The organism is Comamonas sp. GW821-FHT11H03 (assembly GCF_058807955.1).
The window spans coordinates 142,102-196,058 of the sequence record NZ_JBXARF010000008.1 but is presented as its reverse complement, the minus strand read 5'-3'; the positions used below and the strand labels follow the sequence as shown (position 1 = coordinate 196,058).

Genomic DNA, 53,957 nt, shown 5'->3' with positions numbered 1-53,957 from the left:
CTGGTAGCTCTGGAAGCCGCTGGAGTTGGCCAGATAGGGGCGCATGGCCGAATATTCGGGCGGCGTCATGGTGGACAGCACGGTCCAGGCGCTGACCAGCTGCTCCATGATACGCGAGACGCGCGCCAGCATCTTGAAGGCATCGGGCTTGGTCGCGCCCGAGGCATTGGCAATGGCTGCCGTAGCCGCGCGCACCTCGTGCAGCATCAGCTTCATCCACAGCTCGCTGGTCTGGTGCTGCACGATGAACAGCATCTCGTCATGCGCGGGCGACAGCGGATGTTGGGCCGTGAGAATCTGGTCCAGATGTAGATAGTCGCCATAGCTCATGTCACGGCTGAAGTCGAGCTGGGCTTTCTCGTCGTGGACGATGGCGGCGCCGCCATGCATAGGGCAGCCGGAGGATTCATTCGTCATGGTGAAGTCATTGTTGATGGACAGGTGCGCGCAGCGTAACCGAATCCGGGCACACAAAGCCTGCAAGAACGTGGATGCAAGCTGCCATAGCTTTGCGTAAAGTCGGGCCAGTCACAGACCGATGACAGAAAACGCACTCCGCCGAGATTCACGCCATGCCCAGTCCTCTGCCTTCCACCGCCGCTGCAAATTCGCAAACAGATGAGCGCATGATCCAGTGCTGCCGCTGGCTGGAGAGCGAAGAGCCCATGCCCGCTCTGGAGGAGCTGGCGCAGCGCCTCGGGCTCAGTCCCTGGCAGTTGCACCGCAACTTCAAGCGCGCCACGGGGCTCACGCCCAAGGCCTATGCCAAGGCCTATCGCGGCAGGCATGTGCGTGCCGCGCTGGCGCAGGAGGCCAGCGAGTCGGTCACCGATGCGGCCTATCTGAGCGGCTATGAAGCCAGCAGCAGCTTCTACAAGGACGCGCCGGCCATGCTGGGCATGGCGCCGCAGTCCTATCGCAGGCGCGGCCAGGACCAGCGCATCCGCTTTGCCCTGGCCGAATGCTCGCTGGGCAGCCTGCTGGTGGCCAGCACCGACAAGGGTGTGTGCTGCGTGCTGCTGGGCGATGATCCCCATGCGCTGGTGGACGATCTGCAGCAGCGTTTTGCGGCGGCGCAGCTGATCGGGGCCGACGCCCAGTATGAACAGACCGTGGCCCAGGTGGTGGCCCTGGTGGAGCAGCCCAGGCTGGGGCTGGCCCTGCCGCTGGATATTCAGGGCACGGCGTTTCAGCAGCGCGTGTGGCAGGCGCTGCAGAGCATTCCGGCCGGCAAGACTGTCAGCTACAGTGAGCTCGCCCGGCAGCTGGGTCAGCCGAGCGCCACACGGGCCGTGGCCAGCGCGGTGGCTGCCAACCCGATTGCAGTGGCCGTGCCCTGTCACCGTGTGCTGCGCAATGACGGCAGCATCTCGGGCTATCGCTGGGGCGTGGAGCGCAAGCGTGCGCTGCTGCTGCGCGAGGCCCAGCAGGCCCAGCTCAAGCTCTCTTAAAGAGAGCTGCTATCGCATGCTACTCAAGGATTTCGAATAGAAATCTATCTGAAATCATTCTCTGATGAGCGATAGAAGCTATCAATATTACAAATGAAGCACGGGCTCGCGACAACGCTGCCCCCTGTGATAGAAAACCGCATGCTGCTTGAAGTCTCCATTGCCCTGCCCGCGCGCTACCGCTTCGACGAATTCGTGCATTTCCATGATCGCGACGAGCAGCAGTTGGCCGAGCGGGTCGATGCGGGTGCGCGCAGCCTGCACAAGGCCATCATGTGGCAGCGCAGCCCCGCCTTGCTGCAGCTGCAATGGCAGAGCGGACAGGTGCAGGCCAGCTTGCATGCGCCGCAGGCAGAGCCGGCTGCGGCAGACCGGGCTGCGCTGCAAGCGATGGTCAAACGCATGCTGGGGCTGGTCTACGCGCCCGGCCAGCTGGAGCTGACGCATGGCGATCACCCCGAGCTGGGCGCGCTGCTTTCGCGCCAGGCCGGCCTGCATGTGCCCGGCTCGCCCACGCCCTTCGAGGCGCTGACCTGGGCTATCACCGGCCAGCAGATCACGGTGGCCGTGGCCGTTTCGCTGCGGCGCAAGCTGATCGCGCTGGCGGGCGAGCCGCTGGCGCAAGGCGGGGACATGCCGGCCCTGCACGCCTATCCCGATGCACAGCGCGTGGCGGCCTTGGGGCTGGACGTGCTGCGCGGCGCGGGCTTTTCCCAGGCCAAGGCCCAGACCCTGCTGGCCGTGGCCCAGGCCGTTGCCGACGATAGCCTGCCGCTGGACGACTGGGCCGCCCGCAGCGCCGCCGGCCGCTGGGATGAGGAGGATGTGGCCGCTGCCTCGGCGCAATTGCTGGCGCTCAAGGGCATAGGGCCGTGGACGGTGAACTACACCTTGCTGCGCGGCTATGGCTGGCCCGACGGCAGCCTGCACGGGGATGTGGCGGTGCGCCGGGCCATCGGTCTGCTCACGGGCGGCGACAAGCCCGATGCGCGTGCCGCCAGCGACTGGCTGGAGCAGTTCAGGCCCTGGCGCGCGCTGGTGGCCGCGCACCTGTGGGCCTCGCTGGCCGACAGCGCCTATTGAAAGGCAACTATTGAGAGGCGCCTATTGAGAGGTGCCTATTGAGAGGCGACAGGCCGCAGCGCTTCAGAGCGGCGACAGCACCAGCAGCAGCAGGCGTGCGGGCTGGCCCGAGGCATTGGCCAGGCGGTGCTCGCTGTCCACCACCAGCGTAGCCGTGTCGCCCGCATGCAGCAGCACCTGCTCCTGGGCGGTGAAGACTTGGATGCTGCCTTCGAGCACGTGAAAGACCTCGCGCGTGCCTGCGCGGTGGGCCGCGAAATGGCTGGAGGCGGCATGCGGCGGAAAGTGGTAGTGCACCAGGCTCACGCCCGCGCTGGGGCTGGCCAGGGCCAGGCGCTCGACGCCGCTGGCCTCGTCGACAAAGCGCAGGTTCTCGCCGGCGCGCGTGATCTGCGCGCTGGGTGCGCTTTGCACCAGCTCGCCCAGCTCGCAGCCCAGGCCCTGCGCAATCGCCATGGCATTGCGCAGGCTGGTGGCCAGCAGGCCGCGCTCCACGCGCGACAGCGCGCCCGGTGAGACGCCGCTGGCCTGGGCCAGCTGATCCAGTGTGATGCCCAACTGGGCGCGGCGTGCGCGGACGGCAGCGCCGAAAAGCGCATCCTGCTCCGATGCCTGCGATGCGGTGGTGGAGTTCAAGTCCGGCTCCTTGTCATGGCGTCTGTTCTTGTGCTGAAAATTTTCCTATGAGAAAATAATTTTGCGTATAGGAAATTATTTTTCAAGGATGAATGCAATGTACATGCTTCTGAGCGCCTTGCCCGTGGCCACCGTCATTGCCGCCTTGCTGGCGGGCTGGCGCTCGCTGCATGCTGCGGCGCTCGGCGTGGCGGTGGCGCTGCCGGTGATTGCCCTGGCGTTTGCCCAGCCCGCATCGCAGTGGCTGGCCGCAGGCTCGCACTGGACGCCGGTGCTGCTGGAAGTGCTGCTGATCGTGGCCGGCGGGCTGCTGCTGTCCGAGGTGTTGCGCGCGTCGGGAGCGCAGAAGGCCCTGGCCGACTGGCTGCTGGCCAGGGCCGGCAGCGGCACGGGCGCCGTGCTGCTGGTGGTGCATGGCATCACGCCGTTTGCCGAGTCGGTCACCGGCTTCGGCGTGGGCGTGACCATAGGCATACCGCTGCTCGCGCACTTCGGTTTGCCGCCGCGCAAGGTGGTGCTCATCGGCCTGCTGGGCCTGTGCGCCGTGCCCTGGGGCTCCATGGGGCCGGGGACGCTGGTGGCGGCCACCATGGCCGGCCTGCCCTTCAAGGAGCTGGGTCAGGCCTCGGCGCTGGTCAGCGTGATCCCGTTTGTCATCACCGGCATGGCGGCGGCGGCTTTGGCGAGTGCGCCGGGGCGTCGTGGGCCGGCGCTGCTGCAGGGGCTGCTGTCGGGTCTGTCGCTGACGGCGGCCGTGGCCCTGATGAATACCCTGGCCGGCACGGCGCCCGCAGGGGCGCTCGGAGCCTTGCTGGTGGTGGGCTGGCATCTGCTGCGCCTGCGCGTGTCGCGGGCGGACGCGGACAAGCCGTCCCTGAGCGCGCCGGAGCGGCGTGCGCTGGCGGCCTATGCGCTGCTGCTGGGCGGCGTGCTGGCGGCCGCTGCGCTGCTGCGCATCCTGGATCTGCCCGCTGCCTGGCATGGGCTGGCTTCGCCGGGGCTGTGGCTTTTGGTGGCGGCGGTTTTTTTCACACGAGGCCGGCCGGCGCGCCCATCGCTGGCAAAGGTCTGGCGCGCCTGGCTGCAGGTGGCTCCGGTCACGGCGCTGTTCATTGTGCTGGGCGTGCTGATGGCGGTTTCGGGCATGGCCGCGCAACTGGCGCAGGCGCTGGCCCGCAGCGGCCCGCTGTATCTGCTGGGCGCGCCCTTTGTGGGAGCGCTGGGCGGCTTCGTGACCGGCTCCAATACCGGGGCCAATGCCATGTTCGCGGCCACGCAGGCCGAGATCGCCCAGGCGCTGGGCGCGCCTCTGCTGCCATTCATGGCTGTGCACAACGTCAGTGCCTCGCTGCTGCTCATGGCTTCGCCCGGCAAGGTGGAGATGGCGGTGCAACTGCTGGCGCAAGGCACTGCCCAGCGGCGCTGGGTGCAGCAAAGCGTGCTGATGCTGGACCTGGCCGCCGTGGCGCTGATGGGCGTACTCAATTGGAGCTGGGCGCGGGCCTGACCGGATGCCGGCCGGCCCGTGCCCGGGCCGAAGCCCTCAGGTTACCGCGTGCACGGTATTGAACTCGGGCTGTTGCCACTCACCCGATTCCAGCACCTGGCGCAGGTGCTCGACGGCGTTCCAGACATCGACAAAGCCCACATACAGCGGTGTGAAGCCGAAGCGCAGAATGTCCTTGTGCTTGCCCGTGCCGCCGTCGCCCTTGCGGAAATCGCCGATCACGCCGCGTGCAATCAGCGCCTGGACAATGGCGTAAGCGCCGCTGCCCTGGCCGTTCAGGCCCATGCCTTCTTCCCGGGTCAGGCAGACCTGGGAGCCGCGTGCCGCATGCTCGCGCGGTGTCGCCAGACCCAGGCCGTAGCCCTGGCAGCGCTCTTGCACGAGCTGGATGAACAGATCGGTCAGCGCCAGCGACTTCTTGCGCAGCGCGGCCATGCCGCCAAAAGCCTCGGCCTCGGTGTAGATATCGATACCGCACTGCAGCACGCTCATGCTGATCATGGGCTGGGTGCCGCAGAGATAGCGCTGTATGCCCTGGGCGGGGTGGTAGTCGGGCACGAACTTGAAAGGCTCGGCGTGGCCGAACCAGCCCGACAGCGGCTGCCAGAAGCGGTTGATCAGGCGCGGATGCGCCCAGACAAAGGCCGGCGCGCCGGGGCCGCCGTTGAGGTATTTGTAGCCGCAACCCACGGCAAAGTCGGCATCGGCGCCCTTGAGGTCCACGGGCACGGCGCCTGCGCTGTGGCACAGATCCCAGACGCAGAGAATGCCTTGGGCATGGGCGGCGGCCGTGACGGCTGCCATATCGTGCATGGCACCCGTGCGGTAGTTGACATGGGTGAGCATGGAGATCGCCACGTCGGTCTGCAGCGCGCCGGCGATTTCCTCGGGCTCGAGCAGCACCAGCTCCAGGCCGTATTCCTGACACACGGACTGGGCGATGTAGAGATCGGTGGGGAAGTTGCTGCGCTCGCTGATCAGCTTTTTGCGGCCGGGCGCATCTTCGCGGGCGATGCGGGCGGCGGCGCTCAGTACCTTGTAGAGGTTGATGGAGGTGGTGTCGGTGAACACCAGCTCGCCCTGGCCCGCGCCCAGCCAGGGGGCGAACTGGTTGCCCAGGCGCTCGGGCAGCGTGATCCAGCCGGCCTTGTTCCAGGAGGTGATGAGGTCCTGGCCCCATTCCTGCGTCACCACTTCGGCCACGCGCGCGGCGGCGGCTTTGGGCTGGGCACCCAGGGAGTTGCCGTCCAGGTAGATCACGCCCTGGGGCAGGGCAAAGCGCTCGCGCAGCGCGCGCAGCGGGTCCTGGGCGTCCAGCGCCTGGCAGTCTTGCAAAGTGGTCATTTGTCTTCCTTTTCTCATTTTTGATAGCTGCTGACGCTGATTGTGTCTACGCCAGAGCCGGTTCTGATTCAAATATGGCTGGATTCGGGTTCGCCCATTGTGTCCGAGACCGGGGCAGCCCAGCCGCCTCGCAGCGAGGACATCGGTTTATTTGCGCCAAGCGCTTCAGAGCAGGCTGCGCAACACGGCTCGCACCGGCGAGGCATCGGCCTCGGTGAGCTTGAGCGGCAGAGCGATCAGCTCATAGTCGCCTTCGCCGACCTCGTCGAGCACCAGGTTCTCCAGCACGCGCAGGCCGCGCTGGCGGATCACCATATGGCTGTCCAGGCTCTTGCTGCTGGCGGGGTCTATGCTGGCAGTGTCTATGCCGATCAGCCTGACGCCCAGATCGGCGAGCCTTTGCACGGTCTCGGGGGCATAGGCGGCAAGGTCGGCATCCCAGCCGGTGGGCGCTTTCTCGTAGGTACGCACCAGCACGCGCCCGGGCAGGCCGGCATCGATGGCGTGCGCTATGTGGCGCCACTCGATCAGCGGCCCGCAGCCTATGGCGTGGATCACGCGGCAGGGGCCCAGAAAGGCATCCAGATCGACGGCGCCAATGGCCGCGCCCTGCGCATCGTAGTGCAGCGGCGCATCGGCATGCGCGCCCACATGGGGCGAGAGATGAATGGCGCTGACATTGACCGGGCAGCCCGGGCCAATGCTGGCCACCCATTCCTGGCTATAGGGCGTGTCGCCCGGAAACACCGGTGCGGCAGGATGGATGGCAGGAGAAATATCCCAGATCTGGCGTGTCATGGTGTGGCTCGCGATGTCTATGTTTGAGCAGTGGGTTGGCAACTGGCGCAGTTCCAGCCAGTGACGCCGAGCAAGGGCCGCCCCGCAGCGAAGGTGTCGTCCCCCCTCCCGGATTGCGAAGCAAGGCGAGAGAGGGGGAAGCGGCGGGGCCGCTCAGGGGGCGATTTTCTTGCGGTACCAAAGAGCATAGACCAGCACCAGCACGATCAGAAACGGCACGCCCACCAGCACGGTGGTGTGGAACTCCTTGGTAAACAGCGTGGTGACGATCACGCCCGCCATCAGCAGCGCCCCGACCAGCGTCAGCACGGGAAAGCCCCACATGCGGAACTCCAGCTTCTGGCCAGGATGCTCGCGCTGCCAGCGCGGGCGGAAGAACAGATGGGTCACGAACACCATGAACCAGGCAAACATCGCGCCAAACATGGCGATCGACATCATCAGCTCCAGCGACTGCGTGGGCTTGAGCACGTTGAGCACCATGGCCACGGCCATGCCCAGGCAGGAAACGGCAATCGCGCCCAGCGGCACGCCGCTTTTGCTGAGCTTGCTCAGGCCCTTGGGGGCATAGCCGCCGCGCGAGAGGCTGAACATCATGCGCGAGGTGACATAGAGCTGGCTGTTCATGGCCGACAGCGAGGCCAGCAGCACCACGAAGTTCAGGGCTGCAGCCGCGCCCGGGATCTGCAAAATCTCCATCACCTTGACAAACGGGCTCTTGTCCGTGCCCGCATGGCTCCAGGGCACGATGGCCAGCATCAGTGCCAGCGACAGCAGATAGAACAGCACCAGGCGCAGCACCGTGGTGCGGAAGGCGCGGGTCACGGCCTGCTTGGGGTTCTGGGCCTCGCCGGCAGCGATGGCAATGGATTCCAGGCTCAGATAGCTGAAGATGGCCACGATCACGCCCACCCAGGTCCCCCACCAGCCGTTGGGGAAGAAGCCGCCATCGACGACATAGTTGTCGAACCCCACGCCCTCGGGTCGGGTGCCGAAGACCACATAGGCCGCAACCAGGATAAAGGCCACGATGGCAATCACCTTGACCATGGAGAACCAGTACTCGACCTGGCCGAAGGCCTTGACGCTGGTGGCATTGACGGCGGCCAGCAGGACCGAGAACAGCGCCACCCAGATCCATGGGTCCACCGCGGGGAACCAGTAGGCCATGTACTTGCCAACGGCCGTGACCTCCATGCCCACGGCCAGCACCACGGCTCCCCAGTAGGCATAGCGCACCACAAAGCCGGCCAGCGGGCTGATGTAGTGCTCTGCATAGGCGCCGAAGGAGCCCGAGGTGGGGTGGGCCACGGTCATCTCGGCCAGGCATCCCATGAGCAGCAGGCCGATGAAGGCGCCGATGGCGTAGCTGATGAGCACGCTGGGGCCGGCAAAGCCGATGGCGAAGGCGCTGCCCATGAAGAGGCCGGTACCGATGGCGCCACCGATGGCGATCATGGTCATCTGGGCGGAGTTCAGGTGCTGCTGCAAGCCTGTCTCGCGTTGCTGAATACTGTCAAAGTTGGCCATTGCTGACTTGCGCATGCGAAAAAGTCGAAGCGGCAAGTATCCCGCGAATGACCGGCTGCAGCGGCGTGGCGGCGAATGTCCTTGACGCAGGCCCAGCCGGCTCAGCGCGGCATTGCGGCGTAGTTGCCGGGCGTCAGCGCATGATGGGCCTTGAAGGCGCGCTGCATATGGGCCTGGTCGGCAAAACCCATCTGTTGCGCGACCGAGGCCAGGGGCTCGCCCTGGGCCAGCAGGTGGCGCACGCCATTGAGTCGCAGATTGAGTCGGTAGGCCCCGGGCGTGACGCCGGTGACGGCCCTGAAGCGGCGGATGAAACGGCTGGGGCTCATGCCGCAGCGCAGGGCCAGGGCCTGGACGCTGGTCTCGTCTTCGGGGCTGCGGTGCATGTGCTGCAGCGCAGGCAGGACGGCATCGGGCAGCTGGGGCTTTGCGGCATGAGTGTGGGCGGCACTGCCCAGCAGCTGCAGGAAATCCGCCAGCGATTGCGCATGGAGCTGCAGCTGCGTGTCCGTGGCGCTGCTGGCAAGCGGCTGGCAGAGACTGTCGGCCCAGCGCGAGATGCCCGGCTCGTTCAGGGCACGCCGGGCAAAGCGCAGGGCGCCGACGCCGAGCCGCTCATGAACCCAGTCGGCCTGCACGAACAGCATGCGGTAGGACCATGGCTGCAATGTCTCGGGGTTGCAGGCATGCCAGTGGCCGGGCTCGATCAGCACCACGCTGCCCGCGCCCAATGTTTCGGGGCCATCGTCGTGCAGAAACAGGGTCTCGCCCTCATCCACGATGCCGATGGAGTACTGGGCATGCGCATGCAGCCGGTAGCTGTAGCAGGACTGTCGGCTGATGCGCAGCTCGGCCCAGGGCAGGGCCGGGTGGCGGTGGAAATGGTGGCTGGGGGCTGGCATGACGGCCTCATCATGCCAGCATGCTGACCACGCTTGCCACCAGCACCATGGCCAGGGCCTGGTTCAGCCGCTGGCGGCGCAGTGGCGTATTCAGCCACCGGGTCAGTGCATGGCCCAGAGCGGCCCAGCAGCCGACGCCGAGCAGGCAGGCCAGCAAGGAGACGGTGCAAAACAGCAGCAATGCGCTTGGCAGCGAGACCTGCTGCGCGGCCAGCGGGGCCACGAACATGCCGATGCCCGAAAGCGCCACCAGCCAGGCCTTGGGGTTGAGGCTTTGAATGGCAATGCCTTGCACGAACGCTCCGCCTGGGCCGGCCGGCAGTGATGCGGGGGCGCTCTGCCTGGCCGCGCGGCCATGGTCCCCGGGGGCCTTGGCCAGCTGCCAGGCCAGCCACAGCAGATAGAGAGCACAGACGCGCGGTGCCCAGCGCAGCAGCTCTGGCTGCTTGAGCAGCCATTGCCCGCTCTGGCCCATCAGCCAGACGATGAGGGCATAGCTGAGGCTGGCTCCCAGCACATAGCAGAAGGCGGCTCCGGCGCGGCCGTTGCCATGGCGCAGGGCCAGCACGTTCACCGGTCCTGGCGTGATGGCACCGGCCAGTGCAAATCCGGCCATGGCCAGAACAGAAGAAAGCATGGGCAAACCTGAAACAAGAGGCCGCCAGTCTGAGCTTTGGGCGTTCTCAGGTATTGAACAAAATTGCGCCTTTGCTTGGTTAACAAGTGCAAAACAGTGTCTTTTTCGGACAAGGAGCGAAGCTGACTTGCGTTACGCTTGAATGCTTTCGCGAACCTGACCCCCGTCCCATCTTCCATGTCATCCGCAGCAGCTTCTAGCCCATCCCGAGTCTGGCCAGCCGTACGCATGGTGGGGCGTGTCGACATGGGGCGCCAGCGCAGCAATAACGAAGACTCGGTGGGCCTGGAGCCGCAGGCCAGACCCTGGCCGGTTGCCGTGCTGGCCGACGGCATGGGCGGCTATAACGCGGGCGAGGTGGCCAGCGTCATGGCCGTGGAGCTGATCACGACCAGCGTGCAGCACGGCCTGGCCACCGATGAATCTATGCTGGCTGCGCAGTGCGAGCTGACGGACGCCCTGCACATGGCCAATACGGCCATCTATGCGGCCGCGCAGACCACGCCCGGCTGCAGCGGCATGGGCACTACGGTGGTGGCCGCACTGGTGCTGGCGAGCGAGGTGCTGATTGCCCATCTGGGCGACTCCAGGGCCTATGCCTGGCGCGCCGGCCGGCTGCAGCGCCTGACGCGCGATCACTCCCTGGTGCAGCAGGATATCGATGCCGGCCTGATCACCGAGGCAGATGCCAGGACTTCGCGCTATGGTCATCTGGTGACAAGAGCGCTCGGTGTGATGCCCCAGGTGGAGCCCGAGCTCAGTCACTGGCTGCTGCAGCAGGGAGATCGCATTTTGCTGTGCTCCGACGGCCTGACCGACATGCTCAGCGACGCCAGTCTTGAAACCCTGTTCGAGGAAAACCTGCCGCTGGCGCAATTGCAGGAGGCCCTGATCGAGGCGGCCAATGCTGCGGGCGGCAAGGACAATATCGGCGTGGTACTGATCGAGCAGGACGCCTGATCTGCCGATATGGCGGACGATGGCCGCCCGGTTTTCTAGATCAGACCGCTTTCCAGCAAAGGCAGCTGGTGGCGCTGGCGCACGCGGTTGCAGGCATCCGAGCCCGCAGCAAACTCGCGGCAAGGCGAGGGGCGCCATTCATAGATGCCGCAACACGCCTTCTCTCCCACCTTGCCCACCAGGGCTGCGCAGCGCGGCCTGGCCCAGTCCGTGCCGCGCATGCGGCAGGTGTAGTCGGTGACCTCCTCGACCAGTCCTGCGGGGACGCTGCCCCCATGCTCCTGGGACTCGTGTACGGAAAAATCGACACGAAAGGACGCGCAGCAGGCGCCGCAGCTAAGGCAGGGATGGGTCATGGGAGAGGCGGAATTTTTCCGTGGGGCGGTAATTTTCGCAGCTGTGCAAACCCTTTGGTTGTGCCGGGCCGCAGATTTGTCAACCGCGCTGCTCAATACCCGCCCAAAAGTCCATGCTGCTGGTGCCAATTCGCCACCCTTGTGCACCAATCGCCTACAGTAAATGGAAAATGAGAATCAAAATCAATTAATAATGCGCTATGAGTTCTTTGCAGTCCCCCTCGGCGATCTCTGAGCCGGTGTCAGTTACTTCGTCCATGAATGCTTTTTCTGTTCAAGCGTCTGAATCCTGCGTGCCATCTCCCAGCGCTGCAGCGACTGCAGCCGCGGCCGGGCCGGTCATGGGCCTGGACCAGCTGGCGGTGAACCAGCCGGCCCAGGTGGTGGATCTGGCCTCCTGCGAAGGCGAGGATGAAAGCCTGCTGCTCAGACTCATGGAAATCGGCTTTCTGCCCGGCGAATCCGTGCGCGTCGTCGCCACCGGCTTTCCCGGCCCGGACCCGCTGGCCGTGCGCATAGGTCAGGCGACATTTGCCCTGCGCCGCCACGAGGCGGCCCAGGTGCTGGTGAAACTGGAGGCCGCAGCATGAACGCGCGCGAATCCCAGATCACCATGATGAGCCCTCAGGCTGCGGAGCAGGCACCCCTGCGCGCCGCGCTGCTGGGCAACCCGAACTGCGGCAAGACGGCGCTGTTCAATCTGCTGACCGGCGCCCGCCAGAAGGTGGCCAACTACGCGGGCGTGACCGTGGAGCGCAAGGAAGGCTGGCTGAGCACGCCCGGCAAGCGCCGCGTGCGCGTGCTGGACCTGCCCGGCACCTACAGCCTGGATGCGCACAGCGAGGACGAGCGCATCACGCGCGACATCGTCAAGGGCATGCATCCGCGCGAAGCGCCGCCCGAACTGCTGGTCTGCGTGACCGATGCCACCCATCTGCGCCTGAACCTGCGTCTGGTGCTGGAGGCGCGCGCCCTGGGGCTGCCCATGGTGGTGGTGCTCAATATGAGCGATATGGCGCGCCGCCAGGGACTGGTCATCGACAAGGCCCGGCTCAGCGAGCTGCTGGGCGTGCCCGTGGTGGAGAGCGTGGGCGTGCATCTGTCCGGCGCCAAGGATCTGCTGGCATGGCTGGACAGCGATCAGGCCAGGCAGCTCAAGGCTCCGACGCTCGAAGGCCAGTTCAAGCCCGTGACGGGCAGCAACTCGCGCGCCCAGCTGCTGGCCCTGCACCAGCAGGTGGCCGAGATCATGCGCCTGACCGTGCAGGAGCCCGCAGCTCCCACCCAGCGTGACGATCGCATCGACTCCGTGGTGCTGCACCCGCTGTGGGGCACGCTGGTGCTGGTGGTGACGCTGTTTCTGATGTTCCAGGCCGTGTTCAGCTGGGCCCAGCCCCTGATGGACGGCATCGAAGGGCTGGTCGGCGACTTCGGCAAGTGGGTGCATGGGGTGATGCCCGATGGCGTGCTGCGCAGCCTGCTGGTCGACGGCGTGATCGCCGGCACCGGCTCGGTGGTGGTCTTTCTGCCGCAGATCCTGATTCTGTTCTTCTTCATCCTGGTGCTGGAGGACTCGGGCTATCTGCCGCGCGCCGCCTTTTTGCTGGACCGTATCATGGGCAGCGTGGGGCTGTCCGGACGCTCCTTCATTCCGCTGCTGTCCAGCTTTGCCTGTGCCGTGCCCGGCATCATGGCCACGCGTTCGATCTCCAGCTGGCGCGACCGTCTGCTGACCATCATGATCGCGCCGCTGATGACCTGCTCGGCACGACTGCCCGTGTACACGCTGCTGATCGGTGCCTTCATCCCCGAACAGACCGTGGCCGGCTTCTTCAATCTGCAGGGCCTGGTGCTGTTTGCCCTCTATGTGGGCGGCATCGTCAGCGCCATGGCCGTGGCCTGGGTGGGCAAGCTGGCCACCAGGGTCAAGACCCGCACGCCGTTGCTGATGGAGCTGCCTTCCTACCGCATCCCCAGCCTGCGCAGCCTGGTGCTGGGCCTGTACGAGCGGGCCATGATCTTCCTGCGCCGCGTCGGCGGCATCATCCTGACCGTCAGCATTGTGCTGTGGTTCCTCTCCAGCTACCCCGGCGCTCCCGAGGGCGTGACCGAAGGCGCGATTCGCTACAGCTTCGCGGGCCAGATCGGCCGTGCGCTGGAAGTGGTGCTGGCGCCCATCGGCTTCAACTGGCAGATCGCCATTGCGCTGGTGCCCGGCATGGCCGCTCGCGAGGTGGCGGTGGGGGCGCTCGGTACGGTGTATGCGCTGTCGGCCGTGGGCGACGATGCCATGGCCCAGCAGCTGAGCCCGCTGATCGCCAGCAGCTGGTCGATGGCGACCGCGCTGTCGCTGCTGGTCTGGTTCGTGTTTGCGCCCCAGTGCATCTCCACGCTGGCCATGGTCAAGCGCGAGACCAATGGCTGGCGCTATCCGCTGCTGATGGCCGGCTATCTGTTTGCTCTGGCCTATCTGGCCAGCTTCGTGACCTATCGCGTCGCCGTGGCCCTGGGCTGGGGCTGAGAAAGCTGAGAAAGGATTGTCTATGTGGCAGGAACTGATAGTGGGCGCCATCGTGCTGGTGGCCGCCGTATCGCTGGCCTGGCGTTTCATGCCGGCCGGTCTGCGCAGCAAGCTGACGCGGGTTCATCCCTCGCTGGCGCCGGCGGGCAAGAGCGGCAGCTGCGGCGGTTGCAGCGCCTGTGGCGGCGACAGCTGCTCGGATACCCGCAAGGCCTGAAACACTGGCGAGACCTGAACGCATCGGCTAAAAACATAGCTGTCTGTGCTTGTCATTTATGCATTTCAGATGCTTTTGTATCTGAAGTGCTTGATTGACAAGCGCAGGCAGCTTTTTATTTGATAGCACTAGCACTAGCGCTGGTACTGGTGCTTGGCGGCTTGCCGAAAGCTCAGGCAGCCTCCAGCCAGGGCTGGACTTCTTCCTCGCTCAGCGCCGACAGGCCGAACTTCGCGCGCGTGTCGTGGCAGCCGTAGGAGGCAAACGGGAAGTCGCGGCAGGGGCGCGAGCGCTGCTCGTAGATGCCGCAGCCTATGCAGCCCGCTCCGACCTCGGGCAGCTCGCGCAGCGCCACGCAGCGCACCGGGTGGCGCTCCGTGCCGTTCATGCGCGCGCGGTTGCCCTTGCCGGGCACTTCATGGGCCAGCTCATCGGGGACGGTGCCGCCCATGGATTGCAGCTCGTAAATGGAAAACTCCACGCGATAGTTCTGGCAGCAGGCGCCACAGTTCAGGCAGGGATGGACGGATTCGGACATCGTGTTTCTTCAAGGGTTCAGGCATCGGGGTCGCGCCGTCCTCCTTGGGCAAGGACGGCTGTTCGAGGTCGAGGGGAGAAGCCAGCGCGCAGGGCTGCCTGCGGCGGCGGTGCCGGGCCACTAGGTATGGCCTTGAAGAAACTTCAGATAGAAGGTGTGAATGCGCACATAAAGCGCCCGCACGCGCGCGGCAAAGGATTTGCGCGGGCCGAAGAAGGAGGGCACGCGCGTGTGGCGTGCCATATGCGGCTGGCGCAGCGCCAGCAGCCCGCCGCGCTGGCCGTAGCGGGCATCGCCCTGGGCGGGGCGCAGCGGAAACAGAAACACCGCCAGCTGGCGCAGGGCCCTCTGGCGGTGTGGGGATGTGATGTGGCTCAGGTGCATGGAGGTGAAGGTATGCAGATGAGCCCGGACGCGGCGAATCAGCCTGGCTGGCGGTCCAGCAGCAGGTACTCCATGAGTGCCTTTTGCACATGCATGCGATTTTGGCTTCGGCATTGGCTTTGGCACGCGGCATGCTGCCGCTTCACACCCACCAAGCGGGTATGAGCCTGCGCCCGAATCGCATGCTTGCTCTGGCGAGCCGCCGCGTGCACCGATGTCTGCGCCATCAGTCCACGCGACCGAGCAAAAGGTACTCCATGAGTGCCTTTTGCACATGCATGCGATTCTCAGCCTCGTCCCAGACCACGGATTGGGGGCCGTCGATGACTTCGGCCTCCACTTCCTCGCCACGGTGAGCGGGCAGGCAGTGCATGAACAAGGCGTCGGCCTTGGCAGATGCCATCATCTCGGCATCCACGCACCAGTCGGCAAAAGCCTTCTTGCGCGCTTCGTTCTCGGCCTCGTAGCCCATGCTGGTCCACACATCGGTGGTGACCAGATCGGCGCCCTTGCAGGCTTCGAGGGGGTCCTTGAACACCTTGTAGCAGCCGGGGTTGACGGGCTTGCCGTTGAAGGCCAGCTGTTCGTCCACCTCGTAGCCGCCGGGCGTGCTGACATGGACCGTGAAGCCCAGCAGATCGGCGGCCTGCAGCCAGGTGTTGGCCATGTTGTTGCCGTCGCCCACCCAGGCGACGACCTTGCCCTTGATCGAGCCGCGGTGCTCGATGAAGGTGAAGATGTCGGCCAGGATCTGGCAGGGGTGGAACTCGTTGGTCAGGCCGTTGATGACGGGCACGCGCGAGAACTCGGCAAAGCGCTCGATCTTGTCCTGACCGAAGGTGCGGATCATGACCAGGTCGGTCATGCGGCTGATGACGCGAGCGCTGTCCTCGATGGGCTCGGAGCGGCCCAGCTGGCTGTCGCCGGTGGTCAGATGCACCACGGAGCCGCCGAGCTGGTACATGCCGGCCTCGAAGCTCACACGCGTGCGCGTGCTGGCCTTCTCGAAGATCATGGCCATGGTGCGGTCGGTCAGCGTGTGGTGCTTTTCGTAGCCCTTGAATTTCTTCTTGATCAGGGCTGCACGTTCCAGCAGGTAGTCGTATTCGTCAGCGGTGAAGTCGCTAAATTGCAGGTAATGCTTCATGCAGTATTCCTTGAGGATCAGGCTGCCAGAATGGCTTGAACCAGGGGCTTGAGCCTGGCGACGATTTCATCGGCTTCGGGCTTGCTCAGGATCAGCGGCGGCACGAGGCGAATCACCGTGTCGGCGGTCACGCTCAGCAGCAGGCCGGCTTCTGCGGCTTGGCCAATCAGCTCACCGCAGGGCTTGGTCAGCTCCACGCCAATCATCAGACCCTGTCCGCGCACTTCGACAAAGCCTTCGAGGTTGCCCAGTTCAGCCTGCAGTTTAGCCTTCAGATATTCACCCACTTCAGTGGTATGAGCCAGTAGCTCGTCCTCTTCCATGATGCGGATGGTTTCCACGCCGGCACGCATGGACAGCGGGTTGCCACCAAAGGTGGAGCCATGGTTGCCGGCCTTGAGCACTTCGGCAGCGGCCTTGTGCGCCACCACGGCACCCACGGGCACGCCAGAGCCCAGGCCCTTGGCCAGGGTCATCACATCGGGGGTGATACCGGCCCACTGGTGGGCAAACCATTTGCCGGTGCGGCCCATGCCGGCCTGCACCTCGTCCATCATCAGCAGCCAGCCATTGGCATCGCACAGCTCGCGCACCTTCTTGAGGTAGTCGGCGCGCATGGGGTGCAGGCCGCCTTCGCCCTGGATGGGCTCCATCATGATGGCAACGATGTTGGGATTGCCTTCGGTCGCGTCGATCAGGGCTTCGTAGTCATTGGGGGGCACGCGCGTGAAGCCTGCGAGCAGATCGCCAAAGCCGTTACGTACCTTGGGGTTGGCCGTGGCGCTCATGGTGGCGATGGAGCGGCCGTGGAAAGCATGGTCATAGACCACGATCTCGGGTTTGGCAATGCCCTTGTCCACGCCGTACTTGCGGGCGATCTTGATGGCCGCCTCGTTGGCTTCCAGGCCGGTGTTGCAGAAGAACACATTGGTCATGCCCGAGCGCTCGGTCAGCAGCTTGGCCAGGGTTTCCTGGCCGGGCACATGGTAGTAGTTGGAGGTGTGGATCAGCTTGGTCAGCTGATCTTGCAGCGCGGGCACCAGCTTGGGGTGGTTGTGGCCCAGGGTGTTGACGGCGATGCCGCCCAGCGCGTCCAGATATTCCTTGCCGTTCACGTCCCAAACGCGGCAGCCCTGGCCGCGCTCCAGCGCGATGGGTACGCGGCCGTAAGTGGGCATAACGTGGGGCGAAGCTGCCTCGATGAAAGCGGTCATTGCAAGAATCTCCTGAGAAGGAAGGTCAACGGCGCACGGCGGCACCTGAAAAATGCGAGCTTTGATTCTAGAGTGCCCGGATAACCCCAACATTGCGGATTGCGCATCGCTGCCATGCAATCAACCTACGCCATTGTGGGGTTGACAGCATGGCTCTTATACAAGAGTTAGAATGCTCGTTTAGGCATGTTGGCGGGGATCCCGCCTGGTTGCCGGATCTTTTTGGCGAATATTTGATGGTTACCCCTTCCAGCAAAGAACTGTTCATCATGGGTATGACCCATGCCGGAAAAACCTTTCGACCCAGCGACTGGGCCGAGCGCTTGGCCGGGGTCATGAGTCAGTTTCGCCCTGGCGGTGCCTGCGCCGGAAGCCATCTGAGCTACTCTCCCTGGTGCGTGCCCACGGTGATGAACGGCACCAAATGCGTGGTCATCAACCGGGATCTGCGCGACTACGAACCCATGGCCTGGGACTTCTGCCTGAATTTCGCCAAGGACAACGATCTGCAAGTGGCCGAGGCCTGCCTGCTGCCTGACAAGCTGCCAGCCGGCAAGAAGTGATTTTTCAGGTGCCCAAAGGTGCCGCGCAAACGACAAAGGCTTCCACGGGAAGCTTTTTTTGTCTCTGCGCGCTGCAGGTCTAGCTCTGCGCTGTCGTGCTGTCCAGCAGCCGTGACCGGCGCCAGGAGCCCCAGTGGTAGTGGGCGACGGACAGCAGCATGGATGCCAGCGCGCTGAGCGGAAAGCTCCACCACAGCGCATCCTGCCCCCACAGCGGCTGCAGCCCCCAGGCCAGGGGCAGGCGCAGGCCCCACAGCGTCACGGTCAGGATGGCCAGAGGGGCCAGCACCGCGCCCGTGGAGCGCACCACGCCGGCCAGCACGCTGCTCACGCCCAGCAGCATGAACGAGCCCAGCACGATTCGGTTGAGGTGGCGCGCGGGCTCCAGGGCCGTGCTGCCCTCGGGCAGGAACAGGGCCAGCACGCTGCGGTCGCAGGCCAGGATCAGGGCCACGCAGGCGCCGGTCAGCAACAGGTGGCAGGCCACGCCGGCACGCGCCGTGCGCGCCACACGTAGCCAGTGGCCGGCCCCCACATTCTGGGCGGCGATGGTGGTGCAGGCCGAGGCCACGGCAATGGCCGGCATCTGCACATAGGCCCACAGTTGCAGGGCTGCGCCGTAGGCGGCCGAAACCTGGCCGCCATGGGTGTTGATCAGGGCCAGCATCAGCACCAGGGAGAGAGAGACCACCAGCATCTGCAGACCCATGGGCAGGCCCTTGGTGACGAGGCAGCGCACCAGCGCCGGCTCGGGCCGTAGATGGCGGCGCTGGCGCCAGCCTATCCATAGCGGCAGGCGCTGCCAGCGTATCCAGGCCAGCAGGCCTGCAAGGCCCAGGCTGTTGGCCACCAGGGTGGCCAGCGCCGAGCCTGCCATGCCAAGGCCTGGCAGGGGGCCGGCGCCGAAGATGAACAAGGGGTTGAGCAGGGCATCGCCCAGTGCCACGGCCAACAGGGCCACGAAAGGCGTGCGGCTGTCGCCCGTGCCGCGCAGCACGGCGGCCACGAAGATCAGCAGCAGCATGGGTGGCAGCGCGAGAAAGAGCACCCTCAGATAGTCAACGGCCAGTGCGGCGGTGGCGGGCGCTGCGCCCATGGCGCCCAGCAAGGGGGCGGCCAGCGGCCAGCCCACAGCGACCATCAGCAGGGACATGCCCAGGAACAGGCTGGCGCTGCTGCCCGTGATGCGCCGCGCCAGAGTCCAGCGGCCCGCGCCCACGGCCTGGGCCACCAGCAGATTGGCGGCCTGGCTGATGCCGAAGACCAGGGCAATCAGCGCAAACAGCAGATTGTTGGCGTGCACGGCCGCAGACAGGGCGCTTTCGCCCAGATGCCGTCCGATCCAGAAGGCATTGACCGAGGTATTGAGCGACTGCAGCACATAGCCGCCCCACAGAGGCAGGGAAAAACGCAGCAGGGTGCGGCCTATCGGTGCATGGGTCAGGGGCAGGTGCATGGAGGAAAACAAGGCCCGAAGACCCCGGGCAGCGAGCGCTGCAAGAAAAAGCCCCGCGCGGCACAGGCCGGCGGGGCGGGCACCGGCGCGCCGGTGCGGGGAGAGCTGGGCTTAGAGGGCCTGCATTTCCTTGTTCAGCTGGGTGGGGTTCTGGGGAGCTGCGGCAGGCGCGGGAGCCGCTTCGGCCTTCTTGCCCAGATTGGCAGGGACATCCACATAGGGCAGCTTCAGGGCCGAGCTGGTCATGCGGCGGATCTCGTTGGTATAGGCAGCATCCTCGTTGATCTTGCGGCCGTAGGAGGGCACGATCTGCTGGATGTGGGCCTTCCACTCGGTGCTGGCCATCTGCTCGGGGAAGGACTTCTTGAGCAGGTTCAGCATGATGTGGGGAGCGGTCGAGGCACCGGGCGAGGCACCCAGCAGGGCGGCGATGCTGCCGTCTTCCGAGCCCACGATTTCGGTGCCGAACTGCAGCACGGCACCTTTTTCAGGGTCGCGCTTGATGATCTGCACACGCTGGCCGGCGGTGACCAGCTTCCAGTCCTCGCGCTTGGCTTCGGGGAAGTACTGGGCCAGCACGGCCTGACGGTCGGCGTCGGTCAGCTCGGCCTGCTGCATCAGGTACTGGACCAGGTCCAGGTTGTGGATGCCCACGCGCAGCATGCCCATCAGGTTGTCATGGGTGACCGAGGAGAACAGGTCCCACCAGGAGCCGTTCTTGAGGAACTTGGTGGTGGCCAGAGCAAAGGGGCCGAACAGCACCACGGGCTTGCCGTCGAGCTGGCGGGCGTCCAGATGGGGCACGGACATGGGGGGCGAGCCGGTGGAGGCAATGCCGTAGGCCTTGACGTCGTGGCGCTTGGCCAGCTCGGGGTTCTCGATGGCCAGGAACTGGCCGCCCACGGGGAAGCCGGCGTAGTTCTTGGATTCGGGGATGCCCGAAGCCTGCAGCAGCTTGAGTGCGGCACCGCCGGCACCGACGAAGACGAACTTGGCCTTGACGGTCTTTTCCTGGCCGCCCTTGGCCAGATCGGCCACGGTCACGTTCCAGGTCTTGTCTGCGTTCTGGCGCAGGGCCGTGACTTCGCTTTGCAGGTGCAGCTGGAAGTTGGGGCCCTTCTGCAGCGAGGCCATCAGCTGCTCGGTCCAGACGCCATGGTTCACGTCGGTGCCCAGGGGCATGTAGGTGGCGGCGATCTTCTGGGCCGGGTCACGGCCTTCGATCATCAGCGGGGCCCACTTCTTGATCTGTGCCTGGTCTTCGGAGTACTCCATGCCGTAGAACAGGGGGTTCTGGACCAGGGCCTGCTGGCGCTTCTTGAGGAAGGCGATGTTGTCGTCACCCCAGACGAAGCTCATATGGGGCGTGGCGTTCACGAAAGTCTCGGGCGACTGCAGGTGGCCGCGGCCGACCTGGTGGGCCCAGAACTGGCGCGTCACCTCGAACTGCTCGGCAATACCCACGGCACGCTTGGTTTCCACGCTGCCATCGGGCAGCTGGGGCGTGTAGTTGAGCTCGGCAAAGCCCGAGTGGCCGGTGCCGGCGTTGTTCCAGCCGTTGGAGCTTTCCAGGGCCACGCCGTCCAGGCGTTCGAAGACCTCGATCTTCCAGTCGGGCTGCAGCTCCTGCAGATAGGTGGCCAGCGTCGTGCTCATCACACCGGCGCCCACCATCACTACATCGACGGGCTGCTCGTTCTCGGCCTTGGGCACGGAGCGAGGAAATATTGGCCAAAATAAAAATAACAGCGCGGCCAGGACCAGGGCCGCGACGGCTCCCAGTCCTGCTTTGATCGACTTTTTCATGACTTTTTCTAGACTTGACTATCAAAAAAGCCTGCGGGCAGGCAGCAGGCTTTTTGCGAAGATACGGGGTAAGTCCTATAAAAGACATGAGACTCCCCGACCTGGGGATTGTCCTAGGGAAGTCAAAATCTGACGCTAATCAATTCGTATTAGGGCGCTTTGTGATAAAGGGGGTGCGGCTTGCGCATGCGCTGATGAGGCAGGCAACTGTCGAGCGCGGACAACAAAAAAACCGCCCTAGGGCGGTTTTGATGTTTTTGCTGACAGCGCACCCGTTACAAACGGCAGATGACCGAAGTCATCCGTGCTTGAGGGAGGCTGGTATTAAGCAGCCAGAGCCAGGGTCTTGACCTTGGCGGACAGGCGGCTCTTGTCACGAGCTGCCTTGTTCTTGTGGAAGATGCCCTTGTCAGCGATCGCGTCGATCACGGACTGAGCCTTGGCAAACAGTTCAGCTGCCTTGGTCTTGTCGCCGGCCACAACAGCCTTCTCGACATTCTTGACAGCAGTACGGTACTTGGAACGCAGCGAAGTGTTCGCAGCGTTCAGCTTGACGTTCTGGCGGGCGCGCTTGCGGCCAGAAGCCAGGCGGGGGTTCTTTTTGGCTTTAGTTGCCATGATTTATTTCCTTGTGTGTCTGAGGATGATGTCAGCAAAACCCTGGATTGTATCACCCCCTGTGCGGCTTTGCCGCTTCCCCCTTTAAGGGGGACGACATCCTCGCGGCGGGGCGGCGGGGCGGCGGGGCCGCCAAGGCCCTTGCTCGATGTCTCTGTGTTGGGCCGTGTCTGGTTTGAGATCGCTGGATTGCTACAGAGTGAAAAGCGCCGCAAATCAGCCTGCAGCGCTTGGCATGAACGCATACACTTCGCTGCGTGTCACTGTTCAAAGCCGCCTCCACCGTATCTCTTCTGACGCTGGCCTCCCGTGTTTCGGGGCTGGTACGCGATCTGCTCATGGCTTCCATGTTCGGCGCCAATGCGCTGACCGATGCCTTCAATGTCGCCTTCAGAATTCCCAATCTCTTTCGCCGTCTGTTTGCCGAAGGGGCTTTCAGTCAGGCCTTTGTGCCGGTGCTGGCCGCCAGCAAGACCCGGGATGGCGAGGAGGCCACGCGACATTTGATAGGCCATGTTGCGACCATGCTGTTCTGGGCTTTGCTGGTGGTCTGCCTGCTGGGCGTGATCGGCGCTCCGCTGCTGGTCTGGCTGCTGGCCAGCGGCATGCGCCAGTCGCCCGACGGCTATCACGCCGCCGTGGTGATGACGCGCTGGATGTTCCCCTATATCGGCTTCATGTCGCTGGTGGCTCTGTCGGCAGGCATTCTCAATACCTGGAAGAAGTTCGCCGTGTCGGCAGCCACGCCCGTGCTGCTCAATCTCAGCATGATCGTGGCCGCTTTGCTGGGAGCGCCCTGGTTCGAGAAGCAGGGCATAGAACCTATCTATGCCATGGCCGGCGGCGTGATGCTGGGCGGCGTGCTGCAGCTGGCGGTGCAGATTCCTGCGCTGCGCTCCATGGGGCTGATGCCGCGCATCGGCTTCTCGCCCGCAGCCATTCGCGCAGCCTGGGACGAGGCAGGCGTGCGCCGTATCCTGGCGCTGATGGGGCCGGCGCTGCTGGGGGTTGGCGTGGCCCAGGTCTCATTGATGATCAACACCCAGATCGCTTCCTATATGGCGCCCGGCAGCGTGACCTGGCTGTTCTATGCCGACCGTCTGATGGAGTTTCCCACGGCCTTGCTGGGCGTGGCCCTGGGGGTGGTGCTGACGCCGCAGCTGGCGTCCGCCAAGGCGGCCGGGGATGGCGAGCGCTACTCCAATATGCTGGACTGGGGGCTGCGACTGGTGGTGCTGCTGGCCGTGCCCTGCGCCGTGGGACTGCTGACTTTTGCCACGCCGCTGGTGGCCACGCTGTTCCATCGCGGTGCCTTGCACGACAGCGATGTGGGACAGATTGCCCAGGCGCTGATGGGCTATGGCGCCGGCCTGCTGGGTCTGGTGGCCATCAAGGTGCTGGCGCCCGGCTACTACGCCAGCCAGGACATCCGCACACCCGTGAAGATCGCGATCGTGGTGCTGGTCATTACGCAGCTGCTCAATCTGGTGCTGGTGCCCTGGCTCAAGCACACGGGGCTGGCCCTGTCCATCGGCCTGGCTGCGCTGGTCAATGCGACCTGGCTGCTCATCGGCCTGCTGCGTCGCGGCACCTACAAGCCCGGACCGGGGTGGCTGAAGTTCATCCTGCAGGTGATCGCGGCCAGCGCCTTGCTGGCGGTGCTGCTGCTCTGGGGCAGTCAGCACTTCGACTGGGTGGGCCTGCGCAGCAATGGCCTGCTGCGTGCAGCGCTGCTGGCCGCCATGATGGCCGGGGCCGCTGCGCTCTACTTTGGCGCGCTGAAGCTGTCGGGCCTGAATCTGCGTCAGTTGCTGCGCCGTTAAAGCTTGGGCTGCTCATGGAAAAGTGAGCGGGCAGCGCAGGTTTTACAGGCGTATCAAGGGGATTTCGCTTGCATGACCTGCCAAGGCGGCTTACAAATCAGCCTATGAGCTGGACGATAGACGAGTACCCCACGGCCCTGCAGTATTTTGCGTCCCTGGTGCAGAGTGATGAAAACTTTGCCTTGATGGAAGCCGCCATCAGCATTGCTCAGGATGCCGAGCCTGATCTTGACCTGCAAGCCGTGCTGGCCGAGCTGGACAGGCTGCAAGTGCGCCTGGTGCAGCGTCTGGCAGGCGAGGAGGACGGTTTGCGCAAGCTCGGTGCGCTCAACAAGTTCTTCTATGGCGAACTGGGCTTTGCCGGCAACCTCAACAACTATTACGACCCCGCCAACAGCTATATCCACCATGTGCTGCAGACAAGACGCGGCATTCCCATCAGCGTGGCGCTGATCTGGCTGGAGCTGGCTGCCGGCATCGGTTTGACGGTGGAGGGCATCGGCTTTCCAGGACATTTTCTGGTCAAGGTCATGCTGCCGCAGGGGCAGGTGGTGCAGGACCCGTTGACAGGCGACTCCTACTCCGCCAGCGCCTTGGCAGAGCGCCTGCAGCCGTTTCTCGATCAGGCCGGCATCACGCCCGACGATGCACCGCCGCTGGGGCTGTATCTGCAGGCCGCTCATCCGCGCGATGTCGTGGCGCGCATGCTGCGCAATCTGCAGGAGATTCATCAGGTCCAGAAAGACTGGCCCATGCTGGTGGCCGTGCTCAATCGCCTGATCTTGCTGCAGCCCGGTCGCGAAGAGCTGTTCCGGGACCGAGGTATGGCGTATGCCCAATGGGGAGTGATTGAAAGAGCGCTATTGGATCTGGAGCGTTATGCGCCCGCTGCGCAAGGGCAGGAGGTCGATTACATCGTCAAGACCATCGCCAGGCTGCGCCGCACGGGCTGAACGCCTTGGTGGCAAGCAGCCTGCCTACACCAGCTGAGCGGCTTCCAGCTCTTTCTTGAGATAGGCGTAGAACAGCGGCGCTGCCACCAGACCTGCGGGGCCGAAGACGGACTCGGCCACAAACATCACGGCCAGCAGCTCCCACACGCCCATATGCGTGCGTGTGCCCACGACCTTGGCGTTGATCACGTATTCGGCCTTGTGGATCAGGATCAGAAAGCCCAGGCAGGCGGCGGCGGCCACGGGCGACACCGACAGGCCGACCAGCGTCAGCACGGCGTTGCACAGCAGGTTGCCGACGATGGGGATCAGTCCGGCGATGAAAGTCAGCGTGATCAGCGCGGGGGTGTAGGGCAGCTGCAGTTTCCAGATCGGCAATATGGCCAGCAGGAAGATGGACGTCAGCAAGGTGTTGAAGGCGGCGATCCAGAACTGGGCCGCCACGATCTGCTTGAAGGCCAGGGCAAAGTGCCCGATGCGCTGCTGCAGGGCCTGCACCAGAGGCGGGTGGCGGGTGGCGATGGGGCGCACGGCGGCCAGAGCGCCGATGATCAGGCCCACATAGGCATAGAGCAGGCCGGTAAGCCAGGCGCGGCCCGCAGTGGCCAGCACGCCGGCCTTGGCGGCCAGATAGCCGGCCAGCTTGCTTTGAATTTCCTGGGCGCCGTCAGGCAGCTGATCGGCAATGTCCGAAGGCAGTTTCTCTCGCAGCTCCAGCACCGTGGCCGCAAGATAGTCCAGCAGTTCCTTGTACTGGGCAGGGGCTTCGGTGATATAGGTCCGGGTCTGGGAGAGGGCGCCGCTGAGCAGGGCCAGTGGCGCCAGAATCACGATGGTGGTGGCCACCACCTGGGCCCAGTGTGGCAGCCGGTTGCTGGCAAAGGCGCGAGGATTGGCGCGTGACAGCAGGCGCGACAGCGAGCGGGTAAGCATGAAGCCTACGCACACACACAGCAGGCCGGGGAGTATTCCCTGATGCATGACGAGCAGCAATGCTGCTCCCATCAATATGTAACTGGCCAATATGACCTTGGGCGAAGGGCCCGGTTGCGTAGTGATGGGGGCGGGCAAATGCTGCGTCATTCAGGCTCGGAGTAGAGGGGCTGTGATGAAGATTTGCTTAGCGAACTTCAACGGGCTTGCCGGAGCCGATTTCCGCGATGGCTCCAATGCTGTAGACCTTCTCACCCAGCTCGGCCAGCGTGGCTGCCGTGTCTTGTGCGTCTTCAGCGGCCACCACAACCACCATGCCGATACCGTTGTTGAACGTGCGGTTCATCTCGATGTCGTCAATGCCGGCGGTCTTTTGCAGCCAGGCGAACAGCTCGGTCTGAGGCCAGCTGCCAGCCTTGAGATGGGCTGCGGTGCCTTCTGGCAGCACGCGGGGGATGTTCTCCAGCAGGCCGCCGCCGGTGATGTGGGCCAGGGCCTTGATGGGGTGCTTGTCCAGCGCTGCCAGCACGTTCTTCACATACAGACGGGTGGGCTCCATGATGGCGGCCTTGAAGGGCTTGCCGTCCAGAGTTTCGGGAACGGTGCCTTGGGCTTCTGCGCGCTCGATGCATTTGCGCACCAGCGAGAAACCGTTGGAGTGCACGCCGTGCGATGCCAGACCCAGCACTACATCGCCGGGCTTGACGTTCTGGCCGCTGAGGATCTTGGACTTTTCGACCGCACCGACGGCAAAGCCGGCCAGATCGTATTCGCCATCGGGGTACATGCCGGGCATTTCAGCGGTTTCACCGCCGATCAGCGCGCAGCCGGACAGCTCGCAACCCTTGGCAATACCGCCCACCACGGCAGCAGCGGTGTCCACATGCAGCTTGCCGCAGGCGAAATAGTCGAGGAAGAACAGGGGCTCGGCACCTTGCACCAGCACATCGTTCACGCTCATGGCCACCAGGTCGATGCCCACGGTGTCGTGCATATTCCACTCGAAGGCCAGCTTGAGCTTGGTGCCCACGCCATCGGTGCCGGACACCAGCACGGGTTCCTTGTAGCGCTTGGGCACTTCGAACAGGGCGCCGAAGCCGCCGATGCCGGCCATCACGCCTTCGCGCATGGTTTTCTTGGCCAGGGGCTTGATGCGTTCGACCAGGGCGTCGCCTGCGTCGATGTCAACACCGGCGTCTTTGTAGGAAATGGGGGTAGAGGAAGATGCGGAAGAGCTCATCGATGGATCCGGTGCGGGGGCGCCCAGCTGGGCGGAAACCCCGGGATTCTACGGCGCTTGCCCATTCAGCGGGGGCGCCCGGACATGCGTCAAAGGGTTTTGCTGGAGCATTCATGGCCTGACTACAACAACGGCAGTAGGCAAAATCAGCCCGAAGCCGCTCGGGGGCTGCGAGTGCAGACTAAAATTGGGGCTTTTGTTACCGAGTGATCACGCTAGGGCATATTGCAGGGCCTGATCTGAATGCGCGTCCGGGCCTTTGTTTCTTCCACCATTGATGCTGATGAATCTCCTGCCAGATTTCGCCGCATGGGCTTTTAAGTGCCCAGGAAAGGGGGCGCTGCGCGTATGTCGCAGATGAAACAGCTGGCTCTGGATATCAGCATGGTGCCCGGCCCGACGCTCGCGCGTTTCTTTGTCGGCCCCAATGCTGCGTTGATCGATCACCTGCGTCACTGGGTGGGCGATGGCCAGTTGCAGCAGTCGCGCACGCCAGTGCCTACTTATCTCTGGGGCGAGGCAGGGTCCGGCAAGAGTCATTTGCTCAAGGCGGTACGTGAAGCTTTGCGCGAGCAAGGAGCCATGGTGGGCTGGATGGATGCATCCACTCCGTTCCCGCCCGAGTTCGACGAACGCTGGGCCGCCGTGCTGATGGACGACGTGGACATCTACACCCCGTTCCAGCAGGCGCGTGCCTTCAACTGGTTTGTCAACGCCACCAGTCCCGCCACCGGCCTGCCGCGCTGGGTGTTGGCGGCGGGCCAGTTGCCGGTGGCCGATCTCAAGATGCGCGAGGACCTGCGCACCCGTCTTGGCTGGGGTCATGTCTATCAGCTGCATCTGCTCGACGAGTCGGCACGGCGTGCCGTGCTGCGTCAGGAAGCCGATGCGCGTGGTGTGTTCCTGAGCGACGAAGTGATGGATTACATGCTCAGGCGCTTTTCGCGTGACCTGGGCTCGCTGATGCAGCTGCTGGACATGCTGGACGGTTTTGCCCTGCGCAACAAGCGCGCCATCACCATCCCGCTGCTCAAGACCATGCTGGAAACCGAGTGAGGCCTTTGCTCACGCTCCCCGCTTTGGCCATGCCACAGCACTTTTTGTTGGATTTGCATGTCGACTTCTGAATTGGCTATCAAGCCCAGGCTGGCCCTGTTTGACCTGGACCATACGCTGCTGCCGCTGGACTCCGACCATGGTTGGGGCGAGTTCTCCATTGCCATCGGCTGGTGCGACCGCGAGGAGTTCGGGCGCCAGAACGATGCCTTTTTTGACGACTATCTGGCCGGTCGTCTCAACATCCCCGACTATGTGCGCTTTGCCACGGCTGCCGTGGTGCAGCGTGGCGAGGCTGAAGCCACGGCCGCGCATCAGCGCTTCATGGACGAGGTGATTCGCCCTGCAATGAAGCCTGCCGCTCTGGCCCTGGTGCAGCAGCACCTGGATGCGGGAGACACCGTGGTCATCACCTCGGCCACCAACGAGTTTGTGACGCGTCCCATCGCCCAGGCCTTCGGCGTGCAGCATCTGCTGGCAACCGAGTTGGTGCGTGATGGCAGCGGCTGGTTCACGGGCGAGATTGACGGTACTCCCAATATGCGCGAAGGCAAGGTCGTGCGCATGACCGAATGGCTGACCCAGCGCGGATTGCGCTGGGAGGACGTCGAGGCGACCTTCTACAGCGACTCCATGAACGATGTGCCCCTGCTTGAAAAAGTGGATCACCCAGTGGCCACCAACCCCGATGCGCGCTTGCGTGCCCTGGCCGAGGAACGCGGCTGGCGCATTGTGGACCTATTTAGCGAAGCACCATGATCAAGACCATTATTGACAAGCTGTTGGGCAAGGCGCCCGCAGCCCCCCGCTCGCGCAAGCCCAAGTTCGGCAAGCGTGAGGAAGTGCCGGTTCAGGTGCATGGCATAGACCCGAATCTGGTTGACCGTCGCGCCATCGACGTGGTGCAGACCCTCAAGAGCTCGGGCTACGAGGCCTATATCGTCGGCGGCGCCGTGCGCGACCTGCTGCTGGGCCTGCGTCCCAAGGACTTCGACGTGGCCACCGATGCCACGCCCGAGCAGGTCAAGAACCTGTTTCGCCGCGCCTTCATCATCGGCAAGCGTTTTCGCATCGTGCACGTGGTCTACGGCCGTGGCCGGGAAAACGAAGTCATCGAGGTCTCCACCTTCCGCGCCTTTCTGGACAACAGCGCGGCCGAGCAGGTCAGCGGCAACGAACGCACCAGCAAGAATCAGCTGGCAGGGCTGAAACATGCCGTCGATGCCAGCGGCCGCGTGCTGCGCGACAACGTCTGGGGCCCGCAGGATCAGGACGCCACACGCCGCGACTTCACTATCAACGCCATGTACTACGACCCCGAGACACAGATCGTGGTCGACTATCACGGCGGCATAGCGGACGCCAAGAAGAAGGTGCTGCGCATGATCGGCGATCCGGCCACGCGCTACCGCGAAGACCCGGTGCGCATCATTCGTGCCGTGCGCTTTGCCGCCAAGCTCAGTGGCAAGGGCTTCAAGCTCGAAGCCAAGACGGCCAAACCCCTGGTCGAGTGCGAGCCGCTGCTGCAGGAAGTGCCGCAAAGCCGCTTGTTCGACGAGATGCTCAAACTGCTGCAGACCGGTCATGCGCTGGCCTCGGTGGCCCAGCTCAAGGAGCTGGGTCTGTCGCGCGGCATCTATCCGCTGCTGGACGTGGTGATGGAGCGCGCCGACCATCCCTTCGTGCAGGCCGCACTGATGGATACCGACCGCCGTGTGGCCGAAGGCAAGCCCGTGGCACCCAGCTTCCTGCTGGCCTGCGTGCTTTGGCAGGATGTCAAGCAAGGCTGGGAAAAGCGTCTGGCCAAGAGCTACCACCCTTTCCCTGCGCTGCAGGAGTCGATCGACGAAGTGTTCGATCAGCGCATCGGCGATGTCTCGGGTCGGGGCAAGCTGGCTGCCGATATGCGCGAAATCTGGGTCATGCAGCCGCGCTTTGACAAGCGCACCGGAGCCACCCCGCACTCCATGGTGGCGCAGCCGCGCTTCCGTGCCGGTTTTGACTTCATGCGCCTGCGCGCCGATATCGGCGAGGTCGAGGAAAGTCTGGCCAGCTGGTGGCAGGAGTTCCAGCAGGCCGACGATGCCCAGCGCGACGACCTGATCGCCCAGGCCCGCGACGAACAGCGCGCCCGCCAGCGTGCCCAGCAGCAGACCGTGCCCAAGGTGCATCGCGTGGCCAAGAAAAAAGCCGAAGGCGAGCAGGACAATCCGCTGGATCTGGTGGCCGCAGAAGGCGATGCCGCTGCTCCCAAAAAGCGTCGCCGCCGTCGCCGCAAACCATCCGCAGGTGCTGCTCCTGTCGATGGTGGTAATGAATAGACCAGCCGTCCTGGCGGCCGACACGGTGGCAGTCGGTCTCGGGGCCAACCTCGGTGATGCACGCCAGACCCTGTCCTGGGCCGTGGCGGCGATGGCCGGGCTGGCCCGGACCGAGCTGCTGGCCGTGTCCTCGCTCTACAGCAGCCAACCCATTGATTCTTCCGGGCCTGACTATCTGAATGCGGTGGCGCTGCTGCGCACCGAACAGCAGCCGCTGGATCTGCTGCATGCGCTTCAGGCGATCGAGCTGCAGGCCGGGCGTGAGCGTCCCTACCGCAATGCACCGCGTACGCTGGACCTGGATATCGAGCTATGGGGCGACCGTCAGTCGGACGATCCCGAGCTGATTCTTCCCCATCCGCGCATGTGGCAGCGAGCCTTTGTGCTGCTGCCGCTGGCCGAAATCGCGCCTGGCAGCGTGAGTGCCGATCAACTGCAGGCTGTGGCAGACCAGGGCATAGAGCGCAGTCTGGCTCAGGGTTGGTGGACAGTGCAGTCAGCGTAGTTCTGAGTGGAGAGCTTGTCGCGCTTGCCTGGCAGGCGATAGAGACTGAAATCACCTATAAAAAAGCCCCGGGGCCGCAAGGCTGCCGGGGCTTTTTCAATCAGCGTCGGGGCCTGTCAGTCGACCTTGGCGCCGGAGGCCTTGACGATGGGCTGGTATTTGGCGCGCTCGGCGGCCATGAACTTGTCGAATTCGGCGGGCGTGGAGCCCACGGGTTCGGCCATCAGGGCGTTGAAGCGAGTCTTGGTTTCCGGCGCTTGCAGGGCATCATTGAAGGCCTTGCTCAGCTTGTCCAGCACGGGCTTTGGGGTGCTGGCCGGGGCCACCAGTCCCCACCAGGTGTCGATGGCAAAACCGGGGTAGCTCTTGGACAGCGCGGGCACGCCGGGCAGCAGCGGCGAGGCATTGAGCGAAGTCACCGCCAAAGCCACCAGCTTGCCGCTCTTGATGTTGGGCGCGGCCGCAGCCAGGTTGTCGATATTGAAGTCCACCTCGCCAGACAGCAAGGCCAACTGGGCGGGGTTGGCGCCACGGTAGGGTACGTGCAGTGCAAAGATGCCGGCCTTTTGCTTGAGCATCTCGCCTGCCAGATGGCCTGCGGAGCCATTGCCGCCGCTGCCGTAGTTGAGCTTGCCGGGATGGCTCTTGGCGTAGGCGATCAGATCGGCCACGCTATGGATCTTGAGCTGCTCGGCCTTGGCGGCATTCATCACCAGCACATTGGGCACGCGCACCATCTGGGTGATGCCGGCAAAGTCCTTGCCTGCGTCATAGGGCATCTTGGTGTAGAGCCAGGGGTTGACGGCATGGGTGGCCGTGGCGGCCAGGCCGATGGTCAGGCCGTCGGGCTGGGCCTTGGCAATGGCGTCGGCGCCGATATTGCCACCGGCACCCGCCTTGTTGTCGATGATGACGACGCCCAGGGAATCGCGCACCCGCTCTGCCAGTGCGCGCGAGGTGATGTCCAGCGGACCACCGGGCGCATAGGGCACGATCAGACGGATGGGTTCTTGGGCCTGAGAGAGGGGAGAGGCCAAGGCAGCAACGGCCGCCATGACCGAGAGAAGGCTGTTTCTACGGTTCATAGAGCGCTATTGTGCAAAAAATTGCAGCGGCTCTGAAACTGGCGGTTACTTGTGCAAGAAAACTGCGCGTAAACCCTGATGCATCATGGAATGCATCGGGGTTTGCGCAAAACAGCGTTCTTACTTGTCCGCTTCGGAGGTGAAGGCGTCGGCGTAGAACTCTTCGGCGGGCAGCGCGCGTTCGCTGGTATAAGCGGCGCGGGCCGAATCCACGACGATGGGGGCACCGCAGGCATAGACCTGGTAGCCGGACAGATCGGCAAAGTCGTCCAGCACGGCCTGGTGGACAAAGCCGGTGCGGCCCGTCCAGGCATCTTCGGGCAGGGCGTCGGAGATCACGGGGACATACTTGAATTGGGGCATGGCGGCCGTGTGCTCGGCAATCCAGCTGGCGTCATACAGGTCGGCGGGACGGCGGCCACCCCAGTACAGCGTGACGGGGCGGTTGATGCCCTTGTGGCGCATATGCTCGATCAGTGCCTTGATGGGGGCAAAGCCCGTGCCCGAGGCGAGCAAGATGATGGGCTTGTCCGAGTCCTCGCGCAGGAAGAAGCTGCCGAACGGGCCCTCCACACGCAGGATTTCTTTTTCCTTCATGCCGCCGAAGACATGATCGGTGAACTTGCCGCCTTCCATGTGACGGATATGCAGCTCGATGCCGGGCGCCGTCTCCTGCACATGGGGCGCGGTGGCCATGGAGTAGGCCCGGCGGGCACCGTCGCGCAGGATGAACTCCACATACTGGCCGGCGTGGTAGCGGAACTTCTCGCTGGCCGGCAGCTGCAGGCGCACCTGCATCACGTCATGCGATTTCTTCTCGAGAGCGGCCACGCGCACGGGCATCTTCTTGATGGGAAAGGAGCTGGCGTCCGTGACCTGGCGCGACTCCAGCACCACATCGCTGTGGGGCGTGGCGCAGCAGGTCAGCACATAGCCGCCTGCTTCCTCTTCGGTTGTCAGAGCCTTGTCCGAGTGCGTGCCGTGGCTGACTTCGCCGCTGAGCTTTTTGCACTTGCAGGAGCCGCAAGCACCGTCCTTGCAGCCATACGGCAGGCCGACGCCGGTGCGAATGGCTGCGGCCAGAATGGTTTCAGCGCCCTGAGTGGCAAAAGCACGTCCGCTGGGCTGGACGGAAATTTCAAACGAAGCGTGGGCAATCTCGGTCATGACGTTTTGGTTATCCTTGAAGGCGTATCCGGCAGCCTTTTGTCCACGTTGCAGCAGTTGCCGCAACGGCGCTGGCTCCTTAGAACTTGTACGCAGCAGGTCCCGATTTTGCCTTCAAACCAAAGCCCATTGGGCGCGCTGCCAGCGCGCTTTCGTCGTGAACGTTTATTGATCGTCGGCTACGGCGATGTGGGTCAGCGCGTGGCCCGATTGCTGGTCGCTTCAGGCCGTGGCAGGCACGGCATTCAGGTGCTGGCCCTGAGCCGCAGCTCAGCTCGGTTCGAGCAACTGCATGCCCAGGCCGTGAAGCCCTTGTGGGGGGATCTGGATGAGCCTGCCAGCCTGCGCAGGCTGGCAGGTATTGCGACGCGGGTGCTGCATCTGGCACCGCCTGCGACACCGGCTGCCGGGGATGTCAACAGTTGGCTGGACACCCGCAGCACGGCGCTGATGCGGGCACTGCGCCTGCGCAGTCTGGCGCGCAGCCTGGTCTATGCATCGACCTCGGGCGTTTATGGCGACTGCGAGGGGCAGTGGGTGAGCGAGACCCGCTCCGTTGCGCCGACGACCGCCAGAGCTCAGCGCCGTGTGAATGCCGAGCTCGCCGTGCGCTTTGCCGGTCGCTTGGGCCTGCGGGCCAGCATCTTGCGCATTCCCGGCATCTACGCACCGGATCGTGAGGGCGGTACGCCCCGCGCCCGGCTGCAGCGAGGCACCGCCGTGCTGCAGGCTGACGACGACGTCTATACCAACCATATTCATGCCGACGATCTGGCACGTGCCTGCCTGCTTGCGCTGTGGCGCGGCAAGCCGCAGCGCATCTATCACGCCAGCGACGACACGCAGCTGAAGATGGGGGATTACTTCGATCTGGCGGCCGATCTCTACGGCCTGGCCCGGCCGCCGCGCATTTCGCGCGAGCAGGCGCAGACAGAACTGCCGGCGAGTCTGCTGAGTTTCATGAGCGAGTCGCGGCGGCTGTCGAATCAGCGGCTCAAGCGTGAGTTGCGACTCAGGCTGCGCTATCCCACGGTGACCGAGGGCCTGCAAAGCTAGGCAGAGCCAAGAGCACGACCCTCAAGCATTGGCTCGGCCAAGCAAGGGGTGACCAAGCAAGCGCCGCCGCGCGGCGAAGCTGTCGTCCCCTGGGGGAAGGCGCAAAGCGCTTCAGGGGGATTACGGTATCGGATGAACGCCGCCGCGGTTGTCATAGCAGCGGAAGACATTGCAGTTGACGATCTTGGCGGGCGGCTGCGATGGCGTGGGACGTGCCGGCGGGTAGCGGTTGGGAGGATAGCCATAGCCCCACTGCGGGCGGTTGATGGCATTGGGATGCAGGGCCCGGCTTTGCTGCAACTGTTGGTAGGCGGCAGCACCCAGGCAGCTCATCTCCATCTGGGCCTGGGCTGCCTGGCTGCGCTCGCCCCAGGTGGCTGGGTCGGGGCTGGCTTCGGCCAGGATGGCGTTGTAGCGCTCGCGGGCCTGGCGGCAGGCGGGCGTGTTTTCCAGATTGACTCCGGCCCGGGCCTGGGCTCTCTCGGCGGCCTCGCGTTCCTTGCGCTCCTGCTCTTCACGCTGGCGGCGCTGGGCATCGTCGCGCTCCATCTGAGCCTTGCTGCGCTCCCGCGCCTGGCTGGCATTGGCACGCTCGGCCGCAATTTCCTCGGCGCTCTTTGCCGCCTGAATCTGCGTGCTCATTTCGCCCGAAATGCAGCGGCCATTGGTATAGGTCACCTCGCCGGTCTTGGCATCGACACAGCGCATGATCTGAGCCTGGGCCGTGCCTGCGATCAGCACCCAGCCCAGCAGCAAACTCAGCGGCAGCTTGCGCATGGTGACGGCGGGAGATAGGGGCTCTGGCATGACCGCTCCTTCAAAGGCGTTTGAGTGCCTGCAAATTATGAAGTGGCGGCAGGAAAAGTAGAAGCGGTGCCGCGCCGCAGCGTCCGGTCAGCGCCAGTCACCGCGAGGAGGAAAGCCCTGTTGCTGGCCTTCGCGCTGGCGCTGCTGCTGGCGCTGATCATGCTCACGTTCGCGGTCTTGCTGTTGGCGGTCTGGTGGTTGGCGGTCGCGGGACTGTTGCTGGCGATCACGTTCAGCCTGCATGCGCTCACGCTCGCGTTGCTGCGACTGCTGCTGCTCGCGCTCCTGCTGGCGGCGCATCTGGTCCTGATCACGACGATTCTGGGATTGCTGGCGATCCCATTCGCGGCGTTGCTGATCCTGCATGCGCTGCTGCTCGCGCTGTTGCTGATCGCGGTCGCGCTCCATCTGGCGTTGCCATTGTTCGCGATCGCGCATGTTCTGGGCGCGCTCACGTTCCAGTTCGCGCTGGCGCTCCCACTGACGGCGCTCACGCTCGCGCCAGGCCCAGTCATTGCGGTCCTGACCCTGATAGACCGGGTAGGCGGGATAAGCGGGCTGCGGGCTGTAAATGGTGGTGGAGCCATAGCTGCCACCGTAACCACCGCCATAGCCGGAGTCGAACTCGCCGGGAACCGCGCAGGCAGTGCACAGCACCGCCAACCCCCCCATGCTGGCCCAGCGTATGGAGGTGGACATCAAGGCCTGCAAGATTGGTTTCATGGCTTGTCTGGTGAAGTGTGGGTGGGCGCAATGCCTTGTGCTCTTAACGTTTGGCGGCAGCTCCGGGTTGACCTCATCGGGCTGTCTGCCCATTCAATGAGAGCTACTTGCGATTGGCTGCTGAGCGATCAAGGCAGTTTTTATTGAATTTTCAGGTTGACGCCCAGGTTGACGCCATAGTGACCCTTTTGCCTGGAGCGCTGCCAAAGCGTCGCTAGAATGACTTCGTCTTGTGGTGCCTTCAGGTTCACCGCAAAGCAGCGTTCTCAGGGCGGGGTGCAATTCCCCACCGGCGGTATCTGCGGCAATGCCTTGCATTGACTGCAGCAGCCCGCGAGCGCCTGCAGTCTCGCCAGAGCTTGCAGGGTCAGCAGATCTGGTGAGATGCCAGAGCCGACGGTCATAGTCCGGATGAAAGAGATCGCGCAGCATCGGTCCGTGATGCAGCTGTCGCTGCCGCATGGGCAGGTGTTCATGCGCACGCCCTGATTCATTGGATTTTTCTGGAAATACCACCATGAATCAGACCCCTATCTCCATGAACTTCGCCACTCACGCGACTTCCGAAGGCACGCCCTGGAAGGCCGTGGCCGGCCGCAGCCGCATTGCAATCATCAGCGCCAGCTGGCACACCGAAGTGGTCTACCAGGCCCGCGATGCCGCCCAGGCCGAACTCCAGGCGCAGGGCGTGCAAGCCGCCAACATCACGCATTTCAGCGTACCCGGAGCCTTTGAAATCCCGCTGCTGGCCAAGAAGCTGGCGCAAAGCGGCCGTTTCGACGCCGTGATCGCCACGGCGCTGATCGTCAACGGCGGCATCTATCGCCATGAATTCGTGACCACGGCCGTGATCGACGGCCTGATGCGCGTGCAGATGGATACCGAAGTGCCCGTGTTCTCCGCCGTGCTGACACCGCGCGACTTCCACGAGCATGGCGATCATGTGGAGTTCTTCCGCCAGCACTTCGTGAAGAAGGGCGTGGAAGTGGCCCATGCCTGCCTGAGCACGCTGGACCAGCATGCCAAGGTGGATGCATTCTTGCAGGCCAAGGCAGCCTGAGCGGAATGTGTTGATGCAAGAACGCCCCAGTCTGGGGCGTTTTTTTTGGGGCCCTGCTGCCATTTCGCGAGCGAGGGCTCGCGGCGGGTTTTTCCATCACAGCCCGGCGCGCTTGCCGATCCCTGAAAACACTGATTGTTGTGCCGGTGTAGCACTCGCTGCACCTATGTGATTGCCTCATTGCCAATTGCCTGTCGCGAGGCATAAGGTTGCGTCTTGTCTCAACCGAGTGGAGTGCGCAATGAAGAATTTTGGCAAGTTGTGTATCGCGACAGTCGTAGCAGGTATGGCAGGGGGCGTGATGGCCCAGGAGCAGATCATCAAGATCGGCCATATCGGCCCGACCTCCGGCCCTCAGGCTCACTTCGGCAAGGACGATGAAAACGGCGTGCGCATGGCCATCGAGGACCTCAACGCCAAAGGCATGGAAATCGGCGGCAAGAAGGTCAAGTTCGTGCTGGTGGCCGAGGACGATGTGGCCGATCCCAAGCAAGGTACGGCGGCTTCGCAAAAACTGTGCGATGACAAGGTGGCCGGGGCCGTGGCCTTTGTGAACTCCGGTGTGGCGATTCCTTCTTCCAAGGTGTTCCAGGACTGCGGCATTCCCATGATCACGGGTGCGGCGACCAATCCCGATCTGACCAAGCCCGGCTGGAACACCACCTACCGCGTGATTGCCAACGACAACGCCCTGGGCGCGGCCCTTGCCACCTATGCGGCCAAGAATCTCAAGCTCAAGAACGTGGCCGTGATCGACGACCGCACGGCCTATGGTCAGGGTCTGGCCAATGTGTTCAAGAAGGATGCCGAAAAGCAGGGCATCAAGATCGTTGCCAACGAGTTCACCAACGACAAGGCCACGGACTTCATGGCCATTCTGACCTCCATCAAGGCCAAGAAACCCGATGCCATCTTCTACGGCGGCATGTATGGTCAGGCCGGCCCCATGCTGCGCCAGATGGCCCAGCTGGGCATGAACGACGTCAAGATGTTCGGCGGTGACGGCATTTGCGTGACCGAGCTGGCCAAGGTGGCTGCCGGCGCCAAGCCGCTGGAGAACGTGGTCTGCGCCGACGGCGGTGCCTCCATTGCCAAGATGCCTGGCGGCATGGAATGGAAGAAGCGCTATGACGCCAAGTATCCGGGCCAGTTCCAGGTCTACAGCCCCTACTTCTATGACGGCACCATGCTGCTGGCCGACGCCATGAAGCGTGCCAATTCATGGGACCCCAAGGTCTATATCCCCTTCCTGCAGAAGTCCGACTATTCGGGCGTGACCTCCAAGATCCAGTTCGAGAAGAACGGCGAAATGAAGAACCCCAGCTATACGCTGAGCCGCTATGTGGGCGGCAACAAGACGCCTATCGATCTGAAATGATGGCTTGAGTGCGCCGGGCCATGTGGTGTGGCCTGCTTTGCAAAGCCTGCAGATGCCTCGCATTTGCAGGCTTTTTTGCTTTCGGCCTTTGGATGGCCGGCGTGGATGGCCGCTGATTGGGTCGTTGCATGCGAAAGGATTGCGCTAGTTCTGCATGCCCTCTAGCTGCGCGAAATACTCACGCAACACCTCGATGGCCTCGCGTACCTTGGCGGGCAGGCTGTCGCGGCTTGCGGTGACGGCCCAGATATCCAGCATGCCCATGTTCCAGTCAGGCAGCAGGCGTACCAGGCTGCCCGTCTCCAGACTTGCCGCCACGTCATGGGCCGAAAGCAGGGCAAGCCCCAGACCCGCTTCGCAGAACTGCTGCACCGCGCTGCGGTGGTTGCTGACCATGAGCGGGCGCACCTGCAGCCGGTATTCCTGCGCCGTGCCCTGCTGTCGCCACAAAAAATCGGCATGGGCGTCGTCGCTGCGGCTCATCTCCAGCCAGGGCAGCTGTGCCAGCTCGCCAGGGTGTTGGGGTGTGCTGCCGTGGGCCTTGATCCAATGCGGCGAGGCGCAGAGCACGGTGGCGCTGCGCCCCAGGTGGCGGGCCACCCAGCTGGAGTCCTGCAGATTGCCGAAGCGCAGTGCCAGATCCACGCGCGCCTGGATCAGGTCTATGGGAGCGTCATCCATCAGCAGGCGCAGCCGCAGCTCAGGGTGCATGGCCAGCCACTGGCCAAGCGCCGGGGCCGCATGCTGGGTGAAACCTGCCGGGGCTGCCAGGCGCAGCTCGCCGCTGGGCCGCTGATGCTCGGCGGCCAGCTCGGCGCGCGCCCGGCTGGCCGCTTCGCACATGGCGGCGCACTGGATGTAGAAGCGCTGGCCGGCATCGGTCAGCGTCAGTTGGCGCGTGGAGCGGTGCAGCAGCGTCAGGCCGGCATCGTGCTCCAGCTGACGGATATGCTGGCTGACGGCCGAGGGCGTCATGTCGAGCTGGCGGGCGGCCGCGCTCATGCTGCCGCGCTCCACCACGGCGGCAAAAATGGCCATGCGTCTGAAATCTTCCATGAGGCTATTTTGAAGTTCTCCTTCAAGGTCATGGTGGCTGAAAGGGGTTTTTCTCGCGATTGATGCCGATTAATCTTTAGCTCTGTTGAAGATACAAGGAGTTTTCCAATGAAAGTCGCATTGATTGGCGCCACGGGTTTTGTCGGTGCCGGATTGCTGGATGAGTTGCTGCGTCGCGGTCATGAAGTCGTGGCCCTGGTACGCAAACCCGAGGCCGCTGCCGCGCGCGAGCATGTGCAGTTCGTCAAGGCCGATGTGCTCAACGCCGACGAGGTGCAGCGCGCCGTGACGGGCTGCGATGCGGTGGTCAGCGCCTATAACGCAGGCTGGAGCAATCCCAATATCTATGACGATTTCATGCAGGGCTCGCGTGCCATCGTTCAAGGCGTCAAGGCTGCGGGCATCAAGCGTTATCTGGTCGTGGGCGGAGCCGGCAGCCTGTATGTGAATGGCCAGCAACTGGTGGATTCGCCGGACTTTCCTGCGTTCATCAAGCCCGGTGCCTCGGCGGCGCGCGACATGTTTGCCGAGCTGCAAAAGGAAGCCGCTCTGGACTGGACCATGCTGAGCCCGGCCGTGGGCTTTCATGGCGGCTCCGATGCGCAATCCAGGGGCCGAACCGGTCAGTACCGCACGGGCAAGGATGAACCTTTGGTGCAGGCTGACGGTCAGCCTGGCGATATTTCGGTGCAGGACCTGGCCGTTGCGTTGATCGATGCCCTGGACAGGAACGAACACCTCAAGGCCCGTTTCACCGTCGCCTATTGAGATCGGGATCTGCCGCAGCCCGGTCCGACCCCATTGATTGATGGGGCAAGGCCGGGCTGCCTGTCTGCTGCCATGCTGCAAGCGCACAATTTCGGGTTTTGCGGCGCCAGACGCCGGCACGCCTTGATTGCATGACACAAACCTTGACTGCCCCTGTCGAATCGACCCGATCTCCCACCCAGGCCTGGCTCAGCGTGATTGCGCTGGCGCTGGGCGCTTTTGTTTTCAATACCAGCGAGTTTGTGCCCGTCGGCCTGCTTAGCAGCATCGGTGCCAGTTTTGACATGCAAGTCGAGCAGGTGGGGCTGATGCTCACCATCTATGCCTGGGTGGTGGCGCTGGCCTCACTGCCCTTCATGCTGCTCACACGCAAGGTGGAGCGGCGCAAGCTGCTGATGGGCGTATTCGCGGTGTTCGTACTCAGTCATCTGCTCTCGGGTGTGGCCTGGAGCTATGCGTCCCTGGTCATCAGCCGTATCGGCATTGCGCTGTCGCATGCGGTATTCTGGTCCATCACGGCCTCGCTGGCCGTGCGGGTGGCACCTGCGGGCAAGAAGGCCATGGCATTGAGCCTGCTGGCCACGGGCACTTCCGTGGCCATGGTGCTGGGCATTCCGCTGGGTCGCATCGTGGGCGAATGGCTGGGCTGGCGCATGACGTTTCTGGCCATTGGCGCGGTGGCTGCGGTGGTGATGCTGGTGCTGGGCAAGCTGCTGCCTCGGCTGCCCAGCGAGAACGCAGGCTCCTTGTCCAGTGTGCCCATGCTGTTCAGGCGCCCGGCCCTGGTCGGCATCTATGTGCTGCTGGTGCTGGTGATTACCGGCCAGTTCACCGCCTATAGCTATATCGAGCCCTTTGTGCAGGACACCGCCGGCCACGCTGGCGATGTGACCACGGCCGTGCTGCTGCTGTATGGCGGCATGGGCATTGTGGGTAGCGTGCTGTTTGGCTGGTTCGGCATGCGCTTTCCACGCGGTTTCCTGCTGGCATCCATCGGCGTGCTGGCGCTGAGCCTGTTGCTGCTGGTCATGAGCAGCACGCATGTCTGGAGCCTGTATCTGCAAAGCTCGGTCTGGGGCATTGCCATGATCTGCTTTGCGCTGTCCATGCAGTCCAAGGTGCTGAATCTGGCGCCCGATGCCACCGATGTGGCCATGTCCATGTTCTCGGGCATTTTCAATATCGGCATTGGCGGCGGCGCACTGCTGGGCAGCATCGTCAGTCAGCAATGGGGCATGACGCACATCGGTGTGGTGGGCGGCCTGCTGATCGCCATGGGCGGCGCGCTCTGGTTGTTCATGATGCTGAAGCTGGCCGACAGCTTTCGTTTGAGGTCCTAGTTTTGTATACAAAACTGGCCTGACTCTTGCATGGGTGGTTTGTCTCCAATTTTTAAGAGAGGAAATCATCCATGAAAGCGTTTGCCGCAACCTTTACCACTATTGCCTTGGCAGCCGCCAGTCTGTCGGCTCAGGCCCAAAGCTCGGTGCAGCTCACCGGTACCGTCGATACCTATGTGGGCTCCATGAAAATGGCAGGTCAGGAGCGCGTGGCCTCGGTCGGCTCTGGCGGCCTGACCACTTCGTGGTGGGGCGTGAAGGGCGTGGAAGATCTGGGCGGCGGTCTCAAGGCCGACTTCAATATCACCAGCTTTTTCCGTGCCGATACAGGCACCCCTGGCCGTTTCGATGCCGATCCCTTTTTCTCGCGTGATGCCAATGTGGGTCTGGCCGGCAGCTTGGGTCGTGTGAGCCTGGGTCGTGGTCTGGCACCGAACTTCCTGCCCACGGTGCTGACCAATCCGTTCGGCGACTCCTTCACGGTCTCCCCGCTGGTGCTGCATGCCAATATGACGACAGCGGCATGGGGCAATGACAGCCTGACCACGGCCTCCAACACGGGTTGGAGCAATCAGGTTCTGTACACCACGCCCAGCTTTGGCGGTCTCAAGGCCAATGTGCATTACCAGTTCGGCGAGCAGACCAGCAGCGGCAACAAGGGCAAGAAAAATGTGGGCCTGAACCTGATGTACTTCGGCGGCCCGCTGAGCCTGACCGCGTTCTACGAGCGCGCGCAGATCAACAACCCGGTCTCTCTGGCGGTGATGCCGACCAAGAGCAACTGGATGGTGGGCGGCAGCTATGACTTCAGCGTGGCCAAGCTCTATGCCACCTACGGCCAGGCCAAGATCAACGCCCAGGATCGCGAGAACACCACCTACTCGCTGGGTCTGGATGTACCCGTCAGCGGCACGGCAGGCACCATCAAGGCTGCGGCTGCACGCACCAAGTCGGAAGTGGGCAACGTCAGCGGCACACGCACCACCGTCAGCCTGGGCTACGACCACTTCCTGTCCAAGCGCACCGATGTCTACGCCGTGGCCATGTATGACCGCGTGAGCATGGACATTCCCAACAAATCCGGCACCAGCGCGGTGGTGGGTATTCGCCATCGTTTCTAAGCTGCACCAGTTTCATGCACCAGCACCTTGCTTGTGCATGAGCGGTACAAAGCAAAAAGTCCTCGCAGGCATTCACACCTGCGAGGACTTTTTTGGGGATGACGACGCTTAGTCTTCCATCTTCAGGTTCTGCTTTTGCACCACGTTCTTGTAGACGGCCAGCTCTTCGGCCATCTGCTTGGCAAAGGCTTCAGGGGTGTCGGCCATGATGATGGAGCCGCTTTCTTCAATGCGCTTTTTCACCGCAGGATCTTGCACCGCCTTGCGCACGGCGGCGTTGATCTTGTCCACCACTTCCTTTGGCAGGTTCTTGGGGCCAACGATGCCGTAGTACGCCATGCGGTTGACCTGGGGCAGACCCATTTCCTTGAAGGTGGGCACATCAGGCAGTGCAGCCAGACGCTGGGGAGCGGCGACGACGAGAGCCGTCAGGCGCTTTTCCTTGACGAAGGGCAGGGTGGAGGGCAGGTTGTCAAAAATCAGCGGCACCTGGCCGGCAACCGCGTCGTTCAGCGCAGGGCCCGATCCACGGTAAGGCACGTGGGCTACGTCGGTCTTGGTTTCCAGCTTGAACATTTCCATCATCAGATGGGTGATGGAGCCTTGACCGGGCGATGCGTAAGAGTACTTGCCGGGGTTGCTCTTGACCTCGGCCAGGAAGCTCTTGTAATCCTTGCCCGCAAATTTGGGGTTGGCGGCAATGATGTTGGGCGTGGCGGCGATGTTCACGATGGGCGTGAAATCGGTGGCGACGTTGTAGGTGATCTTGGGGTTGATGGCCGGGTTGGTGGCCGTGGTGGACACGGTGGCAATGCCCAGGTTGTAGCCATCGGGCTTGGCGCGTGCCGTTTCAGCTGCGCCAATGGTGCCGCCGCCGCCGCCCTTGTTTTCCACCACCACCGACTGGCCCAGCTCACGGCTCAGAGGCTCGGCGATGACGCGGGCAATCAGGTCCGTCGTGCCGCCAGCCGCAAAAGGCACTAGCAGGCGGATTGGCTTGTTGGGGTAGGCACCTTGAGCCTGTGCTGCGCCGCAGAGCGCGAGGGTGGCCAAAACGGTGGCTGTGAACTTGAACATATCTGTCTCCTTGGAAGTGTGATGTGCAGTGCGCTTCTTGTGAAAGATGGCTGCAGTTTTTTGGGGCTTTTGCCCTCTGTTTTTTGTGGGGTGGAACGCTCAGATCGGCAGGCTTTCAAACCATGGCTCAAACCACGTTTTGTGCATGCAGATCAGCGATGGTTTGCTCATCCAGCCCGAACTCACGCAGCACCTCATCGGTGTGCTGACCCAGGGCGGGCGGTGCGAGGCGGTAGGTAACCGGTGTGGCCGAAAGGCGCATGGGATTGGCAACCGTGGCAATGTGGCCAATGCCGTCGCCTGCATTGCGCGGCAAGCTTTGCTGAATACCGCGCGCCTTGACCTGGGGGTCTTCAAATGCCTGGGCAATGGTGTTGATGGGGCCACAGGGCACGGCCTTGTCTTCCAGCAGCGCAATCCAGTCTGTAGTGCTGCGTGTCAGCATCACGGGCTTCATCAACGCCAGCAGCGCGCTGCGGTTTTGCACGCGGGCGGTGTTGGTGGCAAAGCGCTCGTCCTGTGCCCATTCGGCATATCCGATGGCGGCGCAGAAGCGGGCGAACTGCCCGTCGTTGCCAATGGCCAAGAGCACATTGCCGTCCAGCGTTGGAAAGTCCTGGTAGGGCGCGAGGCTGGGGTGGGTGTTGCCGGCGCGGCCCGGTGCCTGGCCGGTGGCCAGAAAACCGGCAGCCTGATTGGCCAGCACGGCCATGCCCACATCCAGCAGCGCCATGTCGATGTACTGGCCCTGGCCTGTGGTGTGGCGCGCATTGAGGGCTGCGAGAATTGCGTTGCTGGCATACAGCCCCGTGAACACGTCGATCACCGCCACGCCCACCTTCAGCGGGCCGCCGCCGGGCTCGCCATCGGCATGGCCGGTGATGCTCATCAGGCCGGTCATGGCCTGCACCATCAGGTCATAGCCGGCGCGCTCTGCATAGGGGCCGTCCTGGCCAAAGCCGGTGATGGAGCAGTACACCAGGCGCGGGTTCAGAGCCTTCAGGCTGGCATAGTCCAGACCGTATTGCGCGAGTCCCCCGGTCTTGAAGTTCTCCACCACCACATCGGCCTCTTGCGCCATGCGCTGCAGCAGGGCGCGGCCTTCGGGGTGGGCCATGTCCACGGTGATGGAGCGCTTGTTGCGGTTGCAGGCCGTGAAGTAACTGGCCTCGCGCGTGTCGTTGCCCGCATCGTCCTTGAGGAACGGAGGGCCCCAGTGGCGCGTATCGTCGCCAGCAACCGGGCGCTCAACCTTGACCACATCGGCGCCCAGATCGGCCAGCATCTGCGTGGCCCAGGGTCCTGCCAGCACGCGAGACAGATCCAGCACCTTGATGCCTGCCAGTGCGCCGGTGGGAGTGCGTGTCGATGCGTTCATGTCGGAGGAGTCCAGAAACCGGGTGGAGAAACTATGAAAACAGTAGCTGCTTGCGCTTTATTGGTATGGATTTTGATATAAAAACTATTCAAAACACATACTAATCAAGCGGTAGTTGCTAGCAAATATATAGCGAAAAGGAGGCTCGAATCTCTGCCGTTAACCCACGGTAAGGGCAACAAGCAAGCGCCGCCTCGCGGCGAAGCTGCCGCCCCCTTCCGTGGCGCAAAGCGCGTACAGAGAGGGGGCGTCCCCGCCCGGGGGAAGCGGCGGGACCGTCCAGCCGGGGCCGTCTAGGCCAGCCGCTCAGGGGGTGCGATCAGTTCGCAAACGCAGCAATGCCGGTCTGGGCACGACCCAGAATCAGCGCGTGCACGTCATGGGTGCCTTCGTAGGTGTTGACCACTTCCAGGTTCACCAGATGGCGGGCCACACCGAACTCGTCGCTGATGCCGTTGCCGCCCAGCATGTCGCGGGCCATGCGGGCAATGTCCAGGGACTTGCCGCAGTTGTTGCGCTTGACCAGCGAGGTGATCTCGATCACGTTCTGGTGCTCGTCCTTCATGCGGCCCACGCGCAGCGCGGCTTGCAGGCCCAGCGTGATTTCGGTCTGCATATCGGCCAGCTTCTTCTGGATCAGCTGGTTGGCGGCCAGAGGGCGGCCGAACTGCTTGCGGTCCAGCGTGTACTGGCGGGCGGTGTGCCAGCAGTCTTCTGCCGCACCCAGCGCGCCCCAGGCAATGCCGAAGCGGGCGCTGTTCAGGCAGGTGAACGGGCCCTTGAGGCCGCGCACCTCGGGGAAGGCGTTCTCTTCGGGGCAGAACACATCGTCCATCACGATTTCACCGGTGATGGAGGCGCGCAGGCCCACCTTGCCGTGGATGGCCGGGGCGGACAGGCCCTTCATGCCCTTTTCCAGCACAAAGCCGCGGATCTGGCCCACGGTGCCGTCTTCGGTCACTTCCTTGGCCCAGACCACGAACACGTCGGCCACAGGGCTGTTGGTGATCCACATCTTGTTGCCCTTGAGGCGATAGCCGCCGTCCACCTTGTAGGCGCGCGTGGCCATGGAGCCGGGGTCGGAGCCGTGGTCGGGCTCGGTCAGGCCGAAGCAGCCGATGAACTCGCCCGAAGCCAGCTTGGGCAGGTATTTCATCTTCTGCGCTTCGGTGCCGAACTCGTTGATGGGCACCATCACCAGGGACGATTGCACGGAGGCCATGGAACGATAGCCCGAATCCACACGCTCGATCTCGCGCGCCACCAGGCCGTAGCTCACGTAGTTCAGGCCCGCGCCGCCGTACTGCGTGGGGATGGTGGGGCCCAGCAGGCCCAACTCGCCCATCTCACGGAAGATGCTGATGTCCACGGACTCGTTGCGGAACATGGCTTGCACGCGAGGCTTGAGCTTGTCCTGGCAGTACTCGCGCGCTGCGTCGCGGATCATGCGCTCGTCTTCGGTCAGTTGCTGGTCGAGCTGGAAGCAGTCGTCCCACTGGTAGCCATTGGCCATGTTCATCTCCTGAATGCAAGGTGTCGGGTTGCAGGCGCATTTCCGCCTGAGTGCTTGCACACATATTAGGTTTGCAGAACAGGGGCTGGCAAACGATGAATAATCATCTATGGATGAGAAAAATGCATGTATAAATTAATTATCAAGGGTTTTCCCTTTTGTTTGTTTCCTATGTATGCGAGCAAGGAATAAGAGAGATGCGCAGAGTTCTGCCCTCCACTCAGGCTCTGGCCTGCTTTGAATCGGCCGCCCGCCATATCAGCTACACCAAGGCTGCACAGGAGTTGTCGCTGACGCAAAGTGCCGTCTCGCGCCAGATCATTGCGCTGGAGGAGTTTGTGGGCGTGGCCCTGTTCAAGCGCACGCGCCACGGCGTGCTGCTCACCGATGCGGGCCTGCATTACGCCAAGCAGGTTGGACGCTGGCTGCAGGGGCTGGAGCGTGACACGCTGGATCTGATGAGCCATCAGGGCGAGGGAGGGCCCATCAATCTGGCGGCCGTCCCCACCTTTGCCACACGCTGGTTGCTGCCGCGCCTGCCGCAACTGGCCCAGCAGCACCCCGACATCACCGTGCACATCGATGTGCAGACCCGGCCGTTTCTGTTTGCCGACACCGTGTTTGACGCGGCCCTTTATGCGGGCACGCCCGAGCAGGTGACCCGCTGGCCCGGTGTGCAGGCGCAGTGGCTGATGGACGAGGAGGTGGTGCCCGTGTGCAGCCCGCAACTGCTGGCCACGGCCCAGCAGCGCGACCTGGGCCGCGCCTGGCTGCCGGTGGGCCCGGAGGTGATTGCGCGCCTGCCGCTGCTGCAGCAAAGCACGCGCCCCCAGGGTTGGCGCCAGTGGTTCGATGCGATGCATGTCGATGCGCCGCGGGCGCTCGACGGCATGCGGCTGGAGCTGTTTTCCATGCTGGCCGTGGCCGCCAGCCAGGGGCTGGGCGTGGCCCTGGTGCCGCCCATGCTGATCGAGCAGGAGCTGGCGCGCGGCGACCTCATCGTCGCCTGTCCCCAGCCGCTGCGCGGCAACCGTGCCTACTATCTGGTCACGCCTGCGCTGGCGGCCGATGCACAACCGTCGCCGGCGCTGCGGGTGTTCAGCCAGTGGTTGCAGGGCCGCGCACAGGAAATTCGTGGTGGAAAAACAGAGTGAGTGAACTGGCTGCGTTATGCCTTTTTCAAGGCGAAGCTGGAAGCGCTGATGAGCAGCAGTACATCGGCAGCGATGCGCTGCATCCAGTGGCTGTTGCTCTTGAGGGTCGGCTCGGTAAAGGCTTTGCTGAAGGTGGGGCGCACAATCTGTGCGTAGTTGAGGCTGCCCAAAATAATGGTCAGCAAAGCAACGGCAGCGATGTCTTGGCGCAGCAATCCGGCGGCCTGACCTTCCTCAATCAAGGCCACACTCTGAAGCAAAAAGATCTCTAGCGGCCGGGTATGAGCCTGTTCAATGCGCTCGGAGTTATCCAGCAGCTCGCGAGTAATGAGTTTGAAGCCCGCAGGGCGGGCCTGCATCCATTCGATCTGCAGCGAGATGAAGGCCTGCAGGCGCTGCTGCAGCAGATCCTCGGACTGCACGCCTTGCTCCATGCGCTGCATCAACTCGTGTGCCTGAGCCTCAAGCACGGTGCGATACAGCACCTCCTTGCTGGGAAAGTGGTGTAGCAGGCCGGGGTTGCCAATCTGGCAGTCCCGCGCAATGGCCGATAGTGATGCGCCCTGAAATCCGTGGTCTGCGAAATGCTGTTCGGCACGATCCAGAATCAGTTCTTTACGAGAGAGCGGTTGGCTGGGCATCCAGTGATTATAGAAATGGGAGGGCACAGGCCGGTGGGCGGCGCGTGTGCTGTGGCTCGTTGAGTTGATGGCCGCTCTGGTCCCGTCTCGTCTCCTGAAATGCGGTGTGGGTCTTGGCAGGTGGTCGTGGCTCAACCTAACGCAGCAGCCAATGCAGAGACAAATGCAGAGGTAGGAGGGTCAGCTGGCGGCGGTCTTCACAGCCTTATGGGACTGCGGGCTGGGCTGGAGCGAGTCCAGCTGCTGTTGGAGCTGCGTGTGAAAGCGGGGCGCGCTGTACTCGAAAGAGCCAAATGTGAGACGGTCATTGGCGCCCGAGGCCAGGCCGGCCTGTATGGACTCTGCGAGAGCGTAGTCCTCGGCCAGAGTCCGGCGGTACAGGTCCACGTTGGCGTTCCAGTACGCAGCGGCCTTGTCCGTAGCGGGCTTGGACGGAATCAGCGTGATCTCATGAATCCGTGTGCGAGAGGCGCTGAGCGGCTCCAGGTAGCTGAGCTGCCCGTGGTCGGGCTGGACCAGGATCATCGTGTTGGGAAAGAAGTAATAAGTCAGGTTGCCATACTTGCGCGGGTCGAAGCCGTCTGCCTCGGGTTGCTCTTTTTGAAAGCGGGACTTGATGAGGTACAAGCGTCGGTGCAGGTCAAATTCGTCCACCAGTTGCAGGTTGTTCATGAACATGTGGGCAATGGTCTGGCGGTGCGCAACCTTGAAGTGATAGGCTTCAAAGATGCCATCTGTCAGCAGCTTCCAGTTGGCGTTGACTTCGAGCGAGCGCTGCGCATAGGACACGGGGGCGTGGAGCCCGTCCAGCGACTCCAGGTTCTCCATGAGCGGGCCCAGGTGTGTGTCGATATCTCTGAGGGGGGATGCGGGGTCCAGCACCACCCAGATGACACCGCCTCGCTCCACGGCAGCCAGCCTTTTGAGACCGGACTTCTCTTTCTTCAGGCGGGGGAAGCCGAAGGCGTCGGGAACACCTCGCAAGTCGCCATCGGGCTGGTAAGTCCATGCGTGGTAGGGGCAGGTGAAGGCTCGTGCTTCGGTGCCGCTGCCCTCGGCCACAACGCGTGCGCCGCGGTGTCGACAGACATTCAAGAAAGCGTGGACGGCTCCGTCGGATTGCCTGACCAACAACAGCGGAACATCAAATGGAGTCAGCGACAGCCAGGCGCCGGGCGTGGGAATGGATGAGCTACCGGCCACGGGCTGGGGAAACTGGCGCAACAGGCGCAGCTCCTGCGTGGTCTGCTCGTCGCTGGTGTATTGGGAGACTGCGACCTGCCCGTCCTGTGTGTCGGCGTCGGCCAGTCCGGTCTGCAAGGCATGTGTGGCGCGGCGGTGAAGCTCGTTTGCAAAACTGGTATTCATTCCCCTGGCTCCTTCTAATACCTGTGATGTTTGGGTGATTCCTGGATGCAAGTCTATAAACTGACTGATCAGTCAGTCAATGGGGCTAATGAGGCCTTTGGAGCCTATTGCCTCCTCAGTCGCGTCGATTGGGTTAGCGCTTGCATGAATCAGCGGACAAGTTCGGGGCGAATGGCGCGCATCAGCTGCAATACAGCTTTGACCTCAAAGCCGTAGCGGTATGAATGGCCAATGGCTAATTTCAGGTAAAAACAGCTTCTAGACCAGCCAGTAAAGCGCTGGCTGCTATGAATTTTTGCAGTGGAGAGTCGAATCATGTCATTCAGCCAAAGTCTGTGGAATGCCAACCAGGCGCTGTTTCAAAGCACCTTGGAGCTGCCCTTCAACCAGGAACTGGCGGCCGGCACGCTGAGCCGGGAGCGCTTTTGCCACTACATGATTCAGGATGCGCACTACCTCGTCGCCTATGGCCGCGCGCTGGCCGTGACGGCGGCCAAATCCGATAACGCCGAAGGCGTGGTGCAGTTTGCCAATGCCGCCAATGAGGCCGTGGTGGTGGAGCGCGCCTTGCATGGCGGCTTCATGCGTGACTTCGGCGTGACGCCCGAGCAGTTTGCAGCCACGCCGCTGACGCCGGCCTGCCATCACTACACCAGCTATCTGCTGGCCACGGCCTGGAGCGCCACTTACCCGGTGGCCGTGGCCGCGCTGCTGCCCTGCTTCTGGATCTATGCCGAGGTGGGGCGCGACATCCATGCGCGCTCGGCCAAAGACAATCCTTATCAGGCCTGGGTGGACACCTATGCCAGCGAGGAGTTTCATGCGGCGGTGCGCGGCGTCTGCGCCACTGTGGATCGCCTGGCCGAGGAGGCCACCGAGACCACGCGCACGGCCATGCATGCCGCCTACAAGGATGCGGCCCGGCTGGAATGGCAGTTCTGGGACAGTGCCTATCGCCTGGCCGATTGGCAAGGGCCGCTGCGCTGAGAGCTGGGTGGCACCGATGGGGTGTTGATTAAAAAATAATCAGCTCCCCGATTGTCCTGCGCCGACAAGGACTTAGCTCGCTTATTCAAGGCGTTGCCGGGGTTTGTCCACAAGCTTGTAGCGATTTACTGGGGAGAACTGCTCTGCAGCCCAATTCAGACCTGCCTGAGCTGCTATGAAATGCAGATTTCGCAGGTTTTGAGCGACCCAGAGCGTGATTTGCTTAAAATTTAATCATGCTTTCAAAAATCGTTTGAGAACAACGGCTTGACTGGCTTATCCCGCTGAGTGCTTGACTTTGTCCACAAGCTTGTCGTGGTTGAATGGGGATATCCCGAGACGATGTGCGGCGTAACCAGCGAAGGGGCGGGAATTGGAAAAGCCGACATACCGGGCCATAGTTCTTGCCTCCATGGCTATTCCTGCGGCGGCCCGTGCCTGGATTCCTATTTCACGCTGCTCCCGGCGAGTCTGAAGTCGGTTTACATGGCAGCGTGGCGCACTTCTGGCCGGAAGCCGGCGCAGCGACTGTCGATACGGCTGGCCGTCGGGCCGCTGCGGCTGGGCCAGTTTGAGCCATGGGTTCAATGCTTGCCTGCTTCGACCAGGTGATCAATCAGCGCCCTCACCTTGAGCGGCAGGTGGCGCGAGGGCATATACAGTGCATAAGCGGTGCGCGGCGCGTAATTGCTCGTCAGTTGCCAGTCGGGCAGAACCTGTACCAGCGCGCCACTGTGCAATACCGCCTGGGCGGCAAAGTCTGCCACCAGGCCTATGCCCTGGTGCTGCAGCGCCAGATGGATGATTCCGGTGCTGCTGTCCATGGACAAGGGAGAGTGAACGGCGACTTCGGTCACGGCAGGCGCCGGGCTGCGATCTTGGCCGTGCACCCATTGCAGCCGGTTCTGGAAGTCGCCATAGCCCAACGTGATGCATGCCACGCCATGCTCGCGGCCCAGCTCCTGCGGGTGCTTGGGGGGCTTGATCAGGCCCTTGAGGTAGGCCGGCGAGGCCACGGCGATGTAGCGCACTTGGCGCAGCTCGCGCGCCACCATATGCGGCGGCAGCTGTTCGGGCCGGGTCAGGCGAATGGCCAGATCCAGGCCTTGCTGAGCCAGGTCCTGCATCTGGTCACTGAGGCTGACGGCGACCTCGAGCTCGGGCCATTGGCGGCGCAGGGCGGGCAACTGTGCGCTGAGCCAGATTTCCCCAAAGATGGTCGGTGCCGTCAGACGCACCGTGCCGCGCGGCACGCCGCTGTAATGGCCGGCAATGGCGTGGATATCGCTGGCGGTCTGAGCCAGCTGGGTGCAGGCGGCATAGATCTCGGCACCCAGCTCGGTCAGGGACAGGGAGCGGGTCGTGCGATGCAGCAGCTGCACGCCCCAATGGGTTTCCAGTCGGCCCACGCTGCGGCTGACGGCCGAGGTGGTCAGATCCAGTTGCCGCGCGGCGGCGGCAAAGCTGCGCAGCTCCACCACCTTGGCGAAAACCAGCATTTCGGGAAGCAGGCCGGACTCTGTGCTCATGGCTCAGTTTGATTGTTGATCTATAGGTAATAGTAAGTGGAATAAAGCCATATTGATGCATGAATGTGATTGATGGACGATGCCATCATGACTTCTCAGACCTCTTCTTCTTCTTTGCAAGCGTTGGCTGCCACGCCGGTTGTGGCCGCCACGTCGCCGCCCAATGCAGCCACTGGCGGTAACTGGCGCATGGTGCTGGCCATGGCGCTTTCCGGAACCATCGGCCTGCTGGTGTTGGAGAGCGGCCTGCCCGTGCTGTGGGTGGTGTGGTTGCGTTGTCTGCTCGGCGGCCTCGGGCTGGCAGCCTGGGTGCTTTGGTCGGGCCAGTGGTCCAGGCCGAGCTGGCGCGAGAGCGGCTGGCTGCTGCTGGGGGCGGTGGCGCTCATCGTCAATTGGCTGTGCCTGTTTCGTGCCTATGAATACAGCGGCATTGCCATCGCCACGGTGGTCTATCACGTGCAGCCCTTCTTGCTGTTGCTGCTGGCCGCTCTGTTGCAGGGCGAGCCTCTGCCGCTCAGCCGGCTGCCCTGGCTGGTACTGGCGCTGATCGGCGTGGGCTTGAGCAGCGGCCTGGTCGGGATGGCTGACCAGCAGGCGTGGCAAGGGCAATCCTTGGGCATTGTGCTGGCGCTGCTGGCAGCCGGTCTTTATGCCATGGCCACCCTGGCCACCCAGCGGCTCAGGCGGCTTGCGCCGGCACAGATCGCGATGCTGCAGATGCTGGTGGGGGCGCTGAGCTTGCTGCCCTGGGTGTGGGAGCTGCGCGCCCAGGCACTCTTCAGTCCCAAGGTCTGGGGGGCGGTGCTGGTGCTGGGTCTGGTGCATACGGCCTGGATGTACACGCTGATGTACACGGCATTTCAAAGACTGAAGGCACAGGCGATCGCCGGTCTGTCCTTTATTTACCCCGTCATGGCTTTGCTGGTGGATTTGCTCTGGTTTGGTGCCAAGCCGCAGCCGGTGCAGTGGCTGGGGATGACTCTGGTTCTGGGGGCGCTTGCAGCCTACAGGCGTAGCGAGCGTAAAAGTTAGTCAAAAATAGCTGCCAGCGTCTATGAATCAAATGCTGGCAGCTATTGTTTTAGATCCAGGGAGTGAGTGCCAGCACTAGTGGCATCAGTACAGCCGTGGCCACGCCGTTCAAGCCCATGGCCAGGGCGGAGAACGCTGCGGCTGTGGGGTTGAGCTGAATGGCGCGCGCTGTGCCAATCGCATGGGCCGTGAGTCCGATGGCAAAGCCCTGCACCGCCGGATCCTTGAGACGCAGTACGCGACACAGCAGCGGTGCCATCATCGTGCCGCTGATGCCGGTGATGGCCACGGCCACTGCAGCCAGCGAGGGCGTTCCGCCAAAACGCTCTGCCATGGGCAGGGCGATGGGAATGGTGGCCGACTTGGGGGCCACGGCGATCAGCGTGGCGTGCGAGCCGCCGAAAGCCCAGGCAATGCCCAGGGCTGAAAACAGTGCGACCAGACAGCCCACCAGCAGCGCCACGCTGATGGGCAACCACAGCTGGCTGATGCGTTCGCGCTGGGCGTACAGCGGGATGGCCAGTGCCACGGTGGCCGGCCCTATCATCAGGCCCAGCAGGGATACGCCGCTGCGGTAGGTCGCATAAGGCGTGCCTGTGATCATCAAAATGGCGACGATGACCACCACGCCCGTAAACACCGGTATCAGCAGGGGGCGGTTACCGCTTTTTTTGTAGACGGCCATGGCCGCCATATAGACCAGCATGGTCAGCACCAGCCAGGGCAGGGGCGAGCCTTCGGCCAGGCTCAGCCAGGTGGTGTGCAGACGCTCAAGCAGTGAGGGGCTCATACGTTGTGCTCCTGTTTGGCGGCGGACTCCTCATCCGGCTGGCGAGTGCGCTGGCGCTGCAGGCACAAGCGGAAGGTGAGGGCGGTAGCGGTGAATGTGATGGCCGCGCCGGCAATGCAGGCCAGCACAAACGGCAGCCATTCGCGGCGCAGATGGTCGAATTCCAGCATCACGCCCGCAATGACGGGAATGAAAAGCAGCATCATGTTTTGCAACAGCACCTGAGCCGTGTCTTCCAGTGACTTGGGTAGACGTTTGTAAAACAGCAGGCCCAGCAGCAAAAGCAGGGTGCCGATCAGCGAGCCGGGCAGAGGCAAGCCCGTAAAGCGGGCCAGGAACTCACCCAGTAGCTGAAAGGCGAAAAGTACAGCAAGCGCATACAGCATAAAGGTGGTCAGCTCCTGAATAATGAGTTGGCAGCCTGTTGC

Annotated in this window: 54 protein-coding genes and 1 riboswitch (1 of these 55 running past the window's edge); of the genes, 23 read left to right on the top strand and 31 right to left on the bottom strand. The window is 63.5% G+C overall.

The genetic code is table 11. The features are described from left to right. Window positions 1-417, bottom strand: partial view of a tryptophan 2,3-dioxygenase gene (gene kynA, locus AC1RTQ_RS18190; RefSeq protein ID WP_302089591.1) — the start only. Its footprint begins 459 nt before the window's first position; the window shows 417 of its 876 coding nt (coding positions 1-417); the start codon lies at window positions 415-417; the stop codon falls past the left edge of the window. A gap of 155 nt (window positions 418-572) precedes the next feature. Between kynA and ada the strand changes: the two genes are divergently transcribed. Next, on the top strand, window positions 573-1,451 hold the full coding sequence (ada, locus tag AC1RTQ_RS18185) for a bifunctional DNA-binding transcriptional regulator/O6-methylguanine-DNA methyltransferase Ada (protein WP_492877762.1): 879 nt from the start codon (window positions 573-575) through the stop codon (window positions 1,449-1,451). A 93-nt stretch (window positions 1,452-1,544) separates the two neighbouring features. Then, window positions 1,545-2,534, top strand: a complete 990-nt coding sequence (locus tag AC1RTQ_RS18180) for a DNA-3-methyladenine glycosylase family protein (protein WP_492877760.1) — start codon at window positions 1,545-1,547, stop codon at window positions 2,532-2,534. Between the two features lie 63 nt (window positions 2,535-2,597). Here the strand turns inward: AC1RTQ_RS18180 and AC1RTQ_RS18175 are convergent, their stop codons facing one another. Next, complete coding sequence (locus AC1RTQ_RS18175; RefSeq protein ID WP_492877758.1) at window positions 2,598-3,170, bottom strand: helix-turn-helix domain-containing protein; 573 nt, start codon at window positions 3,168-3,170, stop codon at window positions 2,598-2,600. 97 nt (window positions 3,171-3,267) lie between these two features. Here AC1RTQ_RS18175 and AC1RTQ_RS18170 point away from each other — a divergent pair, with 97 nt between their 5' ends. Then, complete coding sequence (locus tag AC1RTQ_RS18170) at window positions 3,268-4,677, top strand: SLC13 family permease (RefSeq protein ID WP_492877757.1); 1,410 nt, start codon at window positions 3,268-3,270, stop codon at window positions 4,675-4,677. A gap of 36 nt (window positions 4,678-4,713) precedes the next feature. Here the strand turns inward: AC1RTQ_RS18170 and kynU are convergent, their stop codons facing one another. The 5 genes from kynU to AC1RTQ_RS18145 form a co-directional block, all read right to left on the bottom strand. After that, window positions 4,714-6,021, bottom strand: a complete 1,308-nt coding sequence (kynU, locus tag AC1RTQ_RS18165) for a kynureninase (protein ID WP_302089596.1) — start codon at window positions 6,019-6,021, stop codon at window positions 4,714-4,716. 165 nt (window positions 6,022-6,186) lie between these two features. Further along, complete coding sequence (kynB, locus tag AC1RTQ_RS18160) at window positions 6,187-6,819, bottom strand: arylformamidase (protein WP_492877755.1); 633 nt, start codon at window positions 6,817-6,819, stop codon at window positions 6,187-6,189. Between the two features lie 153 nt (window positions 6,820-6,972). Then, a complete protein-coding gene (locus AC1RTQ_RS18155; protein ID WP_492877753.1) occupies window positions 6,973-8,349 on the bottom strand; it encodes an amino acid permease in 1,377 nt (458 codons plus the stop codon). A gap of 101 nt (window positions 8,350-8,450) precedes the next feature. After that, the gene (locus AC1RTQ_RS18150) at window positions 8,451-9,251 is read right to left on the bottom strand and encodes an AraC family transcriptional regulator (RefSeq protein WP_304350437.1); all 801 of its coding nucleotides are present in this window, start codon (window positions 9,249-9,251) and stop codon (window positions 8,451-8,453) included. A gap of 10 nt (window positions 9,252-9,261) precedes the next feature. Then, window positions 9,262-9,888 carry a LysE family translocator gene (locus AC1RTQ_RS18145; protein WP_492877751.1) on the bottom strand — a complete coding sequence of 209 codons (627 nt, stop codon included), beginning with the start codon at window positions 9,886-9,888 and terminating at the stop codon, window positions 9,262-9,264. A gap of 228 nt (window positions 9,889-10,116) precedes the next feature. Here AC1RTQ_RS18145 and AC1RTQ_RS18140 point away from each other — a divergent pair, with 228 nt between their 5' ends. Further along, window positions 10,117-10,848, top strand: coding sequence for a Stp1/IreP family PP2C-type Ser/Thr phosphatase (locus AC1RTQ_RS18140; protein WP_492877749.1), 732 nt, complete (start codon window positions 10,117-10,119; stop codon window positions 10,846-10,848). 35 nt (window positions 10,849-10,883) lie between these two features. Here AC1RTQ_RS18140 and AC1RTQ_RS18135 read toward each other — a convergent pair whose 3' ends face one another. Continuing rightward, window positions 10,884-11,204 (bottom strand): YkgJ family cysteine cluster protein, encoded by a 321-nt coding sequence (locus AC1RTQ_RS18135; protein ID WP_302089602.1) that lies wholly within the window; start codon window positions 11,202-11,204, stop codon window positions 10,884-10,886. A gap of 257 nt (window positions 11,205-11,461) precedes the next feature. Here AC1RTQ_RS18135 and AC1RTQ_RS18130 point away from each other — a divergent pair, with 257 nt between their 5' ends. Genes AC1RTQ_RS18130 through AC1RTQ_RS18120 form a run of 3 tightly spaced genes read left to right on the top strand, consistent with a single transcriptional unit; the run spans window position 11,462 to window position 13,942 of the window. Further along, window positions 11,462-11,794, top strand: coding sequence for a FeoA family protein (locus tag AC1RTQ_RS18130; protein ID WP_492877747.1), 333 nt, complete (start codon window positions 11,462-11,464; stop codon window positions 11,792-11,794). Next, window positions 11,791-13,725: a ferrous iron transporter B gene (gene feoB / locus AC1RTQ_RS18125; RefSeq protein ID WP_492877745.1), complete on the top strand. Its 1,935-nt coding sequence runs from the start codon at window positions 11,791-11,793 to the stop codon at window positions 13,723-13,725. The genes AC1RTQ_RS18130 and feoB overlap by 4 nt, the downstream gene beginning before the upstream one ends. A 22-nt stretch (window positions 13,726-13,747) precedes the next feature. Continuing rightward, window positions 13,748-13,942 carry a hypothetical protein gene (locus tag AC1RTQ_RS18120; protein ID WP_003067100.1) on the top strand — a complete coding sequence of 65 codons (195 nt, stop codon included), beginning with the start codon at window positions 13,748-13,750 and terminating at the stop codon, window positions 13,940-13,942. A 172-nt stretch (window positions 13,943-14,114) separates the two neighbouring features. Here the strand turns inward: AC1RTQ_RS18120 and AC1RTQ_RS18115 are convergent, their stop codons facing one another. From AC1RTQ_RS18115 to AC1RTQ_RS18100, 4 genes are all read right to left on the bottom strand, one after another. Beyond that, window positions 14,115-14,480, bottom strand: a complete 366-nt coding sequence (locus AC1RTQ_RS18115) for a YkgJ family cysteine cluster protein (RefSeq protein WP_302089606.1) — start codon at window positions 14,478-14,480, stop codon at window positions 14,115-14,117. A gap of 120 nt (window positions 14,481-14,600) precedes the next feature. Beyond that, the gene (locus AC1RTQ_RS18110; RefSeq protein WP_003078629.1) at window positions 14,601-14,864 is read right to left on the bottom strand and encodes a hypothetical protein; all 264 of its coding nucleotides are present in this window, start codon (window positions 14,862-14,864) and stop codon (window positions 14,601-14,603) included. Between the two features lie 226 nt (window positions 14,865-15,090). Next, on the bottom strand, window positions 15,091-16,011 hold the full coding sequence (argF, locus tag AC1RTQ_RS18105) for an ornithine carbamoyltransferase (RefSeq protein ID WP_302089607.1): 921 nt from the start codon (window positions 16,009-16,011) through the stop codon (window positions 15,091-15,093). A 17-nt stretch (window positions 16,012-16,028) separates the two neighbouring features. Further along, window positions 16,029-17,225 (bottom strand): aspartate aminotransferase family protein, encoded by a 1,197-nt coding sequence (locus AC1RTQ_RS18100; RefSeq protein ID WP_492877742.1) that lies wholly within the window; start codon window positions 17,223-17,225, stop codon window positions 16,029-16,031. A 236-nt stretch (window positions 17,226-17,461) separates the two neighbouring features. On the opposite strand from AC1RTQ_RS18100, the gene AC1RTQ_RS18095 reads away from it, so the two are divergent. After that, on the top strand, window positions 17,462-17,788 hold the full coding sequence (locus tag AC1RTQ_RS18095; protein WP_003052588.1) for a DUF3579 domain-containing protein: 327 nt from the start codon (window positions 17,462-17,464) through the stop codon (window positions 17,786-17,788). A 79-nt stretch (window positions 17,789-17,867) separates the two neighbouring features. On the opposite strand, the gene AC1RTQ_RS18090 is transcribed toward AC1RTQ_RS18095, so the two are convergent. From AC1RTQ_RS18090 to rpsT, 3 genes are all read right to left on the bottom strand, one after another. Beyond that, window positions 17,868-19,244: an MATE family efflux transporter gene (locus tag AC1RTQ_RS18090; protein ID WP_492877740.1), complete on the bottom strand. Its 1,377-nt coding sequence runs from the start codon at window positions 19,242-19,244 to the stop codon at window positions 17,868-17,870. Between the two features lie 111 nt (window positions 19,245-19,355). Further along, window positions 19,356-21,050 carry a malate dehydrogenase (quinone) gene (gene mqo / locus AC1RTQ_RS18085; protein WP_492877738.1) on the bottom strand — a complete coding sequence of 565 codons (1,695 nt, stop codon included), beginning with the start codon at window positions 21,048-21,050 and terminating at the stop codon, window positions 19,356-19,358. Window positions 21,051-21,374: 324 nt separating this feature from the next. Then, window positions 21,375-21,668, bottom strand: coding sequence for a 30S ribosomal protein S20 (rpsT, locus tag AC1RTQ_RS18080; RefSeq protein ID WP_003052598.1), 294 nt, complete (start codon window positions 21,666-21,668; stop codon window positions 21,375-21,377). Between the two features lie 257 nt (window positions 21,669-21,925). Here rpsT and murJ point away from each other — a divergent pair, with 257 nt between their 5' ends. Both murJ and AC1RTQ_RS18070 read left to right on the top strand, forming a co-directional pair. After that, window positions 21,926-23,491, top strand: a complete 1,566-nt coding sequence (gene murJ, locus AC1RTQ_RS18075) for a murein biosynthesis integral membrane protein MurJ (protein WP_492877735.1) — start codon at window positions 21,926-21,928, stop codon at window positions 23,489-23,491. 104 nt (window positions 23,492-23,595) lie between these two features. After that, a complete protein-coding gene (locus tag AC1RTQ_RS18070) occupies window positions 23,596-24,444 on the top strand; it encodes a SirB1 family protein (RefSeq protein ID WP_302089612.1) in 849 nt (282 codons plus the stop codon). A 24-nt stretch (window positions 24,445-24,468) separates the two neighbouring features. Here AC1RTQ_RS18070 and AC1RTQ_RS18065 read toward each other — a convergent pair whose 3' ends face one another. Beyond that, window positions 24,469-25,527 carry an AI-2E family transporter gene (locus AC1RTQ_RS18065; protein ID WP_302089613.1) on the bottom strand — a complete coding sequence of 353 codons (1,059 nt, stop codon included), beginning with the start codon at window positions 25,525-25,527 and terminating at the stop codon, window positions 24,469-24,471. A 37-nt stretch (window positions 25,528-25,564) separates the two neighbouring features. Then, a complete protein-coding gene (purM, locus tag AC1RTQ_RS18060; protein ID WP_492877733.1) occupies window positions 25,565-26,617 on the bottom strand; it encodes a phosphoribosylformylglycinamidine cyclo-ligase in 1,053 nt (350 codons plus the stop codon). A 357-nt stretch (window positions 26,618-26,974) separates the two neighbouring features. On the opposite strand from purM, the gene hda reads away from it, so the two are divergent. Genes hda through folK form a run of 4 tightly spaced genes read left to right on the top strand, consistent with a single transcriptional unit; the run spans window position 26,975 to window position 30,499 of the window. Further along, window positions 26,975-27,673 carry a DnaA regulatory inactivator Hda gene (hda, locus tag AC1RTQ_RS18055; protein WP_492877921.1) on the top strand — a complete coding sequence of 233 codons (699 nt, stop codon included), beginning with the start codon at window positions 26,975-26,977 and terminating at the stop codon, window positions 27,671-27,673. Window positions 27,674-27,730: 57 nt separating this feature from the next. Then, complete coding sequence (locus tag AC1RTQ_RS18050) at window positions 27,731-28,432, top strand: HAD family hydrolase (RefSeq protein WP_492877730.1); 702 nt, start codon at window positions 27,731-27,733, stop codon at window positions 28,430-28,432. Next, a complete protein-coding gene (gene pcnB, locus AC1RTQ_RS18045; RefSeq protein ID WP_302089616.1) occupies window positions 28,429-29,994 on the top strand; it encodes a polynucleotide adenylyltransferase PcnB in 1,566 nt (521 codons plus the stop codon). The genes AC1RTQ_RS18050 and pcnB overlap by 4 nt, the downstream gene beginning before the upstream one ends. Then, complete coding sequence (gene folK, locus AC1RTQ_RS18040) at window positions 29,987-30,499, top strand: 2-amino-4-hydroxy-6-hydroxymethyldihydropteridine diphosphokinase (RefSeq protein WP_492877728.1); 513 nt, start codon at window positions 29,987-29,989, stop codon at window positions 30,497-30,499. The genes pcnB and folK overlap by 8 nt, the downstream gene beginning before the upstream one ends. Before the next feature lie 116 nt (window positions 30,500-30,615). Here folK and AC1RTQ_RS18035 read toward each other — a convergent pair whose 3' ends face one another. After that, window positions 30,616-31,584 carry a Bug family tripartite tricarboxylate transporter substrate binding protein gene (locus tag AC1RTQ_RS18035; protein WP_302089618.1) on the bottom strand — a complete coding sequence of 323 codons (969 nt, stop codon included), beginning with the start codon at window positions 31,582-31,584 and terminating at the stop codon, window positions 30,616-30,618. Window positions 31,585-31,704: 120 nt separating this feature from the next. Further along, the gene (locus AC1RTQ_RS18030; RefSeq protein WP_492877725.1) at window positions 31,705-32,751 is read right to left on the bottom strand and encodes a CDP-6-deoxy-delta-3,4-glucoseen reductase; all 1,047 of its coding nucleotides are present in this window, start codon (window positions 32,749-32,751) and stop codon (window positions 31,705-31,707) included. A gap of 108 nt (window positions 32,752-32,859) precedes the next feature. Here AC1RTQ_RS18030 and AC1RTQ_RS18025 point away from each other — a divergent pair, with 108 nt between their 5' ends. Then, the gene (locus AC1RTQ_RS18025; RefSeq protein ID WP_492877723.1) at window positions 32,860-33,807 is read left to right on the top strand and encodes an SDR family oxidoreductase; all 948 of its coding nucleotides are present in this window, start codon (window positions 32,860-32,862) and stop codon (window positions 33,805-33,807) included. A gap of 120 nt (window positions 33,808-33,927) precedes the next feature. Here the strand turns inward: AC1RTQ_RS18025 and AC1RTQ_RS18020 are convergent, their stop codons facing one another. Next, complete coding sequence (locus tag AC1RTQ_RS18020) at window positions 33,928-34,614, bottom strand: DUF4124 domain-containing protein (RefSeq protein WP_492877722.1); 687 nt, start codon at window positions 34,612-34,614, stop codon at window positions 33,928-33,930. Between the two features lie 87 nt (window positions 34,615-34,701). Then, window positions 34,702-35,337, bottom strand: coding sequence for a hypothetical protein (locus AC1RTQ_RS18015; RefSeq protein WP_492877720.1), 636 nt, complete (start codon window positions 35,335-35,337; stop codon window positions 34,702-34,704). Window positions 35,338-35,595: 258 nt separating this feature from the next. Further along, window positions 35,596-35,764: riboswitch (FMN riboswitch) on the top strand. A 90-nt stretch (window positions 35,765-35,854) separates the two neighbouring features. On the opposite strand from AC1RTQ_RS18015, the gene AC1RTQ_RS18010 reads away from it, so the two are divergent. Together AC1RTQ_RS18010 and AC1RTQ_RS18005 are read left to right on the top strand one after the other, a co-directional pair. Beyond that, window positions 35,855-36,397 carry a 6,7-dimethyl-8-ribityllumazine synthase gene (locus AC1RTQ_RS18010; protein WP_492877718.1) on the top strand — a complete coding sequence of 181 codons (543 nt, stop codon included), beginning with the start codon at window positions 35,855-35,857 and terminating at the stop codon, window positions 36,395-36,397. 241 nt (window positions 36,398-36,638) lie between these two features. Next, window positions 36,639-37,775, top strand: a complete 1,137-nt coding sequence (locus AC1RTQ_RS18005) for a branched-chain amino acid ABC transporter substrate-binding protein (protein WP_302089624.1) — start codon at window positions 36,639-36,641, stop codon at window positions 37,773-37,775. Between the two features lie 144 nt (window positions 37,776-37,919). Here the strand turns inward: AC1RTQ_RS18005 and AC1RTQ_RS18000 are convergent, their stop codons facing one another. Then, the gene (locus AC1RTQ_RS18000; protein ID WP_409815905.1) at window positions 37,920-38,831 is read right to left on the bottom strand and encodes a LysR family transcriptional regulator; all 912 of its coding nucleotides are present in this window, start codon (window positions 38,829-38,831) and stop codon (window positions 37,920-37,922) included. 108 nt (window positions 38,832-38,939) lie between these two features. Between AC1RTQ_RS18000 and AC1RTQ_RS17995 the strand changes: the two genes are divergently transcribed. From AC1RTQ_RS17995 to AC1RTQ_RS17985, 3 genes are all read left to right on the top strand, one after another. After that, complete coding sequence (locus AC1RTQ_RS17995) at window positions 38,940-39,599, top strand: NAD(P)-dependent oxidoreductase (RefSeq protein ID WP_492877715.1); 660 nt, start codon at window positions 38,940-38,942, stop codon at window positions 39,597-39,599. A gap of 131 nt (window positions 39,600-39,730) precedes the next feature. Continuing rightward, window positions 39,731-40,939: a sugar transporter gene (locus tag AC1RTQ_RS17990; protein ID WP_492877714.1), complete on the top strand. Its 1,209-nt coding sequence runs from the start codon at window positions 39,731-39,733 to the stop codon at window positions 40,937-40,939. A gap of 71 nt (window positions 40,940-41,010) precedes the next feature. Continuing rightward, window positions 41,011-42,060, top strand: coding sequence for a porin (locus AC1RTQ_RS17985; RefSeq protein ID WP_492877712.1), 1,050 nt, complete (start codon window positions 41,011-41,013; stop codon window positions 42,058-42,060). Window positions 42,061-42,168: 108 nt separating this feature from the next. Here AC1RTQ_RS17985 and AC1RTQ_RS17980 read toward each other — a convergent pair whose 3' ends face one another. From AC1RTQ_RS17980 to AC1RTQ_RS17970, 3 genes are all read right to left on the bottom strand, one after another. Continuing rightward, the gene (locus AC1RTQ_RS17980) at window positions 42,169-43,137 is read right to left on the bottom strand and encodes a tripartite tricarboxylate transporter substrate binding protein BugE (protein WP_409815898.1); all 969 of its coding nucleotides are present in this window, start codon (window positions 43,135-43,137) and stop codon (window positions 42,169-42,171) included. Between the two features lie 127 nt (window positions 43,138-43,264). Then, window positions 43,265-44,515 (bottom strand): CaiB/BaiF CoA transferase family protein, encoded by a 1,251-nt coding sequence (locus tag AC1RTQ_RS17975; RefSeq protein WP_492877710.1) that lies wholly within the window; start codon window positions 44,513-44,515, stop codon window positions 43,265-43,267. A gap of 319 nt (window positions 44,516-44,834) precedes the next feature. Next, complete coding sequence (locus AC1RTQ_RS17970) at window positions 44,835-46,028, bottom strand: acyl-CoA dehydrogenase (RefSeq protein ID WP_302089631.1); 1,194 nt, start codon at window positions 46,026-46,028, stop codon at window positions 44,835-44,837. 197 nt (window positions 46,029-46,225) lie between these two features. Between AC1RTQ_RS17970 and AC1RTQ_RS17965 the strand changes: the two genes are divergently transcribed. After that, complete coding sequence (locus AC1RTQ_RS17965) at window positions 46,226-47,182, top strand: LysR family transcriptional regulator (protein WP_304350457.1); 957 nt, start codon at window positions 46,226-46,228, stop codon at window positions 47,180-47,182. Window positions 47,183-47,196: 14 nt separating this feature from the next. Here AC1RTQ_RS17965 and AC1RTQ_RS17960 read toward each other — a convergent pair whose 3' ends face one another. The 3 genes from AC1RTQ_RS17960 to AC1RTQ_RS17950 form a co-directional block, all read right to left on the bottom strand. Further along, on the bottom strand, window positions 47,197-47,823 hold the full coding sequence (locus tag AC1RTQ_RS17960; protein WP_304350458.1) for a TetR/AcrR family transcriptional regulator: 627 nt from the start codon (window positions 47,821-47,823) through the stop codon (window positions 47,197-47,199). A 180-nt stretch (window positions 47,824-48,003) separates the two neighbouring features. Further along, window positions 48,004-49,191, bottom strand: a complete 1,188-nt coding sequence (locus AC1RTQ_RS17955; protein ID WP_492877707.1) for an aromatic ring-hydroxylating oxygenase subunit alpha — start codon at window positions 49,189-49,191, stop codon at window positions 48,004-48,006. Between the two features lie 149 nt (window positions 49,192-49,340). Continuing rightward, window positions 49,341-49,508, bottom strand: coding sequence for a hypothetical protein (locus AC1RTQ_RS17950; protein ID WP_492877705.1), 168 nt, complete (start codon window positions 49,506-49,508; stop codon window positions 49,341-49,343). Between AC1RTQ_RS17950 and tenA the strand changes: the two genes are divergently transcribed. Beyond that, a complete protein-coding gene (tenA, locus tag AC1RTQ_RS17945; RefSeq protein WP_302089635.1) occupies window positions 49,507-50,178 on the top strand; it encodes a thiaminase II in 672 nt (223 codons plus the stop codon). The two genes, AC1RTQ_RS17950 and tenA, sit on opposite strands and share 2 nt — an antisense overlap. 584 nt (window positions 50,179-50,762) lie before the next feature. Here the strand turns inward: tenA and AC1RTQ_RS17940 are convergent. Next, a complete protein-coding gene (locus tag AC1RTQ_RS17940; protein WP_492877703.1) occupies window positions 50,763-51,707 on the bottom strand; it encodes a LysR family transcriptional regulator in 945 nt (314 codons plus the stop codon). 87 nt (window positions 51,708-51,794) lie between these two features. On the opposite strand from AC1RTQ_RS17940, the gene AC1RTQ_RS17935 reads away from it, so the two are divergent. Further along, window positions 51,795-52,739, top strand: coding sequence for a DMT family transporter (locus AC1RTQ_RS17935; RefSeq protein WP_492877701.1), 945 nt, complete (start codon window positions 51,795-51,797; stop codon window positions 52,737-52,739). 49 nt (window positions 52,740-52,788) lie between these two features. On the opposite strand, the gene AC1RTQ_RS17930 is transcribed toward AC1RTQ_RS17935, so the two are convergent. Together AC1RTQ_RS17930 and AC1RTQ_RS17925 are read right to left on the bottom strand one after the other, a co-directional pair. After that, on the bottom strand, window positions 52,789-53,529 hold the full coding sequence (locus tag AC1RTQ_RS17930; protein WP_492877699.1) for an LrgB family protein: 741 nt from the start codon (window positions 53,527-53,529) through the stop codon (window positions 52,789-52,791). Next, window positions 53,526-53,915 (bottom strand): CidA/LrgA family protein, encoded by a 390-nt coding sequence (locus tag AC1RTQ_RS17925; protein ID WP_492877919.1) that lies wholly within the window; start codon window positions 53,913-53,915, stop codon window positions 53,526-53,528. The genes AC1RTQ_RS17930 and AC1RTQ_RS17925 overlap by 4 nt, the downstream gene beginning before the upstream one ends. Window positions 53,916-53,957: the final 42 nt, after the last annotated feature.

Excerpts from the sequence above, each read along its gene's own strand:
- AC1RTQ_RS18070 (WP_302089612.1), top strand. The coding sequence starts at position 23,596 with ATGAGCTGGACGATAGACGAGTACCCCACGGCCCTGCAGTATTTTGCG.
- AC1RTQ_RS18020 (WP_492877722.1), bottom strand. The coding sequence starts at position 34,614 with ATGCCAGAGCCCCTATCTCCCGCCGTCACCATGCGCAAGCTGCCGCTG.
- AC1RTQ_RS18120 (WP_003067100.1), top strand. The coding sequence starts at position 13,748 with ATGTGGCAGGAACTGATAGTGGGCGCCATCGTGCTGGTGGCCGCCGTA.
- AC1RTQ_RS18035 (WP_302089618.1), bottom strand. The coding sequence starts at position 31,584 with ATGAACCGTAGAAACAGCCTTCTCTCGGTCATGGCGGCCGTTGCTGCC.
- AC1RTQ_RS17940 (WP_492877703.1), bottom strand. The coding sequence starts at position 51,707 with ATGAGCACAGAGTCCGGCCTGCTTCCCGAAATGCTGGTTTTCGCCAAG.
- AC1RTQ_RS17955 (WP_492877707.1), bottom strand. The coding sequence starts at position 49,191 with ATGAATACCAGTTTTGCAAACGAGCTTCACCGCCGCGCCACACATGCC.
- AC1RTQ_RS18130 (WP_492877747.1), top strand. The coding sequence starts at position 11,462 with ATGAATGCTTTTTCTGTTCAAGCGTCTGAATCCTGCGTGCCATCTCCC.
- AC1RTQ_RS17970 (WP_302089631.1), bottom strand. The coding sequence starts at position 46,028 with ATGGCCAATGGCTACCAGTGGGACGACTGCTTCCAGCTCGACCAGCAA.
- AC1RTQ_RS18155 (WP_492877753.1), bottom strand. The coding sequence starts at position 8,349 with ATGGCCAACTTTGACAGTATTCAGCAACGCGAGACAGGCTTGCAGCAG.
- AC1RTQ_RS18110 (WP_003078629.1), bottom strand. The coding sequence starts at position 14,864 with ATGCACCTGAGCCACATCACATCCCCACACCGCCAGAGGGCCCTGCGC.
- AC1RTQ_RS18145 (WP_492877751.1), bottom strand. The coding sequence starts at position 9,888 with ATGCTTTCTTCTGTTCTGGCCATGGCCGGATTTGCACTGGCCGGTGCC.
- AC1RTQ_RS18030 (WP_492877725.1), bottom strand. The coding sequence starts at position 32,751 with ATGACCGAGATTGCCCACGCTTCGTTTGAAATTTCCGTCCAGCCCAGC.
- AC1RTQ_RS18170 (WP_492877757.1), top strand. The coding sequence starts at position 3,268 with ATGTACATGCTTCTGAGCGCCTTGCCCGTGGCCACCGTCATTGCCGCC.
- AC1RTQ_RS18100 (WP_492877742.1), bottom strand. The coding sequence starts at position 17,225 with ATGACCGCTTTCATCGAGGCAGCTTCGCCCCACGTTATGCCCACTTAC.
- AC1RTQ_RS17985 (WP_492877712.1), top strand. The coding sequence starts at position 41,011 with ATGAAAGCGTTTGCCGCAACCTTTACCACTATTGCCTTGGCAGCCGCC.
- AC1RTQ_RS18050 (WP_492877730.1), top strand. The coding sequence starts at position 27,731 with ATGTCGACTTCTGAATTGGCTATCAAGCCCAGGCTGGCCCTGTTTGAC.
- AC1RTQ_RS17930 (WP_492877699.1), bottom strand. The coding sequence starts at position 53,529 with ATGAGCCCCTCACTGCTTGAGCGTCTGCACACCACCTGGCTGAGCCTG.
- AC1RTQ_RS17995 (WP_492877715.1), top strand. The coding sequence starts at position 38,940 with ATGAAAGTCGCATTGATTGGCGCCACGGGTTTTGTCGGTGCCGGATTG.
- AC1RTQ_RS17925 (WP_492877919.1), bottom strand. The coding sequence starts at position 53,915 with ATGCTGTATGCGCTTGCTGTACTTTTCGCCTTTCAGCTACTGGGTGAG.
- purM (WP_492877733.1), bottom strand. The coding sequence starts at position 26,617 with ATGAGCTCTTCCGCATCTTCCTCTACCCCCATTTCCTACAAAGACGCC.
- feoB (WP_492877745.1), top strand. The coding sequence starts at position 11,791 with ATGAACGCGCGCGAATCCCAGATCACCATGATGAGCCCTCAGGCTGCG.
- AC1RTQ_RS17950 (WP_492877705.1), bottom strand. The coding sequence starts at position 49,508 with ATGATTCGACTCTCCACTGCAAAAATTCATAGCAGCCAGCGCTTTACT.
- pcnB (WP_302089616.1), top strand. The coding sequence starts at position 28,429 with ATGATCAAGACCATTATTGACAAGCTGTTGGGCAAGGCGCCCGCAGCC.
- rpsT (WP_003052598.1), bottom strand. The coding sequence starts at position 21,668 with ATGGCAACTAAAGCCAAAAAGAACCCCCGCCTGGCTTCTGGCCGCAAG.
- mqo (WP_492877738.1), bottom strand. The coding sequence starts at position 21,050 with ATGAAAAAGTCGATCAAAGCAGGACTGGGAGCCGTCGCGGCCCTGGTC.
- AC1RTQ_RS17980 (WP_409815898.1), bottom strand. The coding sequence starts at position 43,137 with ATGTTCAAGTTCACAGCCACCGTTTTGGCCACCCTCGCGCTCTGCGGC.
- kynU (WP_302089596.1), bottom strand. The coding sequence starts at position 6,021 with ATGACCACTTTGCAAGACTGCCAGGCGCTGGACGCCCAGGACCCGCTG.
- kynB (WP_492877755.1), bottom strand. The coding sequence starts at position 6,819 with ATGACACGCCAGATCTGGGATATTTCTCCTGCCATCCATCCTGCCGCA.
- AC1RTQ_RS17935 (WP_492877701.1), top strand. The coding sequence starts at position 51,795 with ATGACTTCTCAGACCTCTTCTTCTTCTTTGCAAGCGTTGGCTGCCACG.
- AC1RTQ_RS18090 (WP_492877740.1), bottom strand. The coding sequence starts at position 19,244 with ATGCACCTGCCCCTGACCCATGCACCGATAGGCCGCACCCTGCTGCGT.
- AC1RTQ_RS18095 (WP_003052588.1), top strand. The coding sequence starts at position 17,462 with ATGGTTACCCCTTCCAGCAAAGAACTGTTCATCATGGGTATGACCCAT.
- AC1RTQ_RS18015 (WP_492877720.1), bottom strand. The coding sequence starts at position 35,337 with ATGAAACCAATCTTGCAGGCCTTGATGTCCACCTCCATACGCTGGGCC.
- AC1RTQ_RS17960 (WP_304350458.1), bottom strand. The coding sequence starts at position 47,823 with ATGCCCAGCCAACCGCTCTCTCGTAAAGAACTGATTCTGGATCGTGCC.
- AC1RTQ_RS18000 (WP_409815905.1), bottom strand. The coding sequence starts at position 38,831 with ATGGAAGATTTCAGACGCATGGCCATTTTTGCCGCCGTGGTGGAGCGC.
- AC1RTQ_RS18005 (WP_302089624.1), top strand. The coding sequence starts at position 36,639 with ATGAAGAATTTTGGCAAGTTGTGTATCGCGACAGTCGTAGCAGGTATG.
- AC1RTQ_RS18010 (WP_492877718.1), top strand. The coding sequence starts at position 35,855 with ATGAATCAGACCCCTATCTCCATGAACTTCGCCACTCACGCGACTTCC.
- argF (WP_302089607.1), bottom strand. The coding sequence starts at position 16,011 with ATGAAGCATTACCTGCAATTTAGCGACTTCACCGCTGACGAATACGAC.
- hda (WP_492877921.1), top strand. The coding sequence starts at position 26,975 with ATGAAACAGCTGGCTCTGGATATCAGCATGGTGCCCGGCCCGACGCTC.
- AC1RTQ_RS17975 (WP_492877710.1), bottom strand. The coding sequence starts at position 44,515 with ATGAACGCATCGACACGCACTCCCACCGGCGCACTGGCAGGCATCAAG.
- AC1RTQ_RS18140 (WP_492877749.1), top strand. The coding sequence starts at position 10,117 with ATGGTGGGGCGTGTCGACATGGGGCGCCAGCGCAGCAATAACGAAGAC.
- ada (WP_492877762.1), top strand. The coding sequence starts at position 573 with ATGCCCAGTCCTCTGCCTTCCACCGCCGCTGCAAATTCGCAAACAGAT.
- AC1RTQ_RS18180 (WP_492877760.1), top strand. The coding sequence starts at position 1,545 with ATGAAGCACGGGCTCGCGACAACGCTGCCCCCTGTGATAGAAAACCGC.
- AC1RTQ_RS18135 (WP_302089602.1), bottom strand. The coding sequence starts at position 11,204 with ATGACCCATCCCTGCCTTAGCTGCGGCGCCTGCTGCGCGTCCTTTCGT.
- tenA (WP_302089635.1), top strand. The coding sequence starts at position 49,507 with ATGTCATTCAGCCAAAGTCTGTGGAATGCCAACCAGGCGCTGTTTCAA.
- AC1RTQ_RS17990 (WP_492877714.1), top strand. The coding sequence starts at position 39,731 with ATGACACAAACCTTGACTGCCCCTGTCGAATCGACCCGATCTCCCACC.
- AC1RTQ_RS18115 (WP_302089606.1), bottom strand. The coding sequence starts at position 14,480 with ATGTCCGAATCCGTCCATCCCTGCCTGAACTGTGGCGCCTGCTGCCAG.
- folK (WP_492877728.1), top strand. The coding sequence starts at position 29,987 with ATGAATAGACCAGCCGTCCTGGCGGCCGACACGGTGGCAGTCGGTCTC.
- AC1RTQ_RS18150 (WP_304350437.1), bottom strand. The coding sequence starts at position 9,251 with ATGCCAGCCCCCAGCCACCATTTCCACCGCCACCCGGCCCTGCCCTGG.
- AC1RTQ_RS18065 (WP_302089613.1), bottom strand. The coding sequence starts at position 25,527 with ATGACGCAGCATTTGCCCGCCCCCATCACTACGCAACCGGGCCCTTCG.
- AC1RTQ_RS17965 (WP_304350457.1), top strand. The coding sequence starts at position 46,226 with ATGCGCAGAGTTCTGCCCTCCACTCAGGCTCTGGCCTGCTTTGAATCG.